This is a genomic window from Nocardioides agri (assembly GCF_013778305.1).
Taxonomy (GTDB): Bacteria; Actinomycetota; Actinomycetes; order Propionibacteriales; family Nocardioidaceae; genus Nocardioides; species Nocardioides agri.
Genome location: NZ_JACEIC010000002.1, coordinates 2,869,274 through 2,925,739 on the forward strand (window position 1 = coordinate 2,869,274; position 56,466 = coordinate 2,925,739).

54 protein-coding genes and 3 tRNA genes (2 of these 57 only partly in view) are annotated in these 56,466 nt (G+C 71.3%); 45 read left to right on the forward strand and 12 right to left on the reverse strand.

The features are described from left to right. From HZF07_RS18425 to HZF07_RS18455, 7 genes are all read left to right on the forward strand, one after another. Positions 1-85: the 3' portion of an amidase gene (locus HZF07_RS18425; protein WP_181645362.1), read on the forward strand. The gene continues 1,316 nt to the left of window position 1, outside the view; only the last 85 of its 1,401 coding nucleotides appear in the window; the start codon falls outside the window, past its left edge; its stop codon occupies positions 83-85. Positions 86-159: 74 nt separating this feature from the next. After that, positions 160-232, forward strand: a tRNA-Thr gene (locus HZF07_RS18430). A 53-nt stretch (positions 233-285) separates the two neighbouring features. Beyond that, a tRNA-Met gene (locus HZF07_RS18435) sits at positions 286-362 on the forward strand. Between the two features lie 41 nt (positions 363-403). Then, complete coding sequence (gene rpmG, locus HZF07_RS18440; RefSeq protein ID WP_017932999.1) at positions 404-574, forward strand: 50S ribosomal protein L33; 171 nt, start codon at positions 404-406, stop codon at positions 572-574. Between the two features lie 71 nt (positions 575-645). Next, positions 646-1,047 carry an FAS1-like dehydratase domain-containing protein gene (locus HZF07_RS18445; protein WP_157343663.1) on the forward strand — a complete coding sequence of 134 codons (402 nt, stop codon included), beginning with the start codon at positions 646-648 and terminating at the stop codon, positions 1,045-1,047. After that, positions 1,044-1,433, forward strand: coding sequence for a MaoC/PaaZ C-terminal domain-containing protein (locus tag HZF07_RS18450; RefSeq protein ID WP_157343678.1), 390 nt, complete (start codon positions 1,044-1,046; stop codon positions 1,431-1,433). Before HZF07_RS18445 ends, HZF07_RS18450 begins: the two co-directional genes overlap by 4 nt. Next, positions 1,426-2,463, forward strand: a complete 1,038-nt coding sequence (locus HZF07_RS18455; RefSeq protein ID WP_181645363.1) for a UDP-N-acetylmuramate dehydrogenase — start codon at positions 1,426-1,428, stop codon at positions 2,461-2,463. Before HZF07_RS18450 ends, HZF07_RS18455 begins: the two co-directional genes overlap by 8 nt. A gap of 15 nt (positions 2,464-2,478) precedes the next feature. On the opposite strand, the gene HZF07_RS18460 is transcribed toward HZF07_RS18455, so the two are convergent. From HZF07_RS18460 to HZF07_RS18470, 3 genes are read right to left on the reverse strand one after another with little or no spacing between them, the layout of a single operon-like run. Then, positions 2,479-3,051 (reverse strand): DUF4190 domain-containing protein, encoded by a 573-nt coding sequence (locus HZF07_RS18460; RefSeq protein ID WP_157343679.1) that lies wholly within the window; start codon positions 3,049-3,051, stop codon positions 2,479-2,481. 27 nt (positions 3,052-3,078) lie between these two features. Beyond that, entirely contained in the window at positions 3,079-4,092 is a 1,014-nt protein-coding gene (locus tag HZF07_RS18465) for an adenosine deaminase (protein WP_157343680.1), read from the reverse strand. Between the two features lie 19 nt (positions 4,093-4,111). Beyond that, the gene (locus HZF07_RS18470; RefSeq protein WP_198346425.1) at positions 4,112-5,329 is read right to left on the reverse strand and encodes a pyridoxal phosphate-dependent aminotransferase; all 1,218 of its coding nucleotides are present in this window, start codon (positions 5,327-5,329) and stop codon (positions 4,112-4,114) included. Between the two features lie 157 nt (positions 5,330-5,486). Here HZF07_RS18470 and HZF07_RS18475 point away from each other — a divergent pair. The 32 genes from HZF07_RS18475 to HZF07_RS18630 all read left to right on the forward strand — a co-directional run bounded on the left by HZF07_RS18475 (position 5,487) and on the right by HZF07_RS18630 (position 41,838). Next, positions 5,487-5,559: transfer RNA gene (locus HZF07_RS18475), tRNA-Trp, on the forward strand. A 64-nt stretch (positions 5,560-5,623) separates the two neighbouring features. Further along, positions 5,624-5,869 (forward strand): preprotein translocase subunit SecE, encoded by a 246-nt coding sequence (gene secE / locus HZF07_RS18480; protein ID WP_181645364.1) that lies wholly within the window; start codon positions 5,624-5,626, stop codon positions 5,867-5,869. Positions 5,870-5,909: 40 nt separating this feature from the next. Then, positions 5,910-6,836 (forward strand): transcription termination/antitermination protein NusG, encoded by a 927-nt coding sequence (nusG, locus tag HZF07_RS18485; protein WP_396954825.1) that lies wholly within the window; start codon positions 5,910-5,912, stop codon positions 6,834-6,836. A 117-nt stretch (positions 6,837-6,953) separates the two neighbouring features. Further along, positions 6,954-7,382: a 50S ribosomal protein L11 gene (rplK, locus tag HZF07_RS18490; RefSeq protein WP_157343682.1), complete on the forward strand. Its 429-nt coding sequence runs from the start codon at positions 6,954-6,956 to the stop codon at positions 7,380-7,382. Between the two features lie 61 nt (positions 7,383-7,443). Continuing rightward, positions 7,444-8,166 carry a 50S ribosomal protein L1 gene (gene rplA / locus HZF07_RS18495; protein WP_157343683.1) on the forward strand — a complete coding sequence of 241 codons (723 nt, stop codon included), beginning with the start codon at positions 7,444-7,446 and terminating at the stop codon, positions 8,164-8,166. A gap of 289 nt (positions 8,167-8,455) precedes the next feature. Continuing rightward, entirely contained in the window at positions 8,456-9,148 is a 693-nt protein-coding gene (rplJ, locus tag HZF07_RS18500; protein ID WP_157343684.1) for a 50S ribosomal protein L10, read from the forward strand. Positions 9,149-9,232: 84 nt separating this feature from the next. After that, positions 9,233-9,628 (forward strand): 50S ribosomal protein L7/L12, encoded by a 396-nt coding sequence (gene rplL, locus HZF07_RS18505; protein ID WP_157343685.1) that lies wholly within the window; start codon positions 9,233-9,235, stop codon positions 9,626-9,628. Positions 9,629-9,857: 229 nt separating this feature from the next. Then, complete coding sequence (locus tag HZF07_RS18510; protein WP_157343686.1) at positions 9,858-10,811, forward strand: ABC transporter ATP-binding protein; 954 nt, start codon at positions 9,858-9,860, stop codon at positions 10,809-10,811. A 13-nt stretch (positions 10,812-10,824) separates the two neighbouring features. Next, positions 10,825-11,610 (forward strand): MlaE family ABC transporter permease, encoded by a 786-nt coding sequence (locus tag HZF07_RS18515; protein WP_157343688.1) that lies wholly within the window; start codon positions 10,825-10,827, stop codon positions 11,608-11,610. A gap of 5 nt (positions 11,611-11,615) precedes the next feature. After that, positions 11,616-12,443, forward strand: coding sequence for an MlaE family ABC transporter permease (locus HZF07_RS18520; protein WP_157343690.1), 828 nt, complete (start codon positions 11,616-11,618; stop codon positions 12,441-12,443). A 3-nt stretch (positions 12,444-12,446) separates the two neighbouring features. After that, positions 12,447-13,751, forward strand: coding sequence for an MCE family protein (locus tag HZF07_RS18525; protein ID WP_157343692.1), 1,305 nt, complete (start codon positions 12,447-12,449; stop codon positions 13,749-13,751). Beyond that, on the forward strand, positions 13,748-14,794 hold the full coding sequence (locus HZF07_RS18530) for an MCE family protein (RefSeq protein ID WP_157343694.1): 1,047 nt from the start codon (positions 13,748-13,750) through the stop codon (positions 14,792-14,794). Before HZF07_RS18525 ends, HZF07_RS18530 begins: the two co-directional genes overlap by 4 nt. Then, complete coding sequence (locus tag HZF07_RS18535; protein ID WP_157343696.1) at positions 14,791-15,759, forward strand: MCE family protein; 969 nt, start codon at positions 14,791-14,793, stop codon at positions 15,757-15,759. The genes HZF07_RS18530 and HZF07_RS18535 overlap by 4 nt, the downstream gene beginning before the upstream one ends. Position 15,760: 1 nt before the next feature. Further along, complete coding sequence (locus tag HZF07_RS18540) at positions 15,761-16,885, forward strand: MCE family protein (RefSeq protein ID WP_157343698.1); 1,125 nt, start codon at positions 15,761-15,763, stop codon at positions 16,883-16,885. Further along, positions 16,882-18,312 carry an MCE family protein gene (locus HZF07_RS18545; protein WP_198346426.1) on the forward strand — a complete coding sequence of 477 codons (1,431 nt, stop codon included), beginning with the start codon at positions 16,882-16,884 and terminating at the stop codon, positions 18,310-18,312. Before HZF07_RS18540 ends, HZF07_RS18545 begins: the two co-directional genes overlap by 4 nt. Then, positions 18,309-19,595, forward strand: coding sequence for an MCE family protein (locus HZF07_RS18550; RefSeq protein WP_157343699.1), 1,287 nt, complete (start codon positions 18,309-18,311; stop codon positions 19,593-19,595). Before HZF07_RS18545 ends, HZF07_RS18550 begins: the two co-directional genes overlap by 4 nt. Then, a complete protein-coding gene (locus HZF07_RS24590) occupies positions 19,592-20,194 on the forward strand; it encodes a hypothetical protein (RefSeq protein ID WP_157343701.1) in 603 nt (200 codons plus the stop codon). The genes HZF07_RS18550 and HZF07_RS24590 overlap by 4 nt, the downstream gene beginning before the upstream one ends. Next, entirely contained in the window at positions 20,191-20,934 is a 744-nt protein-coding gene (locus HZF07_RS24595) for a DnaJ domain-containing protein (RefSeq protein ID WP_157343703.1), read from the forward strand. Before HZF07_RS24590 ends, HZF07_RS24595 begins: the two co-directional genes overlap by 4 nt. Before the next feature lie 288 nt (positions 20,935-21,222). After that, on the forward strand, positions 21,223-24,729 hold the full coding sequence (rpoB, locus tag HZF07_RS18565; RefSeq protein ID WP_157343705.1) for a DNA-directed RNA polymerase subunit beta: 3,507 nt from the start codon (positions 21,223-21,225) through the stop codon (positions 24,727-24,729). 80 nt (positions 24,730-24,809) lie between these two features. Continuing rightward, positions 24,810-28,694: a DNA-directed RNA polymerase subunit beta' gene (locus HZF07_RS18570; RefSeq protein WP_181645365.1), complete on the forward strand. Its 3,885-nt coding sequence runs from the start codon at positions 24,810-24,812 to the stop codon at positions 28,692-28,694. Between the two features lie 94 nt (positions 28,695-28,788). Continuing rightward, on the forward strand, positions 28,789-29,292 hold the full coding sequence (locus tag HZF07_RS18575) for a DUF4232 domain-containing protein (RefSeq protein WP_181645366.1): 504 nt from the start codon (positions 28,789-28,791) through the stop codon (positions 29,290-29,292). A 9-nt stretch (positions 29,293-29,301) separates the two neighbouring features. Then, positions 29,302-30,309 (forward strand): hypothetical protein, encoded by a 1,008-nt coding sequence (locus HZF07_RS18580; RefSeq protein ID WP_157343709.1) that lies wholly within the window; start codon positions 29,302-29,304, stop codon positions 30,307-30,309. A 12-nt stretch (positions 30,310-30,321) separates the two neighbouring features. After that, a complete protein-coding gene (locus HZF07_RS18585) occupies positions 30,322-31,557 on the forward strand; it encodes a geranylgeranyl reductase family protein (protein ID WP_181645367.1) in 1,236 nt (411 codons plus the stop codon). A gap of 3 nt (positions 31,558-31,560) precedes the next feature. Then, the gene (locus HZF07_RS18590; RefSeq protein ID WP_157343711.1) at positions 31,561-32,481 is read left to right on the forward strand and encodes an NUDIX domain-containing protein; all 921 of its coding nucleotides are present in this window, start codon (positions 31,561-31,563) and stop codon (positions 32,479-32,481) included. A 10-nt stretch (positions 32,482-32,491) separates the two neighbouring features. Further along, complete coding sequence (locus tag HZF07_RS18595) at positions 32,492-33,748, forward strand: hydroxyacid-oxoacid transhydrogenase (protein ID WP_157343713.1); 1,257 nt, start codon at positions 32,492-32,494, stop codon at positions 33,746-33,748. Position 33,749: 1 nt separating this feature from the next. Then, positions 33,750-36,419 (forward strand): FAD-binding and (Fe-S)-binding domain-containing protein, encoded by a 2,670-nt coding sequence (locus HZF07_RS18600; RefSeq protein ID WP_181645368.1) that lies wholly within the window; start codon positions 33,750-33,752, stop codon positions 36,417-36,419. Between the two features lie 79 nt (positions 36,420-36,498). Then, positions 36,499-37,704 carry a class I SAM-dependent methyltransferase gene (locus HZF07_RS18605; protein ID WP_157343714.1) on the forward strand — a complete coding sequence of 402 codons (1,206 nt, stop codon included), beginning with the start codon at positions 36,499-36,501 and terminating at the stop codon, positions 37,702-37,704. Beyond that, entirely contained in the window at positions 37,704-38,651 is a 948-nt protein-coding gene (locus HZF07_RS18610; RefSeq protein ID WP_157343716.1) for a hypothetical protein, read from the forward strand. The genes HZF07_RS18605 and HZF07_RS18610 overlap by 1 nt, the downstream gene beginning before the upstream one ends. Next, positions 38,635-39,639 (forward strand): DNA topoisomerase IB, encoded by a 1,005-nt coding sequence (locus HZF07_RS18615; RefSeq protein WP_181645369.1) that lies wholly within the window; start codon positions 38,635-38,637, stop codon positions 39,637-39,639. Before HZF07_RS18610 ends, HZF07_RS18615 begins: the two co-directional genes overlap by 17 nt. Then, positions 39,636-40,214: an O-acetyl-ADP-ribose deacetylase gene (locus tag HZF07_RS18620; protein ID WP_157345709.1), complete on the forward strand. Its 579-nt coding sequence runs from the start codon at positions 39,636-39,638 to the stop codon at positions 40,212-40,214. Before HZF07_RS18615 ends, HZF07_RS18620 begins: the two co-directional genes overlap by 4 nt. Then, positions 40,211-40,630, forward strand: a complete 420-nt coding sequence (locus HZF07_RS18625) for a YciI family protein (protein ID WP_157343718.1) — start codon at positions 40,211-40,213, stop codon at positions 40,628-40,630. Before HZF07_RS18620 ends, HZF07_RS18625 begins: the two co-directional genes overlap by 4 nt. Beyond that, positions 40,627-41,838 (forward strand): RNA polymerase sigma factor, encoded by a 1,212-nt coding sequence (locus HZF07_RS18630; RefSeq protein ID WP_309504841.1) that lies wholly within the window; start codon positions 40,627-40,629, stop codon positions 41,836-41,838. Before HZF07_RS18625 ends, HZF07_RS18630 begins: the two co-directional genes overlap by 4 nt. Here HZF07_RS18630 and HZF07_RS18635 read toward each other — a convergent pair. From HZF07_RS18635 to serC, 3 genes are read right to left on the reverse strand one after another with little or no spacing between them, the layout of a single operon-like run. Then, positions 41,828-42,046, reverse strand: coding sequence for an amphi-Trp domain-containing protein (locus tag HZF07_RS18635; protein WP_157343720.1), 219 nt, complete (start codon positions 42,044-42,046; stop codon positions 41,828-41,830). The two genes, HZF07_RS18630 and HZF07_RS18635, sit on opposite strands and share 11 nt — an antisense overlap. Then, entirely contained in the window at positions 42,037-42,726 is a 690-nt protein-coding gene (locus HZF07_RS18640; RefSeq protein WP_309504842.1) for an MBL fold metallo-hydrolase, read from the reverse strand. The genes HZF07_RS18635 and HZF07_RS18640 overlap by 10 nt, the downstream gene beginning before the upstream one ends. Before the next feature lie 22 nt (positions 42,727-42,748). Continuing rightward, positions 42,749-43,870 carry a phosphoserine transaminase gene (gene serC / locus HZF07_RS18645; RefSeq protein WP_157343722.1) on the reverse strand — a complete coding sequence of 374 codons (1,122 nt, stop codon included), beginning with the start codon at positions 43,868-43,870 and terminating at the stop codon, positions 42,749-42,751. An 85-nt stretch (positions 43,871-43,955) separates the two neighbouring features. On the opposite strand from serC, the gene HZF07_RS18650 reads away from it, so the two are divergent. After that, complete coding sequence (locus HZF07_RS18650) at positions 43,956-44,459, forward strand: GNAT family N-acetyltransferase (protein WP_157343724.1); 504 nt, start codon at positions 43,956-43,958, stop codon at positions 44,457-44,459. Here HZF07_RS18650 and HZF07_RS18655 read toward each other — a convergent pair. Next, positions 44,423-45,025: a class I SAM-dependent methyltransferase gene (locus HZF07_RS18655; RefSeq protein ID WP_157343726.1), complete on the reverse strand. Its 603-nt coding sequence runs from the start codon at positions 45,023-45,025 to the stop codon at positions 44,423-44,425. The two genes, HZF07_RS18650 and HZF07_RS18655, sit on opposite strands and share 37 nt — an antisense overlap. A 22-nt stretch (positions 45,026-45,047) precedes the next feature. On the opposite strand from HZF07_RS18655, the gene HZF07_RS18660 reads away from it, so the two are divergent. After that, positions 45,048-45,632, forward strand: a complete 585-nt coding sequence (locus HZF07_RS18660; RefSeq protein WP_181645371.1) for a hypothetical protein — start codon at positions 45,048-45,050, stop codon at positions 45,630-45,632. Here the strand turns inward: HZF07_RS18660 and HZF07_RS18665 are convergent. The 3 genes from HZF07_RS18665 to HZF07_RS18675 are packed head-to-tail and all read right to left on the reverse strand — an operon-like array spanning position 45,629 to position 48,043. Beyond that, positions 45,629-46,126, reverse strand: coding sequence for a YciI family protein (locus tag HZF07_RS18665; RefSeq protein ID WP_157343728.1), 498 nt, complete (start codon positions 46,124-46,126; stop codon positions 45,629-45,631). The two genes, HZF07_RS18660 and HZF07_RS18665, sit on opposite strands and share 4 nt — an antisense overlap. A 1-nt stretch (position 46,127) precedes the next feature. Next, on the reverse strand, positions 46,128-46,943 hold the full coding sequence (locus tag HZF07_RS18670) for an SDR family NAD(P)-dependent oxidoreductase (RefSeq protein WP_198346427.1): 816 nt from the start codon (positions 46,941-46,943) through the stop codon (positions 46,128-46,130). After that, a complete protein-coding gene (locus HZF07_RS18675; protein WP_181645373.1) occupies positions 46,940-48,043 on the reverse strand; it encodes a citrate synthase 2 in 1,104 nt (367 codons plus the stop codon). The genes HZF07_RS18670 and HZF07_RS18675 overlap by 4 nt, the downstream gene beginning before the upstream one ends. A gap of 39 nt (positions 48,044-48,082) precedes the next feature. Here HZF07_RS18675 and pdxH point away from each other — a divergent pair, with 39 nt between their 5' ends. Then, a complete protein-coding gene (gene pdxH / locus HZF07_RS18680; RefSeq protein WP_157343729.1) occupies positions 48,083-48,712 on the forward strand; it encodes a pyridoxamine 5'-phosphate oxidase in 630 nt (209 codons plus the stop codon). Here pdxH and HZF07_RS18685 read toward each other — a convergent pair. Beyond that, entirely contained in the window at positions 48,690-51,617 is a 2,928-nt protein-coding gene (locus HZF07_RS18685) for a hypothetical protein (protein ID WP_181645374.1), read from the reverse strand. The two genes, pdxH and HZF07_RS18685, sit on opposite strands and share 23 nt — an antisense overlap. Positions 51,618-51,711: 94 nt before the next feature. Between HZF07_RS18685 and HZF07_RS18690 the strand changes: the two genes are divergently transcribed. Genes HZF07_RS18690 through HZF07_RS18700 form a run of 3 tightly spaced genes read left to right on the forward strand, consistent with a single transcriptional unit; the run spans position 51,712 to position 55,999 of the window. Next, a complete protein-coding gene (locus HZF07_RS18690; RefSeq protein ID WP_309504843.1) occupies positions 51,712-52,305 on the forward strand; it encodes a TetR/AcrR family transcriptional regulator in 594 nt (197 codons plus the stop codon). Next, positions 52,305-54,041, forward strand: a complete 1,737-nt coding sequence (locus HZF07_RS18695; protein WP_157343731.1) for an ABC transporter ATP-binding protein — start codon at positions 52,305-52,307, stop codon at positions 54,039-54,041. Before HZF07_RS18690 ends, HZF07_RS18695 begins: the two co-directional genes overlap by 1 nt. Continuing rightward, positions 54,038-55,999, forward strand: coding sequence for an ABC transporter ATP-binding protein (locus tag HZF07_RS18700; RefSeq protein ID WP_157343733.1), 1,962 nt, complete (start codon positions 54,038-54,040; stop codon positions 55,997-55,999). Before HZF07_RS18695 ends, HZF07_RS18700 begins: the two co-directional genes overlap by 4 nt. A gap of 404 nt (positions 56,000-56,403) precedes the next feature. Here the strand turns inward: HZF07_RS18700 and HZF07_RS18705 are convergent, their stop codons facing one another. Then, on the reverse strand, positions 56,404-56,466 hold the 3' portion of the coding sequence (locus HZF07_RS18705; protein WP_157343735.1) for a hypothetical protein. 255 nt of this gene lie beyond the right edge of the window; only the last 63 of its 318 coding nucleotides appear in the window; its start codon lies off the right edge, out of view; the stop codon is at positions 56,404-56,406.

Sequence of the window (56,466 nt, forward strand, 5' to 3'; positions counted from 1 at the left end):
GGCCGGCGCGGGCCGCGAGGCCACCCTCCTGGAGCTCGCCCACGAGCTCGAGGAGGCGGCTCCCTGGGCCTGGATCACGGGCTGATCAGGGGTGCCTCGGCCGGGGGTCCGGGCCGATTTCGCGGAACCCGCCACCCCCGTGTAGCGTTCTCCGTCGTTGCCCCTTTAGCTCAGTCGGCAGAGCGTCTCCATGGTAAGGAGAAGGTCTACGGTTCGATTCCGTAAAGGGGCTCTGGGAGAGGTTGCGCCGCCCGAGTAGATTGGGCGGGGCCGCCGAGCCCGTGTGGCGGGGTAGCTCAGGCGGTTAGAGCACACGACTCATAATCGTGGTGTCGCGGGTTCGAGTCCCGCTCCCGCTACCAGACAGACCAGCGACACCCAGTACCGACTCGAAGGACTTCCCGTGGCCAGCAAGAGCAGCGACGTTCGCCCGAAGATCACTCTCGCCTGCGTGGAGTGCAAGGAGCGGAACTACATCACCAAGAAGAACCGCCGCAACGACCCCGACCGGCTCGAGCTGGCGAAGTTCTGCCCGCGGTGCCGCAAGCACCAGGCGCACCGCGAGACCCGCTGACCAGTCAGCACCGACGCTTCGCGATCGACCCGCCCGGCACCGCCGGGTGGGTCGATCGCTATTTTGGCTCCATGCCAGTCGACCAGTCGCTCGTCGGCCGGACCTTCCCGCCGACCGCGCCGCGCGCCGTCACCGAGGAGCAGGTCCGGGACTTCGTCACCGCCACGGGCGGGGAGTACGACGGCGGGCCGGCCCCGGCGACGTACCCGTTCGTGGTGGCGTTCGAGGCCATGAACGCCTTCCTCGAGGCCGAGCAGATCGACCTCTTCCGGATCGTCCACGGCGAGCAGCGGTTCACCTACGAGCGCCCCGTGGTGCCCGGCGACGTGCTGACCGCGACGCTGACCGTCGCGAGCCTGCGCCAGATCGGCGGCAACGACATCATCGGCATCACCAGCGACATCACCGACGACTCGGGTGCGGTCGTCTGCACGGCCGCCTCGACCGTGGTCCACCGGGGGGCCGACGCATGAGCCTGGCGACCCAGACGTTCACCATCACCCGCGCCGACCTGGTCCGCTACGCCGCGGCCAGCGGCGACCAGAACCCGATCCACCAGGACGAGTCGGTCGCCACCAGCGTCGGCCTGCTCGGCGTGATCGCGCACGGCATGTACACGATGGCGCTCGCCGCCCGGGCGGTGTCGACCTGGTTCCCCGGCGCCGAGGTCGTCAGCCTCGGCTGCAAGTTCACCAACCCGGTGGTCGTCCCCGCCGAGGGCGGGGTCGAGGTCGAGGTCGCCGGCGAGGCGAAGGAGGCCGACGGCCTGACCACCGTCGCGCTCACCGTCACGTCTGGTGGCCAGAAGGTCCTGGGCATGCCGAAGGCCGTGCTCCGGGAAGCGACGCTGCGTGCCTGAGCTGAAGGACCACACGACGCTCCGGCTCGGTGGCCCGGCCGAGCGCTGGGTCCGCGCGACGACCGAGGAGCAGCTGATCGACGCGCTCGTCGAGGCCGACACCGCCGGGGTCCCGGTGCTGGTGCTCGGCGGCGGCAGCAACCTCGTCGTCGCCGACGCCGGCTTCGCGGGCACGGTGATCGAGGTGGCCACCACCGGCGCCGAGATCGACGCCGACGACGCCCCCGCCTGCGGCGGCGCGAACGTCACCATCGCGGCGGGGGAGGGGTGGGACGACCTCGTCGCGCTCGCCGTCGACCGCGGCTGGATCGGCATCGAGGCGCTCTCGGGCATCCCCGGCTCCATCGGCGCCACCCCGATCCAGAACGTCGGCGCTTACGGCCAGGAGGTCAGCCAGACCATCGCCCGCGTGCGGGTGTGGGACCGCACTCTGCGCGGGGTGCGCACGTTCGCCAACGCCGACTGCCGGTTCGGCTACCGAACGTCCCGGTTCAAGGCCGACCGCCTCGACCCTTGGGGAGGCAGGCACGTCGTCCTGTCGGTGACCTTCCAGCTCCGCCAGGGCGACCTGAGCGCTCCCGTGGCGTACGCCGAGCTCGCCCGCGCGCTCGGCATCGAGGTGGGTCAGCGCGCCCCGCTGGCCGACGTACGGCGGGCAGTGCTCGCGCTGCGCGCCGGCAAGGGCATGGTGCTGGACCCGGCCGACCACGACACGTGGAGCGCCGGCTCGTTCTTCACCAACCCCGTCGTCGACGCCGACCGGGTGCCCGAGGGGGCGCCGGCCTGGCCGCAGCCCGACGGCCGCGTCAAGACGAGCGCCGCCTGGCTGATCGAGCGCTCGGGATTCGCCAAGGGGCACGGCAACGACCGGGTCGCCCTGTCGACCAAGCACACCCTGGCCCTCACCAACCGCGGCGCCGCCAGCACCGACGACCTGCTGGCCCTGGCCCGCGAGGTGCGCGACGGCGTGGCCGAGCGGTTCGGCATCGAGCTCGTCAACGAGCCGGTGCTGGTCGGCGCCGAGCTCTAGCTCAGTGGGTCGAGCTCAGTAGGTCGAGCTCGAGGTGTCGGCGACCGCGATCAGCACGATCAGCGCGGCGAAGCCCAGCACGCCGAGGATCAGCAGGACCGTGCCGACGATGCCCATGATCTTGCCGGCGTTGGCCTGGTCGCGACCGCTGTAGGTGCCCGGCGGCGCCGCGTCGATCTCCTTGACCGCCTTGGCGCCGATGGCCCACGCGAACGGCGAGACCACGAAGGTCAGGCAGGTGACCAGACCGGCCAGGCCCACGATGCCCAGCACCATCGCCAGGGTCGCCGACGGGTGCTTCGGCGCCTGCGGGCGGTAGCCGTAGGCCTGCGCCGGATAGCCGTACGGCGCCTGGGGCTGCTGCTGGTAGGGGTTGGGCTGCTGCGTCTGGCCGTAGGGCTGGCCGTAGGGCTGGCCGTAGGGCTGCTGGGATGGCTGCGGGGCACCGTACTGCTGCTGCATCTGCTGGTCGAAGCGCTGGGTGCTCGGCGGTGTCGGGGGCGCGGGCGGCGGAGGCGGGGCGCCGTAGGGGCTCGGCGGGGTGGGCTCGTTCTCGTCCCGCGGCTCGTCCGGTCCGGTCGTCGTCATGGGCCCATCTTGTCAGGAGCCGACGGGTCAGGAGCCGGAGTGCCACGCGTCGATGTCGGCCAGGATCGCGGACTTGACGCCGTCGGGGGCGCGCGAGGCGCGCACCGACATCCGGGCCAGCTCGGCGAGCTCGTCGTCGGACAGGTCGTGGGCGGCGCGCATCGTGGCGTACTGCCCGGCCAGCCGGGAGCCGAACAGCAGCGGGTCGTCGGCGCCGAGCGCCACCGTGGCGCCGGCGGCGAGCAGCGTGGGCAGCGGCACCGACGTCAGGTCGGAGTAGACGCCCAGGGCGACGTTGGACACCGGGCAGACCTCGAGCGCTACGCCCTGCTCGACGATGCGGTCGAGCAGCGCAGGGTCCTCGGCGGCGCGCACGCCGTGGCCGAGCCGATCGGCGCCGAGGGAGTCGAGACAGACTCGGATGTGCTCGGGGCCGCGCAGCTCTCCCCCGTGCGGCGCCAGCAGCAGCCCGGCCCGCTCGGCGATGTGGAACGCCGGCGCGAACTCGTCCGTGCGGCCGCGGCGCTCGTCGTTGGAGAGCCCGAAGCCGACGACCCCGCGGTCGGCGTACTGGGCGGCCAGGCGGGCGAGGGTCCGGGCGTCCAGCGGGTGCCGGGTGCGGTTGGCGGCGATCACCACCGCCATGCCGAGCCCGGTGGTCGCCGACGCCTCCGCCACGGCGTCGAGCACCAGGTCCGTGAAGGCCGTGATCCCCCCGAACCGCGCGGCGTAGCCGCTCGGATCGACCTGGATCTCCAGCCACCGACCGCCGTCGCGGACGTCGTCCTCGGCGGCTTCCCGCACCAGGCGGCGCACGTCGCCCTCGGTGCGCAGCACCGAGCGCGCCACGTCGTAGAGCCGCTGGAAGCGGAACCAGCCCTTCTCGTCGGCCGCCGAGAGCTGCGGCGGCCAGTCCCGCACGAGCTGGTCGGGCAGTGCGATCCCGTCCCGTTCTGCGAGCTCGAGCAGCGTCGAGTGCCGCATGGAGCCGGTGAAGTGCAGGTGCAGGTGCGCCTTCGGCAGCTCCAGGAGGTCTCGCATCACCCGGAGCCTAGTGGGATCAGGCGAAGAGCTTCTGCAGGCGGGTGATGCCCTCGACGATGTCGTCGTCGCCGAGCGCGTAGGACAGCCGCAGGTAGCCGGGCGAGCCGAACGCCTCACCGGGGACCACGGCCACCTCCGCCTTGTCGAGGATGTGCTCCGCGAGCTCCGCCGAGGTGGTGATCGTGCGCCCGTCGTACTCCTTGCCGAGGAGCCCCTTCACCGACGGGTAGGCGTAGAACGCGCCACCCGGCAGCGGGCACAGCACCCCGTCGATCTCGTTGAGCATCGAGACGATCGTCTTGCGGCGGCGGTCGAAGGCCGCCTTCATCTCGTCGACCGCCGACAGGTCGCCCTCGAGGGCCGCGATGGCCGCCCGCTGGGAGACGTTGGCGACGTTGGAGGTCGCGTGCGACTGCAGGTTGGTGGCCGCCTTGACGATGTCGGCGGGGCCGAGGATCCAGCCGACCCGCCAGCCCGTCATCGCGTAGGTCTTGGCGACCCCGTTGACGACCACGGTGTGGTCGGCGAGCTCGGGGCACAGCACCGGCAGCGAGCCGGTCTCGATGTCGTCGTAGACCAGGTGCTCGTAGATCTCGTCGGTCAGCACCCACAGCTCGTGCTCCTCGACCCAGGCACCGATCGCCCGGACCTCGTCGGCCGTGTAGACCGCGCCGGTCGGGTTCGACGGGGAGACGAAGAGCAGCACCTTGGTGCGCTCGGTGCGCGCCGCCTCCAGCTGCCCGACAGTGACCTTGTAGTCCTGGGTCTCGTCGGCGAGCACCTCGACCGGCACGCCGCCGGCGAGCTGGATCGCCTCGGGGTAGGTGGTCCAGTACGGCGCGGGCACGATCACCTCGTCGCCCGGGTCGAGCATCGCGGCGAAGGCCTCGTAGATCGCCTGCTTGCCGCCGTTGGTGACCAGCACGTTGGCCGGCTCGACCTCGAGGCCGCTGTCGCGGCGCGTCTTCTCGACGATCGCCTTCTTGAGCTCGGGCAGGCCGCCGGCCGGCGTGTAGCGGTGGTTCTTGGCGTCGCTGCAGGCGGCGATCGCGGCGTCGACGATGTAGCCCGGCGTCGGGAAGTCCGGCTCGCCGGCTCCGAAGCCGATGACCGGCCGACCCTCGGCCTTCAGCGCCTTGGCCTTCGCGTCGACCTTGAGGGTCGCGGACTCGGCGATGGCGCCGATCCGCTGCGAGACGCGACGGGAGCGGGGGGAGGAGGCGGGGGAGGTCATGGCCACCATCGTAGGCTGGGCCGGCGGCCGACCCGGAGCCGGTTTGGACTCTGGATCGACCCACCCCGTAGACTCCGTGTCTGGTGGATTCCCACAGGCTCGACGCTGCCCTGCGGCAGGTCGGTCCGGGGGTCCTCCGCCTCGCAGAAGCCTGCGAAGGGCACTAGCTCAACTGGCAGAGCATCGGTCTCCAAAACCGAAGGTTGGGGGTTCAAGTCCCTCGTGCCCTGCAACGAACCGACCAGCGAGACACACGAACGGCGGCCCCCGGGCCGTCCGAGGAAAGGATGAGGAGTGCCGGAGAGCAAGGCAGTCCACGGTGGCCGAGGCGGGGCAGCCCGCAAGCGCACCAGCATCCCCACGTTCTACCGCCAGGTGGTGGCCGAGCTCCGCAAGGTCGTCTACCCGACCCAGGAGCAGCTGGTCACCTACTTCATCGTGGTGATGGTGTTCGTGGTCGTCATGATGACGATCGTCTCGCTGCTCGACCTCGGCTTCGGCAAGCTCGTGTTCGCGATCTTCGCCGGCGGATCCAACTGATCCGGCCCCCGCGCCGGATGTCCATAGCAGTACCAACGTGATGGAGCAGGACGTGTCTGAGCACGAGCAGGACTCGGTGGAGACCGAGGAGACCGCGACTGCCGAGCCGACGCTCGAGGACCAGTACGGCGAGCCCAACGACGGCCCCGAGGTCGAGGACGACCCGCGCCTGGACGCCGAGTTCACCGACGAGGACACCGACGAGACCTTCGGCGTCGACGCCCATGTCGCCGACGGCTCGTCGCTGGAGCTCTCCGAGGCCGACGGCGACGAGGCACCCGCCGACCGCGACGACACCGACGGCGACGCCGACGAGGCTGCCGACGAGGACGCCGCCGACGACGACCCGCTCGAGGCCTTCCGCCGCGAGCTGTGGGCCAAGCCGGGCGACTGGTTCGTCGTGCACACCTACTCCGGCATGGAGAACCGGGTGAAGTCGAACCTCGAGAACCGCATCATCTCCCTCAACATGGAGGACTACATCCACGAGATCGTGGTCCCCACCGAGGAGGTCGCCGAGATCAAGAACGGCCAGCGCAAGATGGTCAAGCGCACCGTTCTCCCCGGCTACGTCCTGGTCCGCATGGACCTCACCGACGAGTCCTGGGCCGCCGTCCGGCACACCCCGTCGGTGACCGGGTTCGTGGGCCACAGCCACCAGCCGGTGCCGCTGTCGATGTCCGAGGTCGAGAGCATGCTCGCCCCGGCCGTCGTCGCCCGCGCCGAGGCCGAGGCCGCCGCCGCCGGCTCCACGACGCCCGGCTCCGCCACGACCGCGAAGAAGCCGGTCGAGGTCGCCGACTTCGCCGTCTCCGACTCCGTCATGGTGGTCGACGGCCCGTTCGCCACGCTGCACGCGACGATCACCGAGATCAACGCCGAGTCGCAGCGCGTCAAGGCCCTCGTCGAGATCTTCGGCCGCGAGACCCCGGTCGAGCTGAGCTTCTCCCAGATCCAGCGGGTCTGAGGATTTCCCGCTCGGCCGCGGGCGGAGCACAATAGTTCGGTTGCCCTCGGGCAGCAGCAGGTGGCAGAGGCGTACGAGTACGCCTCGTCATGACCACGAGACAGAAAGAGAAGCAGCATGCCTCCCAAGAAGAAGATCGCCGCACTCGTCAAGGTGCAGCTCCAGGCCGGCGCCGCGACGCCCGCCCCGCCGGTCGGTACCGCCCTCGGTCCGCACGGTGTGAACATCATGGAGTTCTGCAAGGCGTACAACGCCCAGACCGAGTCGATGCGCGGCAACGTGATCCCGGTCGAGATCACCATCTACGAGGACCGCTCGTTCACGTTCATCACCAAGACCCCGCCGGCCGCTGAGCTGATCAAGAAGGCTGCCGGTCTGCAGAAGGGCTCGGGCGTCCCGCACAAGGAGAAGGTCGGCAAGCTGACCAAGGACCAGGTGCGCCAGATCGCCGAGACCAAGATGCCCGACCTCAACGCCAACGACGTCGAGGCCGCCATGAAGATCGTCGAGGGCACCGCCCGCTCGATGGGCGTCACCACCGACTGAAGACGTGGGAGGGCCGCGCTGGCCCGTTAACCACATTCTTTCCAAGAGAGAAGAGAAGCTCATGCAGCGCAGCAAGACCTACCGCGCGGCCGCCGAGACGTTCGACAAGAACGAGCTCTACGCCCCGCTGGCCGCGATCAAGATCGCCAAGGGTTCCAGCAAGAAGAAGTTCGACGAGACCGTCGACGTGGTCATGCGCCTCGGCGTCGACCCCCGCAAGGCCGACCAGATGGTCCGCGGCACCGTCAACCTGCCGCACGGCACCGGCAAGACCGCTCGCGTCCTCGTGTTCGCGAACGCGGACAAGGCCGAGGCCGCCCGTGAGGCCGGCGCCGACTTCGTCGGTGGCGACGAGCTCATCGAGAAGGTCGCCGGCGGCTGGCTCGACTTCGACGCCGTCGTCGCGACGCCGGACATGATGGGCAAGGTCGGCCGCCTCGGTCGCGTCCTCGGTCCGCGCTCGCTCATGCCGAACCCGAAGACCGGCACCGTGACGCCGGACGTGGCCAAGGCCGTGTCCGACATCAAGGGCGGCAAGATCGAGTTCCGGGTCGACCGGCACGCGAACCTGCACTTCATCATCGGCAAGGCCTCGTTCTCCGAGGTCGCCCTGGCGGAGAACTACGCCGCGGCGCTCGAGGAGGTCCTTCGTCTGAAGCCGGCCAGCTCCAAGGGCCGCTACATCAAGAAGGTCACCGTCTCCACGACCATGGGCCCCGGTGTCCAGGTCGACCCCAACCGCACGCGCAACGTCGCGTCCGAGGACGAGGGCGTCCAGGCCTGACCCAGGCCCCTGTCGAAGGCCCGTCACCCGCGTGGTGGCGGGCCTTCGCCGTTCCACGGGCCGTGCGGCGCCCGCGATTTGGTGCCGGCCACCTCTGCGCCGTACTGTTCTCGACGAAACCAAAGACCGCCGGTTGTCACGCTGCGAATGCAGCAGGACCGAAGGTGCCGCGGAAGCGGACGGCCAGCGCAGGTGACAGAGCACGAAGACACTTCACGCCCTGAGCCTGCGCTCGGGGCGTTCGTCTTCTCCGGAGCCGGGACCAGTGGTCACCACCGGAAGGAGACCCATGGCGCGGGCAGACAAGCAGGCAGCCGTCGCGGAGATCGTTGAGTCGTTCAACGAGTCCGCCGGTGCTGTGCTGACCGAGTACCGCGGTCTCACCGTGAAGCAGCTGCAGGACCTGCGGCGCTCCCTCGGTGCGAACGCCAGCTACGCCGTGGTCAAGAACACGCTCGCCAAGATCGCCGCCTCCGAGGTCGGCATCGAAGGCTTCGACGACCTGCTGACCGGCCCGACCGCCATCGCCTTCATCAACGGCGACGTCGTCGAGGCGGCCAAGGGTCTGCGTGACTTTGCCAAGGCGAACCCCACCCTTGTCATCAAGGGTGGCGTCCTGGACGGCAAGCCCCTCGACGCGTCGGAGATCGCCAAGCTGGCGGACCTCGAGTCGCGTGAGGTGCTCCTGGGCAAGCTGGCCGGCGCGATGCTCGCGTCGCTCAGCCAGGCCGTCTACCTGCTCAACGCGCCGCTCGCCCAGGCCGCCCGCCTCGCGGGTGCCCTCCAGGCGAAGGCCGAGCAGGACCCCTCGATCCTCGCAGGTGGTGCCGGCACGCCGGTCGCCGCCGAGGAGGCCCCGGCCGAGGAGGCTGCCCCCGAGGCGGCCGCCGAGACCGAGGCCCCCGCCGACGAGGCCCCTGCTGCGGAGGCTGACGCCCCCGCCGCCGAGGCCTCCGACGAGGGCGAAGCCACCGAGGCCTGATCTTCGGATCAGCTCGGTACACACCACCTGAAACCCGGTCCAGGGGCTCCCGTCCCGGACCACCGAATGGAAGGAAACGCCACCATGGCGAAGCTCAGCACCGACGAGCTCCTCGACGCGTTCAAGGAGATGACGCTGATCGAGCTCAGCGAGTTCGTGAAGCAGTTCGAGGACACCTTCGGCGTGACCGCCGCTGCCCCGGTTGCCGTTGCGGCCGCCCCGGCCGCGGGTGGCGCTGCCGCCGCTGGCGGTGGCGACGACGCCGCTCAGGACGAGTTCGACGTCGTCCTCGAGTCCGCTGGTGACAAGAAGATCAACGTCATCAAGGAGGTGCGCGGTCTCACCTCCCTCGGTCTGAAGGAGGCCAAGGAGCTGGTCGAGGCCGCCCCCAAGGCCGTCCTCGAGAAGGTCAACAAGGAGGCCGCGGACAAGGCCAAGGAGGTCCTCGAGGCCGCCGGCGCCACCGTCACCCTCAAGTGACGCTCCGCTAGTCGCTCTTCGCGAGGGGCGGTCCACCCGACAGGGTGGGCCGCCCCTCGTCACATTTCCCGCCATCCCCGGGACCAGACGTGGGTGTAACCGCCGTCACGCGGGGAAAGAAACCGGCGCGTAACTTCGCGGTCCGGGGCGCGTTGTTACCGGGCAGGGAGACGGGGAGTGGGTGCCGACGCGCTGTCGTGCGCGGCGACGAAGGAGGGACGAGGCGGTCATGGGCGTAGAGATCAAGGTCGAACACCTCAGCAAGTCGTTCGGCAAGCAGCTCATCTGGGGCGACGTGACGCTGACCGTCCCGGCCGGCGAGATCTGCGTGATGCTGGGTCCCTCCGGCACCGGAAAGTCGGTCTTCCTCAAGACGCTGATCGGCCTGCTCAAGCCCGACCAGGGCTCCATCCTCATCGAGGGCACCGACATCGCGACCTGCTCGGAGAAGGACCTCTACGAGATCCGCAAGCTCTTCGGCGTGCTGTTCCAGGACGGCGCCATGTTCGGCTCGATGAACCTCTACGACAACGTCGCGTTCCCGTTGCGCGAGCACACGAAGAAGTCCGAGTCGGAGATCCACGAGATCGTCATGGAGAAGATGGACCTCGTCGGCCTCCTCGGCGCCGAGGACAAGCTCCCCGGTGAGATCTCGGGCGGCATGCGCAAGCGCGCCGGCCTGGCCCGCGCGCTGGTGCTCGACCCGGAGATCGTGCTCTTCGACGAGCCGGACTCCGGCCTCGACCCGGTCCGCACGGCGTTCCTCAACCAGCTCATCGTCGACCTCAACGCCCAGATCGACGCGACGTTCCTCATCGTCACCCACGACATCAACACCGCTCGCACGGTCCCGGACAACATCGGTCTGCTCTACCACCGCCACCTCGCGATGTTCGGCCCCCGCGAGATGCTGCTCTCCTCCGAGGAGCCGGTGGTCCGGCAGTTCCTCAACGCCCAGCGGGTCGGTCCGATCGGCATGTCGGAGGAGAAGGACGCCGACGAGCTCGCGGCCGAGAAGGACCAGGAGCTGCCCCCGCTCCCGCCGATCCCGCTGCAGCTCGACCCCTCCAACGGCATGCCGCGCCGCAGCCAGCGACCGCCGGGCGAGTGGTGCCGCGAGAACGGCGTGACGCCGCCGCCGGGCTCGTTCAACGAGAACATGTCCATGGCCGTCGGCGGCTGACGGAGGTCGTTCGATGTCCTCCATCACCGCCAGCCGGGCCCTCGCACCCGTCGGGACCGCAGGCAAGCTCTTCGCCTTCGGCCTCGACGTCATGCGCGGGATGTTCCGGCGGCCCTTCCAGATGCGGGAGTTCATCCAGCAGGCGTGGTTCATCGCCTCGGTGACGATCATCCCCACCGCGCTCGTCGCGATCCCGTTCGGCGCCGTGATCGCGCTGCAGGTCGGCGGGCTCATCAAGCAGTTCGGCGCCCAGTCCTTCACCGGCTCGGCCGCCGTGCTGGCCGTCGTCCGCGAGGCCGGACCGATCGCGACCTCCCTCCTCATCGCAGGTGCGGCGGGCTCCGCCATCGCCGCCGACCTCGGCGCGCGCAAGATCCGCGAGGAGCTCGACGCGATGATGGTGCTGGGCATCGACCCGATCCAGCGCCTCGTGGTCCCGCGCGTGCTGGCCTGCATGCTGGTGGCGTTCTTCCTCAACGGCCTCGTCAGCGTCGTCGGCGTCTCCGGCGGCTACGTCTTCAACGTCGTCCTCCAGGACGGCACGCCGGGCTCCTACATCGCCAGCTTCACCGCGCTCGCCCAGCTCCCCGACCTCTGGCAGGGCATGCTCAAGGCCCTCGTCTTCGGCGTGATCGCCGCGGTCGTCGCCTGCTACAAGGGCATGAACGCCGCCGGCGGCCCGAAGGGCGTCGGTGACGCGGTCAACGAGTCGGTCGTCGTCACCTTCATGCTGCTGTTCATCGTCAACTTCGTGATGAGCGCGATCTACTTCCAGCTCGTCCCACCGAAGACCGGATAGACGTGATGGCCAGCATCCGTGCGGTCTACGACCGACCCGCCCGCTTCCTCGACAACCTCGGCAACGAGCTGTTGTTCTTCATCAGCGCGCTCGCGTGGACGCCGCGCACGCTACGGCGCTACAAGAAGGAGATCCTGCGCATCCTCGCCGAGGTGACGCTCGGCTCCGGCGCCCTCGCGGTCATCGGCGGCACCGTCGGCGTCATCGTCGCGATGTGCTTCTTCACCGGCACCGAGGTCGGGCTGCAGGGGTACGCCGCCCTCAACCAGATCGGCACCGCTGCGTTCTCGGGCTTCGTGTCCGCCTACTTCAACACCCGGGAGATCGCGCCGCTCGTCGCCGGCATCGCGCTCGCGGCCACCGTCGGCTGCGGCTTCACCGCCCAGCTCGGCGCGATGCGCATCTCCGAGGAGATCGACGCGCTCGAGGTGATGGCGATCCCGTCGCTGCCGTTCCTCGTGACCACCCGGATCATCGGCGGTCTGGTCGCGATCGTCCCGCTCTACGTGGTCGGCCTGCTGGCGTCGTACTTCGCGACCCGGCTCACCGTCACCCAGTTCTTCGGTCAGAGCACGGGCACCTACGACCACTACTTCAACCAGTTCCTGCCGCCCGGCGACGTCCTGTGGTCCTTCGGGAAGGTCCTGGTCTTCGCGGTCACCGTCATCCTCATCCACTGCTACCACGGCTACAACGCCTCGGGTGGCCCGGCCGGCGTGGGCGTCGCGGTCGGCCGCGCCGTGCGCACGAGCATCGTCGCGATCAACGTGATCGACCTGTTCCTGTCGATGGCGATCTGGGGCGCGACGACGACCGTCCGGATCGGCGGCTAGTCGATGGCACGCACCTCGCTCGCCGGCACCGCGCTCCCCAAGGTCATGGGCATCGTCTTCCTGTGCCTGGTGCTGACCGGCGCCTACCTCACCTACGCCGTCTTCACCCAGAAGTTCGAGGACTACGACGAGGTGACGCTGCAGACCTCGACGATCGGGCTGCAGCTCCCCGAGCGCGCCGACGTCAAGGTCCGCGGCGTGATCGTGGGCGAGGTGCTCGACTTCCAGCCGACCGAGGACGGCGCCGACGTGACGCTCGGGATCTACCCCGGCGAGCTGGACACCATCCCAGCCGACGTCACCGGGTCGATCGTGCCCAAGACGCTGTTCGGGGAGAAGTACGTGTCGCTGGTCGTCCCCGACCAGCCCGCGCGCGGCCACCTCGAGGCCGGGCAGACGATCGAGCGCACTGTCGTCTCGACCGAGGTCGAGCAGGTGCTCTCCGACCTCTACCCCCTGCTGCGCACCGTGCAGCCGGCCGCCCTCAACCAGACGCTCACCGCCATCTCGACGGCGCTCGAGGGGCGCGGCGAGGAGATCGGCGAGAACCTCGAGACGCTCGACTCCTACCTGAAGCGGATCAACCCGGAGATCCCGGCCCTCGTCGAGGACCTGCGGCTGACCGCGCAGGTCTCCGACAACTACGCCGCCGTGATGCCGCAGATCGCCCAGATCATCGACGACACCGTCGTCACCACCGGGACCCTCGAGGACCGGGCGGAGAAGCTCAACGCGCTCCTCGACGACGTCTCGTCGTTCTCTGACACCGCCCACGACTTCCTCGCCACCAACGAGCAGAACCTGATCCGGCTCAGCGAGGTGGGCGAGGAGCAGCTGCGGGTCTTCGCCCGCTACGCAGGCGTCTACAAGTGCCTCACCGGGGGCATCGTCGCCGCGGGGGCCCGGCAGGCGGAGGCGTTCCGCAACTTCACGCTCCACATCGTGCTCGAGACGCTGCCTCACCAGCCGCGCCCCTACGGCCCCGGCGACGTCCCGCACTTCGGCGAGGACCGCGGCGCCGACTGCGTCAACCTGCCGAACCCGCCGTGGAGCCAGTCCAACCCGGTGCGCCACCAGCCGGACTTCGACGACGGTGTCGACGAGCCGACCGGCAAGGGCACCAGTCGCGTCGCACCCGGCGCGTACGCCGCGCGCCACGGCGTGGCCGCGCCGGGCACCCCGCAGGAGTCCGACCTGCTGCGGTCGCTGCTCGGGCCCGCGCTCGCCGTCGGCCCCGACGAGGTGCCCGACCTCGGCCTGCTGCTGGTCGGACCGATGGCGCGCGGGGCGGAGGTGTCGCTGCGATGAAGGTGCTCGACAAGCGGACGACCGCCGACCTGGTGAAGCTGCTGATCTTCATCGTCGTCACGACCCTGGCGACCTCGGTCCTGGTGGTCACCATCGGCAACCTCACGTTCGCGCCGACCCATGAGTACCGCGCGGTGTTCGTCGACGCCACCGGCGTCGTCAAGGGCGACGACGTGCGCATCGCCGGTGTCAAGGTCGGCACCGTCCAGAAGGTCGCGGTCGTCGACCGCGACCGCGCCCAGGTGACGTTCACCGTCGACGAGGCGACCACGCTCAGCCGAGCCACGCACGCGGCGATCCGCTACCGCAACCTCGTCGGCCAGCGCTACGTCGCACTCAGCGACGAGATCGGCGACTCCTCGACGCTCGAGCCGGGAGGCACGATCCCCGTCTCCCAGACGACGCCCGCCCTCGACCTCACCGTGCTCTTCAACGGGTTCAAGCCGCTGTTCCAGGCGCTGTCCCCGACGGACATCAACAAGCTCTCCTACGAGGTCGTGCAGGTCTTCCAGGGCGAGGGCGGCACGCTCGAGGGGCTGCTCGCGCACACCGCCTCGGTGACGTCGACGCTGGCCGACCGCGACGAGCTGATCGGCGACCTCATCGACAACCTCAACCAGGTGCTCGACCACCTCGGCGACCGCGACCGGGAGCTCAGCCGGCTCATCACGACGTTCCGCACCTTCGTCTCCGGGCTGTCCGACGACCGCGAGGCGATCCTCGGCTCGCTCGACCAGATCTCCGAGCTGTCCGTGGAGACCGCCGGCCTGGTGTCGGGCATCCGGGAGCCGTTCGTCGATGACATCCACCAGCTCCGACGGCTGTCGGAGAACCTCGACCGCGGCAAGTCCGAGATCGACCGGGCGCTCCAGGTGCTGCCGATCAAGCTCAACAAGATCGGCCGCACCGCGACGTACGGCTCGTGGTTCAACTTCTACCTCTGCCACTTCCAGGGCAACGTCAAGCTGCCGGGCGGCCGGTCGGTCCCGGTCGACTACCCGCTCCCGGGCAGCAAGGTCGCAGACAGGTGTGATCTGGGATGACCACCCCCTTCCGTGAGCGCAACCCGGTCGTGGTCGGGGCGATCAGCCTCGCCGTCGTCGCGCTGCTCGTGCTCGCCGCGTTCCGGGCCCAGGACCTGCCGGTCATCGGTGGCGGCGACACCTACTACGCCGCGTTCGCCGAGTCCGGCGGGCTCAAGGCCAACGACGAGGTCCGCATCGCCGGCGTGCGGGTGGGCAAGGTCGAGAAGGTCGCGCTCGACGGCGACCACGTCAAGGTGACCTTCCGGATCGAGAGCGGCTCAGGCTTCGGCGACGACACCCGCGCCGAGATCAAGGTCAAGACGCTGCTCGGCGCGATGTACCTCGGACTGGTGCCTGCCGGCTCCGGCCAGCTCGACGAGGGCAGCGAGATCCCGGTCGAGCGGACCAGCTCGCCCTACGACGTCGTGGAGGCGTTCTCGGGGCTCGCGGAGACCAGCGACCGGATCGACACCGACCGGCTGGCGCAGTCGCTGACGACGCTCGCCGACCTCACCCGCAACACGCCCGAGGAGTTCCGCCAGGCGCTCAGCGGCGTCTCCCGGCTCTCGTCCGACATCGCCGCCCGCGACGAGCAGATCAACACCCTGCTCAAGAACCTGGACCGGGTCACCACCGTGCTCGACGACCGCGACCAGGACATCGTCGGGCTGATGAAGGAGTCCGACGTGCTCTTCCGCGCGCTGGTCGCCCGCCGGGAGTCCGTGCACGCGCTGCTCGAGTCCACCTCCCTGATGTCGAAGGAGCTGACCGTGCTGGTGCGCCAGAGCCGGGCCGACCTCAAGCCGGCGCTCGAGCACCTCGACAACGTCCTCGTCGTGCTCAACAAGAACGAGGACAACCTCGACAACAGCCTGCGGTTGATGGCGCCGTTCTACCGCGTCTTCGCCAGCACGCTCGGCAACGGCCCGTGGTTCGACACCTACATCCAGAACCTGCCGCCCGTCCCCCAGGTGGGTGGCTGACATGGACGTGCTCAAGCGGGTCGTCCTCCCGGCGGTGCTGGTGCTGCTGCTGGTCGTCACGGCCTTCACGATGTTCACCAGCGACGACACCAAGACCCTCACCGCGACGTTCCCGCGCACCATCTCGATCTACGAGGGCAGCGACGTCCGGGTCCTCGGCGTCCCGGTCGGCACCGTCGACGAGGTCACCCCGACCGGCACCGACGTGACGGTGACCATGCACTACGACGCGGGGGTGCGGGTCCCCGCCGACGCCAAGGCCGTGATCGTCGCACCATCGATCGTCGGCGACCGCTTCGTGCAGCTCACCCCCGTCTACGACGGCGGCAAGGTGCTCGCCGACGGCGCCACGCTCGACGAGGAGCACACCGCCGTGCCGCTCGAGCTGGACCAGATCTACGCCAGCCTCGACGACCTGACCGTGGCGCTGGGGCCGACCGGCGCCAACGAGAACGGCGCGCTGTCCGACCTGCTGGAGTCGACGGCGAGGAACTTCGGCGGCCAGGGCGAGCAGTTCCACCAGACGGTCAAGGACTTCGGGAAGTTCAGCGCGACGCTGGACGACAACAAGGAGGAGCTCTTCGGCTCCGCCCGCAAGCTCGAGGGCTTCATCGGCACGCTGGCCGGCAACGACAAGACCGTGCGTCGCTTCAACGACTCCCTGGCCGAGGTCTCGACCATGCTGGCGGGGGAGCGCGAGGAGCTCGCAGCCGCCCTGAGCAACCTCGGCACCGCGCTCGGCCAGGTGTCGACGTTCGTCAAGGAGAACCGCGAGGCGCTGGGCCGCAACATCTCCGGGCTCAACCGGGTCGCCAAGGTGCTGGTGCGTCGCCGGGCCGAGCTCGACAAGATCCTGGACGCCGCCCCGCTGGCGCTCAACAACCTCGCGCTGACCTACAACCCGGAGTCCGGGACGCTCGACACCAACGCCAACATCGGTGAGCTCGTGAACCAGATCCAGTCCGACCCCGCGACGCTGCTCTGCGGGCTGCTCGGGCAGGCCGACCGCTCGGAGTCGCTGTGCAAGATCGTGCGGCAGGCGCTGGGCCGGACGGCGCCCGGCGGACGGTCGGCGGCGCAGCCCTTCGACCGGTCGCTGGCGGGACTCGTGGAGGCAGAGCGATGAGGAGACCGACGACGATGGTGCGCGCCGCGGTCGCCGCGCTGGCCGCCTCCCTGCTCCTCACGGGCTGCGACTTCGACGTCTACAAGCTGCCGCTCCCCGGCGGCGCCGACGTCGGCGACGACCCGATCACGGTCACCGCGGAGTTCCAGGACGTGCTCGACCTGGTGCCGCGGTCGACGGTCAAGGTCAACGACGTGAGCGTCGGCCAGGTCACCGACGTCGCCCTCGCGGGCCAGCACGCGGTCGTGACGATGGAGATCCAGAACGACGTCGACCTCCCGGCCAACTCCGTCGCCGAGCTGCGCACCACCAGCCTGCTGGGCGAGAAGTTCGTCCAGCTCTCCGCGCCCACCGACGTGGCGCCCGAGGGCGAGATCGCCGACGGCGCCGAGATCCCGCTCGACCGCACTGGCCGCAACCCGGAGGTCGAGGAGGTCCTGGGCGCGCTGAGCCTGGTGCTCAACGGCGGTGGCGTGGCCCAGCTCAAGACGATCGCCAGCGAGCTCAACAAGGCGCTCGACGGTCGCGAGGACACCGCCCGGTCCGTGCTCGACCAGGTGCGGCGGTTCATGCAGCAGCTCGACGAGAACAAGGCCGGCATCGTCGACGCCATCGACTCCGTCAACCAGCTCGCGAAGTCCGTGACCGCGCAGCAGGACTCGATCGACGCGGCGCTCGACGAGCTCCCCGACGCATTGGAGTCCATCGACCAGCAGCGCGCCGACCTGGTCAAGATGCTGAAGGCCCTCGACCGCCTCGGCGACGTCGGGGTCCGCGTCATCAGCAGGACCAAGGACGGCACGATCGCCGCGCTCGAGCAGCTGAGCCCCGTGCTCACCGAGCTCGCCAACTCGGGCGACGACCTCGTGAACTCCTTCCACGTCTTCCTCACCTACCCGTTCGTCGACGAGGTCGTGGGGCGCGACCCGCAGGTCGCCCGCAACCTGCACATGGGCGACTACACCAACCTGTCGGTCGAGCTCGACCTCGACCTGTCGGGCGGCATCACGGGCCTGCCGACCAGCCTGCCGACCAGCCTGCCGACGCTGCTGCCCGGCGACCTGGACCCGCCGGCCGTCGTCGACCTCCTGACGCGCTGCATCGCCAGCGGTGACCTGAACAGCGAGCCGTGCCGACGGCTGACCGGCAGCCTCGAGGGCCTCGAGCGGCTGAAGACGGAGTGCCGCAAGCCCGCCAACCAGGGTGCGCTCGTGTGCACCGCGCTCAACCAGGTGCCCGGGCTGCCGGTCCCCGTGCCGTCCGACGCGCCGTCGATCCCGATCGTCGGCGACCTGCTCGGCCTCGGCCGCGCCGCCGCCGGACCCACGGCCCGCAGCGGTCACGGGCCGACGATGCGCCAGCTGAGCCGCGCCTTCGACCCGGCGCTCGTCCAGCTGCTCGTCCCGGGGATGGTGAGCTCGCGATGATCACCCGCCGCACCCGCATCCAGCTGCTGGTCTTCGTGGCCATCACGCTCATCGGCGTCAGCTTCGTCGGCGCCCGCTACGCCCGGCTCGACCGCTACCTGATCGACGACCAGTACACCGTCGTCGCGCACCTCGAGCGGTCGGGCGGCATCTACGAGGGCGCCGAGGTCACCTACCGCGGCGTGCAGGTCGGCAGCGTCGGCGAGCTCGAGCTCACCGACGACGGGGTCGACGCCCGGCTCGACATCGACAACGAGCACGACGACATCCCCGACGACACCCTGGCCGTGGTCGGCAACCGGTCAGCGGTCGGCGAGCAGTACGTGGAGCTCCAGCCCCGCGTCGACACCGCGCCGTACCTCTCCGACGGGTCCGAGATCGAGATGGCCGACACCCGCACGCCGATCGCGACCGAGAAGCTGCTGGCCGACATCTCCACCACCGTGCAGTCGGTGGACCAGCAGGCCCTGGCGACCACCGTCGACGAGCTCGGGAAGGCCTTCGGCGGCACGGGTCGCGACCTCCAGCGGATCATCGACACCGGCAACTCCTTCATCGAGGAGGCCGACGCCAACTTCGAGGTGACCTCGGCGCTGATCCGCGACAGCAACACGGTGCTCAGCACCCAGGTCGACAAGGCCGACGCCTTCCGGACCTTCGCCGACCAGCTGAGCCTCTTCAGCGGGACGCTCGCCGGCGCCGACCCCGACCTGCGCACGGTCATCGACCAGGGCTCGGGGGCGGCCAACCAGCTGCGCACCTTCCTGGAGCAGCACGGCGTCGAGCTCGGCGAGCTGGTCGGCAACGTGGCGACGACCGGCGAGGTCGTCGTCGCCCACCTGCCGGGCATCCAGCAGATCCTGTCGATCTACCCCTACGTCGTCGAGGGCGGCTTCACGGTGGTGTCGAAGTCGCCGGACACCGGCCGCTACGACGCCCACTTCGGGCTGATCCTGACCAACAACCCCGTCTGCCACCAGGGGTACGAGGGCACCGACACCCGGCCGCCGCAGGACGGCAGCGACCGGCCGATGAACACCAGCGCCGGCTGCACCGAGCCGGCCAGCAAGAGCAACGCCCGCGGTGTGCAGAACCTGCAGCGGGCGGGGGCGGCGTACCGCGCCCCGGTGCTCGCCACCTACGACCCCGACAGCGGCCGGCTGCGGTGGGGCGACCGCGTGCCCGGTCACCGCACCCTGGCCGGGTCGCCCGCCCCCGCCAGCTTCGGAGAGGACGCGTGGAAATGGCTATTTCTCCAGCCGTTGACGAAGATCGACCAGTGAGTGCCGACCTCGACGCCGAGCAGCCGGCAGCCGGGCCGGACCGCCGGTTCCGGCTGGTCCTGACCGCCGTGCTGGTGCTGCTGCTCGTGCTGGCGGCCGGCTGCCTGGTCTGGCTGCTCGCCGAGCGCCGCGGCGCGGCCGGCGACGCCCAGCGCCAGCGCGATGCCGTGATCCGCCAGACCGAGCAGTTCGTGCTGCGGCTCAACACCTACGGCCCCGACGACCTCGACGCGCAGGGGCACCTCACCGACTACCAGGACCGCGTGCTCGAGGTGATGAGCGCGAAGTTCGGCGCGGACTTCGAGGAGAGCGGCGTCTCGCTCGCCGAGCAGACCGTCGCGCAGTCCGGCTACGGGCGCACGGCCGAGGTCTACGGCGTCGGCGTCGACTCGGTCGACGACGACTCGGCGACCGTGATCGTCGCGGGCAGCCTGACCGGCAGCTACCCCGACCCGAAGGCACCCGAGGACGAGAGCAAGCGCGTCGACGACCAGCCCGACGTGCTCCGGTGGTCGGTCGACCTGGTCAAGGTCGACGGCACGTGGCTGGTCGACGACTACACGCCGGTCAGCGCCGAGGGCGGGGGGGACGAGCAGTGAGCACCCCGACCTGGTACGACGTCCTGGGCGTCTCGCCCGACGCCGGCGGCGAGGAGGTGCGCGCCGCGTGGCGCGCGGCGATCGCCGACCTCGACCCGACCGAGCGGCGGTTCGCGCTGCTCAACGAGGCCGCGCAGGTGCTGCTGGACCCCGAGCAGCGGGCGGCGTACGACGCGGAGCTCGGCGTCGCGGAGCCCGAGCCGCAGCCGGACCGCGAGCCCGAGGCCGAGGCCGAGCCGTCATCAGCGGACGGTCAGCGACGCGCCGTGCCCGGCTGGGTGCTGGCCGGCCTCGCGGTCGCGGTGCTGCTGGTCGCGGGCGCGGCGGGCGTGGTCTACGCGACCGTGCCCTCCGACCGCGCGGTCGCGGACGCCACGTCGCAGGCCCGGTCCGCGGCCGAGCGCGCGGTCGTGCCGATCCTCTCCTACGACTCCGCGCACCTCGACGACTCCAAGGCGGCCGCCGAGGCGTACCTGACCGGGTCCTACCGCAAGGAGTACGACAAGCTCTTCGACGGCGTGATCGCCACCAACGCCCCGTCGACGGGCACCACGGTGCAGGCGGAGCTGGTGCGATCGGGCGTGGCCCGCGCCGACGCCGACCGGGTGCAGGTGTTCCTGCTGGTCGACCAGACCCGCACCAACAAGGCCGAGAAGAGGCCGGTCGTCTTCCAGAACTGGGTGACGGTCACGATGGAGCGGGTCGGCGACGACTGGCTGGTCTCCGGCATGGACACCTGATCGACGGGTGATCGACGAGTGATCGACGGGTGATCGCCGGGCGATCGCCGGGCGATCGCCGGGTGATCGACGGGCCGTCCGACCGCCGCGTCGCTTGACCTGGTCGCCTTCGGCGTTCATAGTCATCGCCAACGCGGTCCCGATCCTGGAGCCGGGTTTGTGGTGCGTGCGCGCGTGCAGTAGGGTGGGTCTTTGCGTCTGCCCTCAAATGCTCTCCAGCCTGCCCGGTGGCTGGTTCTGTGGTGGGCCTGACGCCGATCTCACAGCGTAACCGTCGAAGGACACCTCTTGGCCGCGCGCACCTCCTCTGGTAACCCCCGCCGCATCTCTTTCGCAAAGATCACCGAACCCCTCGAAGTCCCGCAGCTCCTCTCTCTCCAGACCGACAGCTTCGACTGGCTGGTCGGCAACGAGGCCTGGAAGGCCGTCGTGGAGCGACGCCTGGAGGCTGGCGAGGACGTCTCCCAGAAGTCCGGTCTGACCGAGATCTTCGAGGAGATCTCCCCGATCGAGGACTTCTCCGAGACCATGTCGCTCTCGTTCGAGAACCCGGTGTTCTACGACCCGAAGTACACGGTCGACGAGTGCAAGGAGAAGGACTTCACCTACTCCGCGCCTCTCTACGTGTCGGCGGAGTTCACCAACAACGACACCGGCGAGATCAAGGGCCAGACGGTCTTCATGGGCGACTTCCCGCTCATGACCGACAAGGGCACCTTCATCATCAACGGCACCGAGCGGGTCGTCGTCTCGCAGCTCGTCCGGTCCCCGGGCGTGTACTTCGAGCGCACCGCTGACAAGACGTCCGACAAGGACATCTTCACCGCCAAGCTGATCCCCTCGCGGGGCGCCTGGCTCGAGTTCGAGATCGACAAGCGCGACATGGTCGGCGTCCGTCTCGACCGCAAGCGCAAGCAGAACGTCACGGTCCTGCTCAAGGCCCTCGGCATGACGATCGAGGACATCCGCCGCGAGTTCGCCGACCCCAACGGCACGCCGGACCCCGAGACCGGCCAGATGCGCGCCTACGAGTCGATCGAGCTCACCCTGGAGAAGGACCACACCCAGGGCGAGGACGACGCGCTGCTCGACATCTACCGCAAGCTCCGTCCGGGCGAGCCGCCGACGCGTGAGGCCGCCCAGACGCTGCTGAACAACTACTACTTCAACCCCAAGCGCTACGACCTCGCCAAGGTCGGCCGCTACAAGATCAACAAGAAGCTCGGCCTGGTCGAGGCCTTCGACCAGCAGACGCTGACCGTCAGCGACATCGTGGCCGCGATCAAGTACATCGTCGCGCTGCACGACGGCCAGGAGCAGATCGAGTCGCCGCAGGGTCCGCTCGAGATCAGCGCTGACGACATCGACCACTTCGGCAACCGCCGCATGCGGACCGTCGGCGAGCTGATCCAGAACCAGCTCCGCACCGGCCTGGCCCGCATGGAGCGGGTGGTCCGCGAGCGGATGACGACCCAGGACGTCGAGGCGATCACGCCGCAGTCCCTGATCAACATCCGCCCGGTCGTCGCGGCGCTGAAGGAGTTCTTCGGCACCTCGCAGCTCTCGCAGTTCATGGACCAGACCAACCCGATCGCCGGCCTGACGCACAAGCGTCGCCTCTCGGCCCTCGGTCCCGGTGGTCTGTCCCGCGACCGCGCCGGCATGGAGGTCCGTGACGTCCACCCGTCGCACTACGGCCGCATGTGCCCGATCGAGACGCCGGAAGGCCCGAACATCGGTCTGATCGGCTCGCTCGCGTCCTACGGCCGGATCAACCCGTTCGGCTTCGTCGAGACGCCCTACCGCAAGGTCGCCAAGGGCAAGGTCACCGACCAGATCGACTACCTCACCGCTGACGACGAGGACCGCTTCGTCATCGCGCAGGCCAACGCCGTGCTCGACGACAAGGGCAAGTTCGTCGAGGAGCGCGTGCTGGTCCGCCAGCGCGACGGCGAGGTCTCCGAGGTCCTGGCCGACGAGGTCGACTACATGGACGTCTCGCCGCGGCAGATGGTGTCGGTGGCGACCGCCCTGATCCCGTTCCTCGAGCACGACGACGCCAACCGCGCGCTCATGGGTGCCAACATGCAGCGCCAGGCCGTGCCGCTCATCAAGAGCGACGCGCCGCTGGTCGGCACGGGCATCGAGTACCGCGCCGCGGTCGACGCCGGCGACGTGGTCGTCGCGTCCGCTGCCGGTGTGGTCAAGGAGGTGTCCGCCGAGGTCATCGAGACGATGAACGACGACGGCACCTACTCGACCTACAAGCTGGCCAAGTTCAAGCGGTCCAACCAGGGCACCTGCATCAACCAGCGTCCGCTGGTCGTCGAGGGTGACCGCGTCGAGGTCGGCTCGCCGATCGCCGACGGTCCGTGCACCGACGACGCGGAGATGGCGCTCGGCACCAACCTGCTCGTGGCGTTCATGCCGTGGCAGGGCCACAACTACGAGGACGCCATCATCCTCAGCCAGCGCCTGGTGCAGGAGGACATCCTCACCTCGATCCACATCGAGGAGCACGAGGTCGACGCCCGCGACACCAAGCTGGGCCCGGAGGAGATCACCCGGGACATCCCGAACGTCTCCGAGGAGATGCTGGCCGACCTCGACGAGCGCGGCATCATCCGCATCGGCGCCGAGGTGCAGACCGGTGACGTCCTGGTCGGCAAGGTGACCCCCAAGGGCGAGACCGAGCTGACCCCCGAGGAGCGCCTGCTCCGCGCGATCTTCGGTGAGAAGGCGCGTGAGGTGCGCGACACCTCGATGAAGGTCCCGCACGGTGAGTCCGGCACGGTCATCGGCGTCCGGGTCTTCGACCGCGAGGAGGGCGACGAGCTCCCGCCGGGCGTCAACCAGCTGGTCCGCGTCTACGTGGCCCAGAAGCGGAAGATCTCCGTCGGTGACAAGCTCGCCGGCCGCCACGGCAACAAGGGCGTCATCGCGAAGATCCTGCCGATCGAGGACATGCCGTTCATGGAGGACGGCACCCCGGTCGACGTGATCCTCAACCCGCTCGGTGTGCCGCGACGGATGAACATCGGTCAGATCCTCGAGCTCCACCTCGGCTGGCTCGCCAAGCAGGGCTGGAACCTCGACCTGCACGACGGGCCGAAGGACGAGGACTGGAAGAAGCGCCTGATCAAGATCCACGCGGACAAGGCCGAGCCGAACACCCGGGTCGCGACCCCGGTGTTCGACGGTGCCCGCGAGGACGAGATCACCGGTCTGCTCGACGCCACCAACCCCAACCGGGACGGTGTGCGGATGATCGACGCGACCGGCAAGGCGAGCCTGTTCGACGGCCGCTCCGGCGAGCCGTTCCCGGACCCGGTCTCGGTCGGCTACATGTACATCCTCAAGCTGCACCACCTCGTGGACGACAAGATCCACGCGCGCAGCACCGGCCCCTACTCGATGATCACGCAGCAGCCGCTGGGCGGTAAGGCCCAGTTCGGTGGCCAGCGGTTCGGCGAGATGGAGGTCTGGGCGATGGAGGCCTACGGCGCCGCCTACGCCCTGCAGGAGCTGCTCACGATCAAGTCCGACGACGTGCCTGGTCGCGTCAAGGTCTACGAGGCGATCGTGAAGGGCGAGAACATCCCCGACTCCGGCATCCCCGAGTCGTTCAAGGTCCTCGTCAAGGAGATGCAGTCGCTCTGCCTCAACGTGGAGGTGCTGTCGCAGGACGGCTCCACCATCGAGATGCGCGACGCGGAGGAGGACGTCTTCCGCGCCGCCGAGGAGCTCGGCATCGACCTGTCCCGTCGCGAGCCCAGCTCGGTCGAAGAGGTGTGAGTCGCGGGGGCCCGCACGGGCCCCCGCCTCCGCCCCCTGCACTTCAATTTTTCTAGAACTACCGAAGGGTTGCAGCCACAGTGCTCGACGTTAACTTCTTCGACCAGCTTCGGATCGGCCTGGCCACCGCGGACGACATCCGCACGTGGAGCCACGGCGAGGTCAAGAAGCCGGAGACCATCAACTACCGCACGCTCAAGCCCGAGCGTGACGGCCTCTTCTGCGAGAAGATCTTCGGTCCCACCCGGGACTGGGAGTGCTACTGCGGCAAGTACAAGCGCGTGCGCTTCAAGGGCATCATCTGCGAGCGCTGTGGCGTCGAGGTCACCCGCTCGAAGGTCCGCCGCGAGCGCATGGGCCACATCGAGCTCGCCGCTCCGGTGACGCACATCTGGTACTTCAAGGGTGTCCCGAGCCGGCTCGGCTACCTGCTCGACCTCGCCCCGAAGGACCTGGAGAAGGTCATCTACTTCGCGGCGTACATGATCACCGCCGTCGACGAGGACGCGCGCCACCGCGACCTGGCCTCGCTCGAGGGCAAGGTCGGGCTCGAGCGCGAGCGCCTCGAGAAGCGCCGCGACACGGCCGTCGACGACCGCGCCAAGAAGCTCGAGGAGGACCTCGCTGCTCTCGAGGCCGAGGGTGCCAAGGCCGACCAGCGCCGCAAGGTCAAGGACGGCGCCGAGCGCGAGATGAAGCAGATCCGCGACCGGTCGCAGCGCGAGATCGACCGCCTCAACGAGGTCTGGGACACCTTCAAGTCGCTGAAGGTCCAGGACCTCATGGGCGACGAGCTGCTGTACCGCGAGATGAAGAACTGGTTCGGCAAGTACTTCGAGGGCCACATGGGCGCCACGGCGATCCAGAAGCGCCTCGAGAGCTTCGACATCGAGGCCGAGGTCGAGAACCTCCGCGAGACCATCGCCACCGGCAAGGGTCAGCGCAAGGTCCGCGCCCTCAAGCGCCTCAAGGTCGTCGACGCGTTCCGCAAGACCGGCAACAAGCCGCAGGGCATGGTGCTGGACGCCGTCCCGGTCATCCCGCCGGACCTGCGCCCGATGGTGCAGCTCGATGGTGGCCGCTTCGCGACCTCGGACCTCAACGACCTCTACCGACGCGTCATCAACCGGAACAACCGCCTCAAGCGGCTCCTGGACCTCGGCGCGCCGGAGATCATCGTCAACAACGAGAAGCGGATGCTCCAGGAGGCCGTCGACTCGCTGTTCGACAACGGCCGCCGTGGCCGTCCCGTCACCGGCCCGGGCAACCGGCCGCTGAAGTCGCTGTCCGACATGCTCAAGGGCAAGCAGGGTCGCTTCCGCCAGAACCTGCTCGGCAAGCGCGTGGACTACTCGGGCCGTTCGGTCATCGTGTCGGGTCCGCAGCTGAAGCTGCACCAGTGCGGTCTGCCCAAGCAGATGGCGCTGGAGCTCTTCAAGCCGTTCGTGATGAAGCGCCTCGTCGACCTGTCGCACGCGCAGAACATCAAGTCGGCCAAGCGGATGGTCGAGCGCGCCACCTCGGGCGCCCGGTACGCCGTGGTGTGGGACGTCCTCGAAGAGGTCATCACCGAGCACCCGGTGCTGCTCAACCGTGCGCCCACGCTGCACCGCCTCGGCATCCAGGCCTTCGAGCCGCAGCTGATCGAGGGCAAGGCCATCCAGATCCACCCGCTCGTCTGCTCGGCGTTCAACGCCGACTTCGACGGTGACCAGATGGCGGTGCACCTGCCGCTGTCCGCCGAGGCCCAGGCCGAGGCGCGGATCCTGATGCTGTCGACCAACAACATCCTCAAGCCGTCGGACGGCCGTCCGGTGACCATGCCGACCCAGGACATGATCATCGGCCTGTTCTTCCTGACGACCGACCGGGAGAACCTGCCCGGCGAGGGCCGGGCGTTCTCGTCGGTCTCCGAGGCGATCATGGCGTTCGACCGGGGCGAGATCGCGCTGCAGAGCAAGATCAAGGTGCGCTTCGACGACATCGTCGCGCCGCTGGAGTCCGGCGAGGAGATCGAGCCGGGCACCCAGATCACGCTCGACACCACGCTGGGTCGCGCGATCTTCAACGAGACCCTGCCGGCCGACTACCCGTACGTGAACTACGAGGTCGGCAAGAAGGCCCTCGGCGCGATCGTCAACGACCTCGCCGAGCGCTACACCAAGGTCGAGGTCGCGGCGTCGCTGGACGCGCTCAAGGACACCGGCTTCCACTGGGCCACCCGCTCGGGTGTCACCGTCTCGATCGACGACGTGACCACCCCTGGCCAGAAGGCCGAGATCCTCTCGGGCTACGAGGCGCAGGCGGCCAAGGTCCAGAAGCAGTTCGAGCGCGGTCTGGTCACCGACGAGGAGCGCCGCCAGGAGCTCATCGAGATCTGGACCCAGGCGGCCAACGAGGTCGGCAAGGCGATGGAGACGACGTTCGACCGCGCCAACCCGATCTACATGATGGTCGAGTCGGGTGCCTCCGGAAACATGAACCAGATCCGGCAGGTCGCGGCCATGCGTGGTCTCGTGGCCAACCCGAAGGGCGAGATCATCCCGCGCCCGATCAAGTCCAACTTCCGTGAGGGCCTGACCGTCCTCGAGTACTTCATCGCGACGCACGGTGCCCGCAAGGGTCTGGCGGACACCGCACTGCGGACCGCCGACTCGGGCTACCTGACCCGTCGTCTGGTGGACGTCTCGCAGGACGTCATCATCCGCGAGGACGACTGCGGCACCGAGCGCGGTCTGCCGAAGCGGATCGGTGAGCGTCGTGAGGACGGCACCGTGGTCAAGGCCGAGAACGCCGAGACCGCGGCGTACGCCCGCTCGGCCGCCGTCGAGATCACCCACCCGGAGACGGGCGAGGTGCTCGCCGGTGCCGGTGAGGACCTGGGCGACGTCAAGATCGGCGAGCTCATCGCGGCCGGCATCGAGGAGGTCAAGGTCCGCTCCGTGCTGACCTGCGACGCCAAGACCGGCACCTGCGCGAAGTGCTACGGCCGCTCGCTGGCGACCGGCAAGCTCGTCGACATCGGCGAGGCCGTCGGCATCATCGCGGCCCAGTCGATCGGTGAGCCCGGCACGCAGCTGACGATGCGTACCTTCCACACCGGTGGTGTGGCGTCGGCCGACGACATCACGCAGGGTCTCCCGCGTGTGGTCGAGCTCTTCGAGGCCCGCTCCCCGAAGGGTCGCTCGCCGATCGCCGAGGCCTCCGGCCGCGTGGAGATCGACGAGACCGACAAGGCTCGCAAGATCCTCATCACGCCGGACGACGGCTCCGAGGTCCAGGAGTACCCGGTCTCGAAGCGCTCGCGCCTGCTGGTCGCCGACGGCGACCACATCGAGGTCGGTCAGATGCTCACCGTCGGTACGCCGGACCCGCAGGACGTCCTGCGGATCCTCGGTGTGCGCCGGGCGCAGGAGCACCTGGTCGACGAGGTCCAGGCCGTGTACCGCTCGCAGGGCGTGTCGATCCACGACAAGCACATCGAGATCATCGTGCGGCAGATGCTGCGCCGGGTGACCGTCATCGAGTCCGGTGACACCCACCTGCTCCCGTCCGACCTGGTCGACCGGGTCCGGTTCGAGGAGGAGAACCGGCGCGTGGTCTCGGAGAGCGGCAAGCCGGCCTCCGGCCGCCCGGTCCTCATGGGCATCACCAAGGCCTCGCTGGCGACCGAGTCGTGGCTCTCGGCGGCCTCCTTCCAGGAGACCACCCGCGTCCTCACCGACGCGGCGATCCACGGCCGCTCGGACTCGCTGCGCGGTCTGAAGGAGAACGTGATCATCGGCAAGCTGATCCCGGCTGGTACCGGCCTCGAGCGGTACCGCAACATCCGGGTGGAGCCGACCGAGGAGGCCCGCGCCGCGGCGTACTCCGTCACCGGTTACGACTCCTACGACTACGAGTTCGGCACCACCGGTCAGGCCGTCGCCCTCGACGACTTCGACTTCGGGTCGTACCAGAACTGAGTCACCGCCGAGTCGGCGCAGTCCTCCCCGGAGGTCTGCGCCGACTCGGCGCGTTTAGCGACAACCGACCGGGGCCGCCGGGCGTCCCACAGGCATGAGGACAACGCTGACGAGCGCCCTGGTGGGCCTGCTCGTGACGGGACTGGCGAGCGTCCCGTCGGCGGCGCACGCGGCGCCGACCCCCGAGTGCACGAACGCCGCGCTGGTGGCGTCCTACCGCGGCGGTGACGCCGCGACGAGCCATCGCTACGGCCGGATCGTGCTGCGCAACACCTCCGACCGCGCCTGCGTCGTGCAGGGGTACGGCGGCCTGTCGTACGTCGGGGGCGATGACGGCACCCAGGTCGGCGCGGCGGCGACCCGCACGCCGAGCCGGACGCCGCGCGTCGTCCTGCAGCCCGGCCAGCGGGTCGTCAGCCGGGTCGTCGAGACGCTGGCCGCGCCGTACCCGCGGCACACCTGCCGGCCGGCGCACGTCGACGGCTTCCGGGTGTACCTGCCCGACGAGACCCGGGCGCAGTTCGTGCGGCACCCGACGACGGGGTGCCGGAACCCGCGGATCCACCTCCTCGAGCACGCCGCCTACCGCCGCCCGTAGCATCGACGGATGACCCGGGTCGTCCTCGCCCTCCTGCTCGCCCCAGCGCTGGCCGTCGTGACCGTGCCGGCGTCGTCCGCCGTGCCGGTCCCGGCTGATGGCCGGGCCGTCGACTCCGCCCGTCCGGACCACGTCATCGGCACCGGCACGCCGGGCAGCTGCACCTCGGCGTCGGTGGTGCGGGCGGTCCGGCTGGGCGGGGTGATCACCTTCGACTGCGGGCCGGAGCCCGTCACGATCCACATGCGGCGCACGGCGAAGGTCGTCAACACCTCCCGGCGCGTGGTCATCGACGGAGGCGGGCTGGTGACGCTCGACGGTGGCGGGAAGCACCGCATCCTCTACCAGAACACCTGCGACCCCGACCTCGTCTGGACGACCTCCCACTGCGACGACCAGGCGAGCCCGCAGCTCGTGGTCCAGCGGATCACGCTGGCGCACGGGAGCTCGGTCGGGGAGGACGAGGGCGGCGGCGCGATCTTCGCGCGCGGCGGTCGGCTGCGCATCGTCGACGCGACGTTCGTCGGCAACCGGTGCCAGCGCAGCGGGCCGGACGTCGGCGGCGCAGCGGTGCGGGTCTTCGACCAGTACCGCGACCGGCCGGTGTACGTCGTGGGCAGCGCGTTCCGCGGCGGCCGCTGCAGCAACGGGGGAGCCCTGAGCAGCATCGGCGTCTCCTGGCGGGTCCTCAACAGCACCTTCGAGCACAACCGCGCGATCGGCCGTGGAGCCAACCCGAGCCGTCCGGGGACCGCCGGCGGCGGCAGCGGCGGCGCGATCTACCTCGACGGCGACCGCTTCACGCTCGACCTCGGCGGCACGGTGATCCGCGACAACACCGCGCGCGAGGGCGGCGGTGCGGTCTTCTTCGTGAGCAACGACCGCACCGGCACCATGCGGATCCGGCACTCGACGCTGGAGCGCAACCCGAGCGCGGGGTTCGAGACGCCGGGTCTGCCGGGCATCTTCTTCCTCGGCGCGCGGCGACCCACTGTGACCGACTCGGTCCTCCGCTGAGAGAATCGACACGTGAGCACTCCGACCGAGACCGACGTCCTCGTCGTCGGCGCCGGCCCGGCCGGGTCGGCGGCCGCCGCGTGGGCGGCGCGCGCCGGCGCCGACGTGGTGCTCGCGGACGCGGCGGTGTTCCCCCGCGACAAGACCTGCGGCGACGGGCTCACCCCGCGCGCGATCGGCGAGCTGCAGCGCCTGGGCCTGGAGGACTGGCTCCGCGCGCACACCGTCAACCAGGGCCTGCGCGCCCACGGCTTCGGGCAGACCCTGCTGCTGCCGTGGCCGGGTGGCAGCCTCCCCGGCTGGGGCTCGGCGGTCGCCCGGACGGAGCTCGACGACCACCTGCGCACCACCGCGATCAAGGCGGGCGCGACCGCCGTCGACGGGCACCGCGCGGTCGACGTACGACGTGACGGCGACCGGGTCGCCGCGGTCGTCTTCAAGACCGACTCCGGACCGGTCGAGATCGCCTGCCGCCGGCTCGTCGTGGCCGACGGGGTCCGGTCCCCGCTCGGCAAGGTGCTCGGCCGCGAGTGGCACCGCGACACCGTCTACGGCGTGGCCGGGCGCTCCTACGTCGCGTCGGGCATGTCCGACGACCCCTGGATCAGCTCCCACCTCGAGCTGCGCAGCGAGGACGGCGCGGTGCTGTCCGGCTACGGCTGGATCTTCCCGCTCGGCACCGGCGAGGTGAACCTCGGCGTCGGCACCCTGGCCACCGCCAAGCGGCCGGCCGACATCGCGATCAAGCCGCTGATGCGCCACTACGCCGAGCAGCGCCGCGAGGAGTTCGAGCTCAGCGGAGACCTGCGGATGCCGACGTCGGCGCTGCTGCCGATGGGCGGCGCGGTGTCCAACGTCGCCGGCCCCAACTGGGCGCTGATCGGCGACGCGGCCGCCTGCGTCAACCCGCTCAACGGCGAGGGCATCGACTACGGGCTCGAGACCGGGCGGCTGGTCGCCGAGGTGCTGGCCGAGCACGACGACCTCTCGACCGTCTGGCCGGCACTGCTGGGCGACCACTACGGCGAGTCGTTCTCGATCGCCCGCCGCCTCGCCGGGCTGGTGACCGTGCCGCGGCTGCTGCCGACGCTGGGGCCTGCCGGCATGCGGTCCGACTGGCTGATGACGCTCGCGCTGCGCTGGATGGGCAACCTGGTCACCGACGAGGACCGCGACCGAGCCGCCAGGGTGTGGCGCTGGGCCGGCCGCCGCTCGATCGCCCGCGACCACCGGCCCCCCTTCGCCTGAGCCATGAGCGGGCTCCCGAAGCGGCAGCGGGTCGCGGCGTACGCCGTGATCCTGCGCGGGGGCGAGATCCTGCTCAGCCGGCTGTCGCCATCGATCACGCCCGAGGAGCTGTGGACGCTGCCCGGCGGCGGGCTGGACCACGGCGAGGATCCCCGCGACGCCGTGGTGCGCGAGATCCGCGAAGAGACCGGGCTCGACGCCACGATCGGCGAGACGGCGCGGGTCTACTCCGCGCACCTGGCCGGCGTGTGGCGCGACGGGCGACGGGTCGACGCCCACGCCCTCCGCATCGTCTACGAGGGCTGGGTGCCCCCCGACGCTCCGGCCCCGCGCGTGCTCGAGGTCGACGGCTCGACGGTCGAGGCGGCGTGGCAGCCGGTCGAGGCGGTGCTCGAGGGGCGGGTGCCGGTGGCCCCGATGGTGCTGGAGGCGCTGGCCGACCACCACCCGCACCGGCACCAGCGCCTCGGTGCCTACGCCCTCGCGCGGCGGGTCGTCGGCGGCGCCGACTCGGTGCTGCTGGTCCGGATCTCGGAGCGCGGCTTCCACACCGGCACCTGGTCGCTGCCCGGCGGCGGCGTCGACCACGGTGAGCCGCCCCGCGCGGCGGTCGTCCGCGAGCTGCGCGAGGAGTGCGGGGTCGACGGCACGGTCGGCGAGCTGCTCGCCGTGCACGACGACCACTTCAGCGGGGCCGCGCCGTCGGGTCGGTTCGAGGACTTCCACTCGGTGTCGCTCGCCTTCGAGGTCACCGTCGCCGACGGCGCCGAGCCGGTGCTCGCCGAGACCGGCGGGACGACCGACGCGGTCGCGTGGGTGCCGGTCGCCGACGTGGAGTCGGGCGCGGTGCCGGTGCTGCCGATGGTCAGCGAGGCGCTCACAGCGGCGCGGCGGCCACCCGGCGCCACCGCGAGCGACGCCTAGGGTGGGGCGGATGAACGAGACCGTGTTCACCTACGGCGCCCCGGCCCTGAAGTTCGGCCCCGGCGCCGCCGACGAGATCGGCCACGACCTGGCCGAGCGTGGGGTCCGCCGGGCACTGCTCGTCACCGACGCGGGGGTCGCCGCGACCGGCGGGCCGGCGCGGGTGGCCGAGCGGATCGCGACGTACGACATCGCCGTCACAACCTACGACGAGGTGCACGTCGAGCCGACGGACGCCTCGCTGGCGCACGCGATCGGGTTCGCGCGCGACGCCGGGCCGTTCGACGCGATCGTCGCCGTGGGCGGCGGGTCGGCGATCGACACCGCGAAGGCGGTGAACCTGCTCTCCACGAACCCCGGCGAGCTGATGGACTACGTCAACGCACCGGTCGGGCGGGCGCAGGCCCCGACGCAGCCGCTGCTCCCGCTCGTCGCGGTGCCGACGACCACCGGCACCGGCTCAGAGAGCACCACGATCTGCGTGCTCGACGTGCTCTCGCTGCACGTGAAGACCGGCATCAGCCACCCGGCGCTGCGGCCCACCCTGGCCGTCGTCGACCCGACGCTGACGCTGAGCCAGCCCGCGCTGGTCACCGCCGCGGCCGGCATGGACATCCTCTGCCACGCGCTGGAGAGCTGGACCGCGCGCTGGTACGCCGACTTCGACGCGAAGCGCCCCGAGCAGCGGGTGCCCTACTGCGGCGCCAACCCGGTCGCCGACCTCTGGTCGGAGCGGGCGCTGACGCTGCTGGCCGGTGTCTTCCGTGGGGCCGTCGCCGACGGCAGCGACCTGGTCGCCCGGGAGCAGATGGCGCTCGCGGCGACCTTCGCCGGCCTCGGGTTCGGCAACGCCGGCGTGCACATCCCGCACGCCAACGCCTACCCGATCGCCGGCCGGGTGCGCGACTACCGGCCTGCGGGCTACCCCGACGAGCCGCTGGTGCCGCACGGCATGGCGGTGGCGCTCACCGCACCAGAGGCGTTCCGCTTCACCTACGACGCCGACCCCGACCGGCACGTCCGCGCCGCGCGGCTCCTCGATCCCTCGGTCGAGCCCGGGCCGGACGCGCTCCCGACCGTCCTCACGACGCTGATGCGCGACGTCGGGCTGCCCAGCGGGCTGGCGGAGGTGGGCTACGGCGAGGGCGACGTCGACGCCCTGGTCGCCGGCGCGCTCCAGCAGCAGCGGCTGCTCGCGACCGCGCCGCGGAGTCCCACGGACGAGGACCTGGCGACGATCGTGCGCCGGTCGATGGAACACTGGTGACGTGACGCAGACGCCCCTCGACCTGGTTGCTGCGCTGCGCCGCCGGGGGGTCACCGACGTCGACGACTCGACGCTGGCCCGGGCGCTCTACTCCTCCGACGCCTCGCTCTACCGGGTGGTCCCGCAGGTCGTGGTGCGGCCGCGGCACGCCGACGAGCTGGACGCGATCCTCGACGCCTCCGCCGAGACGGGTACGCCGGTCACGATGCGCGGCGCCGGCACGTCGATCGCCGGCAACGCCGTCGGCGCGGGCATCGTCGTCGACACCCTCAGGCACCTCAGCAACGTGGTCTCCATCGACGCCGAGGCCCGCACTGCGGTCGTGCAGCCCGGGGTGGTGCACGCCGACCTGCAACGCGCCGCGGCGCCCCACGGCCTGCGTTTCGGTCCGGACCCCTCGACGCACACCCGGTGCACGATCGGGGGGATGATCGGCAACAACGCCTGCGGGTCGCGGGCGCTCGGCTACGGCCGGACCTCCGACAACGTGGTGGCGCTGGACGCGGCCTACGGCCCGGGCGCGGCCGACGTCGAGGCCCGCCTCGCAGCGCTCGTCGACCAGCACCTGGCGCACATCCGCACGACGTTCGGCCGCTTCACCCGGCAGGTCAGCGGCTACTCGCTCGAGCACCTGCTGCCCGAGCACGGCCGGAGCCTCGACCGCTTCCTCGTCGGCTCGGAGGGCACGCTCGCGGTCGTGCGCTCCGCGACGGTGCGGCTGGTCGCGGACGACCCCGACCGGCACCTCGTCGTGCTCGGCTTCCCGTCGATGGCGGAGGCCGCCGACGCGGTGCCGGCGCTGCTCGCGGTCGCCCCGGGCATGACCGCGTGCGAAGGCCTGGACTCGCGGATCGTCGACCTCGTCACCGGGGCGCCGACGCTGCCGCGCGGCGCCGGCTGGCTCTTCGTGGAGGTGCCCGCCGCCGAGACCGCCGCGGTCGTCGGCGCGGCCGGCGCCCGCGAGCACCGGCTGGTCGAGGACGCCCGGGAGGCCGCGGCGCTCTGGCGGATCCGCGAGGACGGTGCCGGCCTGGCCGCGCGGTCGCTGTCGCGCCCGGCGTACTCCGGCTGGGAGGACGCGGCCGTGCCACCGGAGCGGCTCGGTGCGTGGCTGCGGGACTTCGACGAGCTGCTGAAGGAGCACGGCCTCGACGGTGTGCCCTACGGCCACTTCGGCGACGGCTGCGTGCACGTGCGCATCGACTTCCTCTTCGACGACGGTGGCCGGTCCTTCCGGGACTTCCTGACCGCGGCCGCGGTCAAGCTGCGCGAGCACGGCGGCTCGCTCTCCGGCGAGCACGGTGACGGGCGGGCCCGCTCGGAGCTGCTGTCGCTGATGTACGACGAGGAGTCGCTGGCGCTCTTCGGCGCCGTCAAGGCGATCTGCGACCCCGGCAACCTCCTCAACCCCGGCAACATCGTCGACCCGGCCCCGCTCGACGCCGACCTGCGGCCGACCCGGCCGCGCGCCGCGCTGGCGCTCGCCGGAGAGGTCCACCGCTGCACCGGCGTGGGCAAGTGCGTGGCGCCCAGGACCAACGGCGTGATGTGCCCGTCCTACCTCGCGACCCGCGAGGAGAAGGACTCCACCCGTGGCCGCTCCCGGGTGCTGCAGGAGGCCGTCGACGGCACGCTGGTCAAGGGCTTCGCCGACCCCGCGGTCGCCGAGGCGCTCGACCTCTGCCTGGCCTGCAAGGGGTGTGCGTCGGACTGCCCGACCGGGGTGGACATGGCGACCTACAAGGCCGAGGCCCTGCACCAGAAGCACGACGTGCTGGGGGAGCGGCGCCCGCGCGGCCACCTGATCCTCGGCCAGCTGCCGAGGTGGGCGGCCCTCGCCGCGCCGGTGGCGCCGCTCGCCAACCGGATGATGCGGCTGAAGTCGGTGCAGCGGATGGCCAAGGCGACCGCCGGCATCGACCAGCGCCGCTCGATCCCCGCGTTCGCCCCGAAGACGCTGCGCCGGTCGGTGGGCGTGCCGGACGTCGTGCCCGACGTCTGGATCTGGGCGGACTCCTTCAGCGACCACTTCTTCCCCGGCAACGGGCACGCGGCGATCGACTGGCTCGCCTCGGTCGGGGTCACGGCGCGGGTCATCCGCGACGACGCCTGCTGCGGGCTCACCTGGGTCACGACCGGCCAGCTCGACCAGGCACGCTCGATCATGGAGCGCGCGGTCCGCACGCTCACGCCGTACGTCGAGAGCGGGGTGCCGGTCGTCGGCCTGGAGCCCTCCTGCCTGGCGACGCTGCGCAGCGACGTCCCGGAGCTCACCGGGTCGCACCTCGACGTGCTGTCCTTCGCCGAGCTCGTCGAGCGGCTCGACCTGCCGGTGCCCGACCTCGCCGGCCTGCAGGTCGTCGCGCAGCCGCACTGCCACCACGCGTCCATCCTCGGCTGGGCGGCCGACAAGCGGCTGCTGGAGCGGGCCGGCGCGACCGTCACGCAGGTCGCCGGGTGCTGCGGCCTGGCCGGCAACTTCGGGATGGAGCAGGGCCACTACGAGGTGTCGGTGGCCGTCGCCGAGACCCACCTGCTGCCCGCCGTGCGCGCCAACCCGGACGCGGTCGTCCTCGCCGACGGCATGTCCTGCCGCGTGCAGCTCGACGACCTCGCCGGCACCCCGACGATGCACCTCGCCGAGCTCTTCGCTTCTAGAATCGAGCGGTGAACCCCCGCCACCGCCGCCTCGTCATCCCGGTCGCGCTGGCGGCACTGCTCATCATCGTCGTGATCGCGGCGGTCCTCTGATGGCCGAGCCGCTGCTGCGGGAGCTCAACCGCCTCCGGGCGCTGGTCCTCGATCCCGAGGTGCTGGTCAAGGCGGTCGCGTCGGGCCGGCAGAAGGGTGAGCAGCCGACCTGGCGCCGGGCCGAGATGCGCTACGTCGACCTCAAGGCGGGGCGCCACCTCCAGGTCACGACCTACGACGACACCCAGGCGTTCACCGCCAACCACGCCGTCGGCGACGCGGCCCGGGACGCGGTCGACGCGCTGCTCGACGAGCCGTTCGCGAGCTGGCACGTCGACACGACGACCCAGAGCCACCAGCTGCGGGTGACGAAGAAGCTCGAGGCGGTCGTGCACACCGCCGACCGCTCGGAGCCCGTCGCCGCGGAGCGCGAGCACGACCGCGACAAGCAGCGGCTGCTCCCCGAGGACGACCCGGTCTTCGTCGCGCTCGGCATCGCCGACGCCGACGGGAGGCTCAAGCCGAGCCGGCAGGCGAAGTACCGCCAGGTCGAGGAGTTCCTGCGGTTGCTGGACGCCTCGATCACCGACGCCCTCGACAAGGGGCACCTGCGGCGGCCCACCGCCGACGACCCGCTGCGCATCGCCGACCTCGGCTGCGGCAACGCCTACCTGACCTTCGCCGCCCAGCGCTACCTCGGCGGCGTGCGGGGGCTGCCGGTGCGGCTGACCGGCGTCGACGTGAAGGAGCAGTCGCGCGAGCACAACGCGCGGGTCGCCGCCGATCTCGGCGTGGCTGCGCAGTTCGTGGTCGGCACCATCGGCGGTGTCGCGCTCGACCCCGCCCCGGAGGTCGTGCTCGCCCTGCACGCCTGCGACACCGCGACCGACGAGGCCCTCGCCCAGGCGGTGCGCTGGCAGGCGCCGCTCGTGCTCGCCGCGCCGTGCTGCCACCACGACGTGGCCGCCCAGCTCCGCAAGGCACCGACCCCTGCGCCGTACGCGATGCTCACCCGCCACGGCATCCTGCGCGAGCGGCTCGCGGACACCCTCACCGACGGACTGCGGGCCAGCCTGATGCGCCAGCAGGGCTACCGGGTCGAGGTCGTGCAGTTCGTCGAGAGCCAGCACACGCCGCGCAACACGATGCTCCGCGCCGTGCTCACCGGCGGGCCGGTCAAGGGCGGGTCGGTGCGCAAGGAGTACGACGAGCTGGTCGCCTCGTGGGGCATCCGGCCCAAGCTCGCCGAGCTGCTCGACGCCTGATGCTCGACAAGCTGCTCGGCGTGGCGTCGGCGCTGGCCTACGCCGCCGGCACCGTCGCGGCGCCCGCGGCGCCCGACGCCGCGGTCGTGCTCACCTTCGAGGACCCGAACATCGTCGAGTCCAGCGGGCTGGTCGCGGCCGGCAAGCTCTTCGTCACCACCAACGACTCCGGCGACGGTGGCCGGGTCTTCGTGGTCGACCGGTCCGGCGCCACTGTCGGGACCACGTCGTGGGAGCCCGGGCCGCGGGACGCCGAGGCCCTGGCGCCGGCGGGTGACGGGGCCGTCTGGGTGGGCGACACCGGCGACAACGCGCGCTCGCGCGACTCGGTCACCGTGCTGAGGGTGCCGGTCGGCCGCACCTACCAGACCGTGATGCCCGCGTCGTACGAGCTGGTCTACCCCGACCACGCCCACGACGCCGAGACCCTGCTCGCGCACCCAGGCACCGGCCAGCTCTTCGTGGTGACCAAGGACGTCTTCGGCGGGACCGTGTACGCCGCGCCGAAGCGGCTGTCCGCGGACCGGCCCAACGAGCTGACCGAGGTCGCGCACGGCCCGTCGATCGCGACCGACGGCTCGTTCTTCCCCGACGGCCGGCACTACGTCGTGCGCGGCTACGCCCGGGCCACGGTCTACTCGTTCCCGGACTTCGAGGTGGTCGGCTCGTTCCGGCTGCCCCAGCAGCGACAGGGCGAGGGCATCTCCGTCGGCGGGGCCGACGAGCTCTACCTCACCACCGAGGGACAGTTCACCGACCTGCTGCGCATGGAGCTGCCCCCGGACGTCGCGGCGGCCATGGCGCCGACCCCCATGCCGGAGCCGGATCCGGCGCCCACGGCGGCCGCCGGGGACGGCGCCGGCTCCTGGTGGCCGTGGCTCGCCGGCATCGCCGCGTTTGCTGGGGTCGGCGGCTGGCTACTCATCCGCCGTGGTGCGGCTGCGTAGGACCTCCCCCGAACAGCCCGGCTGGAGCCGGCGCAGGGCGGGGCGCGGGTTCGTCTACCTCGACGAGCACGGTGCCCGCCTGCCCGAGGAGGACGCCCAGCGGGTCCGCGACCTCGTCATCCCGCCGGCGTGGACGAACGTGTGGGTCACGCCGTACGAGAACGGCCACCTCCAGGCGGTCGGCACCGACGACGCCGGACGCCGGCAGTACCTCTACCACCCCGACTGGCGGGCCCGCCGCGACGCGGAGAAGTTCGACCGGATGCTGGAGTTCGGCAAGGCGCTGTCGCGGGCGCGCGAGCTCGTCGTCGCCGACATGGGGCGCGAGGGGATGCCGCTCGAGCGCGCGTGCGCGGTCGCCGTACGCCTGCTCGACCTCGGCTACTTCCGGATCGGCAACGACGTCTACGCCGACACCCACGGCTCCTTCGGGCTGACCACGCTGGAGCGCCGGCACGTACGGCGTCGCCAGGACCGGCTGGTCTTCCACTTCATCGGCAAGTCCGGGGTCGAGCACCGGATCGAGATCGACGACGCCACCGTCATCGAGGCCATCGACATCATGCGCCGCCGCCGCGGCGCCGACCTGCGGCTGCTCGCCTACAAGAACGGACGCGGCTGGCGCTCGGTCCTCCCCGAGCTCGTCAACGAGTACGTGCGGGCCTCGACCGGGCTGGAGGCGACCGCGAAGGACTTCCGGACCTGGCACGCCACCGTGCTCGCGGCCGCCGCCCTGGCCGAGACCGAGGAGCCGGGCGTGACGAAGGCGTCGCGCAAGCGGGCGGTGGCCGGGGCGATGAAGGAGGTCGCGTCCTTCCTCGGCAACACGCCCACGCTCGCGCGGTCGTCGTACGTCGATCCGCGCGTCGTCGACGCCTACGAGGAGGGCCGCACGATCGAGCGCGCGACGGCCCGCCGGTATGACACGGTGGACGAGCGACAGGCTGCGCTCGAGCGAGCGACACTGAGGCTGATCAAGGGGACCTGATGCAGATCACCGCCGTCCAGGGCGACATCACCCAGCAGCACGTGGACGCGGTCGTCAACGCCGCCAGCAACGCGATGCGCGGCGGCGGCGGCGTCGACGGGGCGATCCACGGCGCCGGCGGCCCGGCGATCCTCGAGGACTGCGTCGCGCGCTTCCCCGACGGTCTCGCGACGGGCGACGCCGGGTGGACGACCGCCGGCGCCCTGCCCGCGCAGTGGGTGATCCACGTCGTCGGGCCCAACCGCACCGCGGGCCAGACCGACCGCGGCCTGCTGCTCTCCTGCTACCGCCGGGCGTTCGAGGTCGCCGACGAGCTCGGCGCGCGCACGGTCGCGTTCCCGCTCGTCTCCGCCGGCATCTACGGCTGGCCCAAGGACGACGCCATCGCGTGCGCGCTGGAGGTCCTCCGGTCGGCGAGGACCTCCGTCGAGGAGGCGCGGCTGGTGGCGTTCGACGCGGCGACGTACGAGCGAATCGAAGAACTTCTGCGCCAGGTGTCGATCCCGGGCCGGCGCCGTTCGTCTGGGTTGCGAGAGGGGTCGGCAGGCGACCCCGTCGGAGAGGACATGCGATGAAGTACATGCTGATCATGCGGGCGAACGACGAGGCGTACGCGCGCTTCGCGGACGTCGACTTCAACGAGATGCTCGAGACGATGGGCAGGTTCAACGAGGAGCTCATCAACGCCGGCGTCCTGGTCGCTGCCGAGGGTCTCGACGACGCCGAGCAGGGGGTCGTCGTGGACTACTCGTCGCAGCCGCCGGTCGTCACCGACGGACCGTACGGCGAGACCAAGGAGCTCTTCGGTGGCTACTACATCCTCGACGTCGCGTCGAAGGAGGAGGCCGTCGAGTGGGCCAAGCGGATGCCGATGACCGGGCCGGGCATCAAGACGGAGATCCGGCGGGTGCCCAGCATCGACGAGTTCCCGCAGGACAGCAAGTGGATCATGAAGGAGCGCGCGTGGCGGGAGTCCACCGGCCAGCTGTGAACGCCGCCACTCGCCAGGCGGTCGAGGCGGTGTGGCGCATCGAGTCCGCCCACATCGTCTCGACCCTGGCGCGCTACACCGGCGACTTCGCGCTGGCCGAGGACGTCGCCCAGGAGGCGCTCGCCGCGGCGCTGGTGACCTGGCCGCGCGACGGCGTACCGGCCAGCCCGGCCGGGTGGCTGCTCACGACCGGCCGCCGGCGCGCGATCGACGCGTTCCGGCGGCGGTCGGCCCTCGACGAGCGGTACGCCGCCCTCGCTCACGAGGCCGAGGCGACCGAGGAGCTCGACTGGGACCCCGAGGCGATCGAGGACGACGTGCTCACGCTGATGTTCATCGCCTGCCACCCGACGCTCAGCCGGGAGTCCCAGGTCGCGCTCACGCTGCGCGTCGTCGGCGGCCTGAGCAGCGACGAGATCGCCCGCGGCTTCCTGGTGCCGACCGCGACCGTGCAGGCCCGGATCACCCGGGCCAAGAAGGCCCTCGACGGAGTGCCCTTCGAGGTGCCGCCGCCGGACGAGCGCCGGGAGCGGCTCGGCTCGGTGCTGAGCGTCGTCTACCTGGTCTTCACCGAGGGGTCGGCCGGGTCGCTGCGCGTCGACCTGGCCCGCGAGGCGGTCCGGCTCGCCCGGATGCTGGCCCGGCTGGCGCCCGAGGAGGCGGAGACGCACGGGCTGCTCGCGCTGCTCGAGCTCACCGCGGCGCGCTTCCCCGCGCGGCTCGACGCCGCGGGAGATCCCGTGCTGCTGGCCGACCAGGACCGCTGGCGCTGGGACCGCTCCGCGATCCTCCGCGGCCGGGCGGCGCTCGCCGTGGCGCAGCGGACCGGCCGTGGCCTGGGGGCGTACGGCGTGCAGGCCGCGATCGCGGAGTGCCACGCGGTTGCGGCGTCCGTGGACGCCACCGACTGGGCCCAGGTCGTGGTGCTCTACGACGCGCTGGAGCGGCTCGCACCCTCACCGGTCGTCACGCTCAACCGCGCGGTGGCGGTCTCGATGGCCGACGGGCCGGAGGCGGCGCTGCCGCTCGTCGACGCCGTCTCGCTGCCCGGCTCCCACCTGGTGCCGACCGTGCGCGGTGAGCTCCTGGTCCGGCTCGGGCGGGCCGAGGAGGCGCGTGGCGAGTTCGAGGCCGCCGTGCTCCTGTGCGGCAACGACGGTGAGCGCCGGGTGCTGGAGCGCAAGCTCTCGGCGCTCGCTACCAGCTGAGCTCGATCTCCAGCTCGCGGCCCTCGTCGCCTGCCTCGAACTCGACGCTGAGGTCCACCTCGTCCGGCACGTGCACCGTGAACCGGCGGCCGTTGCGCTCGAACTCGAACGCGTTGTTGCTCGCGAGCGCGTCGGCGATCTCGTGCAGCCGGGCCGCGGCCTCCTCGCGTCGCAGGGTCCGCTGCTCCTCGAACTCGATCAGGTCCATTCCTCGACGGTACAGACGCCGCCCTCGCCCTGGGGAGGCGTCCAGACCGTGGCGTCGTGGGCGAACAGGACCCGCCGCGGGTCCATCGCCAGCAGCCGGGGCAGCCACGGGCTGGTGCGGTCCGCCGCCCACTGCGCCGCCGTCTCGTGGGTCTGGCCGGCGAGGATCACGGTGCCGTCGTCGCACCGGAGCACCACCGACTGGTGGCCGTCGACGTGACCCGGCGTGGGGATCACGGCGACCCCCTCGGCGATCTCGTGCTCGCCGTCGAGGAGCTCGTAGGTCGCGCCCGCGAAGTCGACGAGGTGCGGCACCGTGTAGTCCGGCGTGCTGCGCGCGGTCGCGAGCTCGGTGCGCTGCGCCAGGATCGGCCTGCGCGCGAAGAGCGGGTTCGCACCGACGTGGTCGAAGTGCAGGTGGCAGTTGACCACCACGTCGACGTCGTCGGCGGTCAGGCCGACCCCGTGCAGTGCCTGCTCGATCGGGATGCGTTGCGGCCGGTACCAGGCCTCGGTCTCCGACCCGGCGTCTCCCATGCCGGTGTCGAGGAGGAGGACGCCGGCCGGGGTCCGCACGACGTACGCCAGCAGACGCTCGACCCGTTCCGACCTGGTGCCGGTCTCCGCCATGGGCCGGGTGAACGAGCCGAGGTCGAGCCGTCGTACGTCGTCGATGCGCACGCCGTCGACCCTAGGTGACCAGTCAGAGCCGCTCGACCACCCAGTCGATGCAGGCGGTGAGCGCCTTGATGTCGGCGGGGTCGACCGCGGGGTACATGGCGATCCGCAGCTGGTTGCGGCCGAGCTTGCGGTAGGGCTCGGTGTCCACGATGCCGTTGGCCCGCAGGACGGCGGCGATGCGCGAGGCGTCGACGGGGTCCTCGAAGTCGACCGTGCCGATGACCAGCGAGCGGTCCGCCGGGTCCGCGACGTACGGGAAGGCGTACGGCGACTTCTCGGCCCACGTGTAGAGGTGGTCGGAGGAGGCGGTGGTGCGCGCCACCATGCCGTCGAGCCCGCCGGAGGAGTTCATCCAGTCGAGCTGCTCGGCCATCAGGAAGAGCGTGGCGACCGCGGGGGTGTTGTAGGTCTGGTTGAGCGCGGAGTTGGAGATCGCGGTCGGCAGGTCGAAGAACGCGGGGATGTGCCGGTCCGAGGCGCCCAGAGCCGCGGCCCGCTCGAGCGCGGCGGGGGAGAACACCGCGAGCCACAGGCCGCCGTCGGAGGCGAAGGACTTCTGCGGAGCGAAGTAGTAGACGTCGCACTCGGTGACGTCGACCGGCAGGCCGCCGGCACCCGAGGTCGCGTCGATGAGGACGAGGGCGTCGGAGGCGATGCCGGCGGGCCGCACGACCGGCGCCATGACCGCGGTCGAGGTCTCGTTCTGCGCCCACGCGTAGACGTCGACGCCGTCCTCCGCGACCGCGACCGGCCGCGACCCGGGCTCCGACGCGATCACCGAGGGGTCGGACAGCCACGGCGCCGCAGCGGCGGCCGCGGCGAACTTCGCTGAGAACTCGCCGAAGGACAGGTGCTGGGACCGCGTCTGGATCAGGCCGTAGGTCGCGATGTCCCAGAACGCCGTGGCGCCGCCGTTGCCGAGCACGACCTCGTAGCCGTCGGGCAGGGAGAAGAGCGACGAGAGGCCCGACCGGACGCGCCCGACGAGGTCGCGCACCGGCGCCTGGCGGTGCGACGTGCCCATCAGCGACGTGCCGGTCGCAGCGAGGGCGTCGAGGTGCGAGGTCTGGATCTTCGAGGGACCCGCGCCGAACCGCCCGTCGGCGGGCAGCAGGTCGGCGGGGATCTGGAGGGCGTCGGTCATGGCTACCTTCCGCGCAGGGTTGCAGGGGTCGTCCCTGACGACGCTGTCAGCGATGACATTCTGTCACCTACCGAGGTGCCGTCCGATGAGGAGTCCAGTGAGCGTCGAGATCCGCCGGGTCGGCTACGGCCACCCCGACGCTGCCCTGCTGATCGCGGAGGTGCAGGCCGAGTACGTCGTCCGCTACGGCGGTCCGGACGAGACGCCCCTCGACCCGCTGATGTTCGACCCGCCCGAGGGCAGCTTCTTCGTCGGGTACGTCGAGGGGCGGCCGGTCGCCACCGGCGCCTGGCGTCGCTCCACCGTCGCGGCGCTCGGCACGGCGCGGACCGCGGAGATCAAGCGGATGTACGTCGCACCCTCCGTCCGCGGCCGCGGGCTGGCCCGGCGGATGCTGGCGCACCTCGAGGCCAGCGCGGCGGAGCACGGCGCCGAGGCGATGGTGCTCGAGACCGGCCTCGCGCAGCCCGAGGCGATCGCGCTCTACGAGTCCAGCGGCTACCAGCCGGTCCCGGCCTTCGGCCACTACCAGGACGCGCCGCTGTCCCGCTGCTACGCGCGTCGCGTCGAGCGCCCGATCACCAGGTAGCGCTCGTCGTCGATCGGCCCGCCCCAGTAGGCCGGGTCGTCGAGCGGCACGAGCTCGGGATGGAGGCCGGCATCCTGCACGAGGTCGACGGCCCGGGCGGCGGTGAGGCCGGCGCCGGTCGACCACGAGCCCTCGATCAGCACCAGGCGGCCGTCGGGGGCGAGCAGCCGCACCCAGCGGGCGAGCGCCGACGCCGGGTCGGGGAGCGCCCACAGCACGTGCCGGCACAGCACGACGGCGTACGCCGCGTCGCTCAGCGGCGGATCGGCGGCGTCGCCGACGACGAACGCGGTGCCGGGGTAGGAGCCTGCCTTCGCGGACGCGCGCCGCACCATTTCCCGGGAGAAGTCCACGCCGTCGACGCGGTGTCCCTCCTCGGCGACCAGCTGCGCGAGGGAGCCGGTGCCGCAGCCGAGATCGGCGACCCGGGACGGGATCGACGGCAGCACCGAGACGAGCAGGGTCCGCCAGGCGTCGCGCACGAGCGGGTCGTGGAGCCCGTGATCGGCCTCGTCGTCGAACCGTGCCGCCTCCGCGTCCCACGCGGCAGGATCCCCGGACTCCATCTCCCCACCCTATGTTGGTGCCGTGCTGCTGCCACCCAAGGTCGCCCACGGCGTCGCCGACGGCTCGGTGACGCTCGCCTACCGCCGATGGGCGAAGCCGGACGTGCGGGTCGGTGCGGAGTTCCGCACCGTCTCCGGGGTCGTGCGGGTCGACGAGGTCGATGTCGTCGATCCGGACACCATCTCCGACGAGGACGCGCGCCAGGCCGGCTGGCCCGACGCCGCGCGGCTGCGCAGGCAGCTCGACAAGGTGGAGCAGCCGACGACGTACCGGGTGCGGCTGAGCTGGGCCGGGCCCGATCCGCGCGTCGCGCTGCGCGAGTCGGCCGACCTCACCGACGCCGACGTGGCGGACATCGACGCGCGGCTGGAGCGGCTGGACCGGGCCAGCAGCCACGGGCCGTGGACGATGGCGACCCTCGACGTCATCCGTCGGCGGCCGCACACCCGCGCCCCCGACCTGGCCGAGGAGATGGGCCGCGAGCGGGACCCCTTCAAGATCGACGTCCGCAAGCTCAAGAACCTCGGCCTGACCCGCAGCTTCGAGGTCGGCTACGAGGTCTCCCCGCGTGGCCTGGCCTACCTGGAGCGGACGACGCGGCGCTAGCGTCGCCCGCCGCGCTCCCAGCGATGGACCTCGACCGCGGTGAACCCGGCGAGCGCGGTCCGCGCCTCGTCCTCCGTCGCGGCCAGCACCGCGGCGCCGAGCAGCCGGGCGCCGTCGTCGGAGAGCAGCGGGCCGAGGCCGACGAGGCCGTCCCCGGGCACCGCCAGCCCGTCGTACGGCGTGGGCTCGCTGAAGCCGATCGCGAGGACGCCCGCGGTGGCGGTCCCGCCCGGACGCGTCCAGGCGGTGCGGCGCAGCAGCACGTCGCGGTAGGCACCGGCCTGGTAGCAGGGCTCGTCGAGGACGAAGTCGCGGGCGGCCGCGACGTCGGGGAGGTCGACGACGTGGACGCTGCCGCTGGGCGTCTCGTCGTCGAAGGTCGGCCCCCGCTCGACCAGGTCGAAGCGGTCCATGTAGGACCAGTGCTCCTCGGTCATCTCGGCACGCAGCGGCGTCGACCCGTCGCGGTCGCGGTGGTAGCAGAAGAACTCCATGTCAGCGCGCGCTGAGCGCCCGCTGCGCCTGCCACCGCCGCTGCTTGTCGACGAACCTGATCGACGAGCGCTGCACGAAGCCCGGGAAGAACCGGCCCAGCCGCCACGCCACCCGCGCCTGCACCGGGGTGACCAGCATCGCCTTGTCGGCAGCGACGGCCTCGAGCACCTGGCCGGCGAAGACGTCGGCGGGCAGCGGCTGCTTCACACCCTGGCCCTTGAGGTAGTAGTCGCGGCCGTGGAAGCGGCCGAGGTGACCCTTGTCGAGGATCGGGGTGTCCACCGCGGCCGGGCAGACGACGGTGACGCCGACGCCCTTCGACGCCGCCTCCGACCGCAGCGCCAGCGACAGCCCGACCACGGCGTGCTTGGTCATCACGTAGGACGTGATGAGGCCGGCCGCCATCAGCCCGCCCATCGACGCGGTGTTGACGATCTGCCCGTGGCCGCGCCGGACCATCAGCGGGTACGCCGCCGCGACGCCGTGCACCACGCCACGGATGTTGACGTCGATGATCGCGTTCCACTGGTCGAGCGTCAGGTCCTCGGTCTCGCCGCCGAACGTGATGCCCGCGTTGTTGAACATCAGGTCGGGCTCGACCTCCTCGACCAGCGCCCGGACGGCGCCGGCGTCGGTGACGTCGAGGCGCACGGCCCGGGCGCCGATCGGCCCGGCGACCGCGGTCGCCGCGTCGAGGTCGAGGTCGGCGCACACGACGACCGCGCCGACCGCCGTCAGTGCCCGGGACAGCTCGGCGCCGATGCCCGACCCGGCGCCCGTGACGATCGCGGACTTCCCCGCGAAGTGGCTGCTCACTGACCCCACGCCGACTGCCACCCGTCGACCTCCGACGCCGGGCGGGCCGCAGGGCCGGTGTAGATCGCGGACGGGCGGATCAGCCGGCCGGTCCTCTTCTGCTCGAGGATGTGCGCCGACCAGCCGCCGGTGCGGGCGCAGGTGAACATCGACGTGAACATGTGCGCCGGCACCTCGGCGAAGTCGAGCACGATCGCCGCCCAGAACTCGACGTTGGTCTCGAGCACCCGGTCCGGCCGCCGCTCGCGCAGCTCGGCCAGCGCCGCCTGCTCGAGCTGCTCGGCGACCTCGTAGCGCGGCGCGCCGAGCTCGCGCGCCGTCCGCCGGAGCACGCGGGCGCGGGGGTCCTCGGCGCGGTAGACACGGTGCCCGAAGCCCATCAGCCGCTCGCCGCTGTCGAGCAGCTCCTTGACGTAGGCCCGGGCGTCGCCGCGCCGCTCGACGTCCTCGATCATCCCGAGCACCCGCGACGGCGCGCCGCCGTGCAGCGGGCCGCTCATCGCGCCGATCGCGCCGGAGAACGCGGCCGCGACGTCGGCGCCGGTCGAGGTGATCACCCGGGCGGTGAACGTCGAGGCGTTCATGCCGTGCTCGGCCGCGGAGCTCCAGTAGGCGTCGATCGCGTGGGCGTGGGCGGGATCCGCCTCGCCCTTCCAACGGATGAGGAACTTCTCGGCGAGCGTCCGGCCCTCGTCGACCGTCCGCTGCGGCACCACCGGCTGGTGCAGCCCGCGCGCCGACTGGGCGGCGTACGAGAGCACCATGACGGCCAGCCGGCCGATGTCCTCGCGCGCCTGCTCGTCGCTGATGTCGTAGGTCTGCCCGAACCCGAACGCCGGCGCCAGCATCGCGACCGCCGCCTGCACGTCCACCCGCACGTCGCCCGTGTGCACGGGCAGGTTGTAGGGCTCGGCGGGGGAGAGGCCCGGCGTGTAGGAGCCGTCGATGAGCAGCCCCCAGACGTTCTCGAACGGCACCCGGCCGACGATCTCCTCGATGTCGACGCCGCGGTAGCGCAGCGCGGACCCTTCCTTGTCGGGCTCTGCGATCTGCGTCTCGAACGCGACGACGCCTTCCAGCCCGTGATGCACCTCGGTCACCCGCGCATTGTGCCCGCCCGCTGGCCTAGGGTCGAGGGCATGGATCTGGCGGGTCTCCGGGAGGAGTACGGGCGGGCCGGGCTGGATGAGGCGGATCTGGCCCCCGACCCGGTCGAGATGTTCCGGCGGTGGATGCAGGAGTCGGTCGAGGCTGGCCTGCACGAGCCCAACGCGATGGTGGTCTCGACGGTCGGCGCCGACGGCGCCCCGTCGTCGCGGATGGTGCTGCTCAAGGGCCTGTCCGAGGACGGCTTCGTCTTCTACACCAACACCGGGTCGCGCAAGGGCGTCGAGCTCGCCGGCAACCCCCGGTGCGCGCTGCTCTTCCCCTGGCACCCGCTGGAGCGGCAGGTGCGCGTCGACGGCTTCGCCACCCCGGTCTCCGCGGACGCGGTCGCGGCGTACTTCGCCGTCCGGCCGCGCGGCTCGCGGCTCGGCGCCCACGCCTCCCACCAGTCGCGGCTCACCACCCGGGAGGAGCTCGCGGCGGCGTACGCCGAGGCGGAGGCGCGCTATCCGGGCGACGTCCCGGTGCCCGAGGAGTGGGGCGGCTACGTCGTTCGTCCCGAGGCCGTGGAGTTCTGGCAGGGCCGGCCCGGCCGGATGCACGACCGGCTGGTCTACCGGCGTGCGGAGGGCGGCTGGGTCACCGAGCGGCTGGCGCCGTAGTCCGCCTCCGCGGCAGGCCGAGCGCCAGCGCGGCGACGGTCAGGAACCCACCCAGGCCGGCGAGGTACCACGGCAGCGCGACGGGGATGCCGAGGTAGACCGTGATGCCGAGGATCCGTGAGAGGCCCCAGGGCAGCAGCGCGAGCTGGTCGTTCCAGGTCGTCATCGCATCCTCGAGGCCGACCGCGCCGACGAGCAGGCCGATCGCCGCCATCGCCACCCCCACGACGGCCAGGCACGCGGCCGCCGCCCGGCGGCGACCGGTCGAGGCGGCGAGCGACCAGACCAGGCACGCGAGCACCCAGCCGAAGAGCACGAACGAGACCACGACGTACGCCGTGCGCTGGGTGGGCTCGGCCCAGAACCCGAACCAGTAGCCGCCGGGGCCGCGCACCGACAGCGCCCCGAGCAGGAGCAGGGTGCGCAGCGTGATCGCGCCGCCGACCGCGGTCGCCACCCACCACGAGCGGGTCGCGACGACGGCGGCCGCGAGCACGGCCCAGCCGAGCCCGACGAGCAGCAGGTGCGCCGGCGCGAGGAACCAGGTGAGGACCAGGCGGCTCCACAGCACCGCGACCAGCGGGATGCCGAGCGCCAGCGCCTTGTGCACCGGCGCGGGCTCGCGCCACGGGGTCAGCGCGGCGCTCACCATGGTGCGGCCGGTGCGCGTCAGCGCCAGCAGCAGCACGACGAGCAGCAGCCCGGCGCGGGCCAGCCAGGCCATCGGCAGGTCGCGGGCCGCGCGCTCCTCACCGAGCCGGGCCGCGGTCAGGTTGTAGGCGGGCAGGTCGAGGTCGTCGCCGTACGTCGCCACGTGGTCGGCCGCCGCGGCGTCGAACCGCTCGCGGGCGGTGGCCCACGCGTCGCGCGCCTCGCCGTCCCCGGTGTCGAGCCACTGGGCATGCCGGAGCACCATCGTGCGGTACGCCGCGAGCAGCTCGAAGAGGTTGACCTGGTAGTCGAGCGTGTCGAGGAAGTGCAGGCGCAGCTCGGCGTCGCGCCAGGTCCCGGGCTCGGTGCCCGCGACCAGGTCGCGCATCCGCTCGGCGGTCGCGACAGCGGCGTCGCCCTCGGCGATCGCCTCGTCGAGCCGGTCCTCGGACACCGAGTAGATGACGTCGAGGACGGCGCTGTCGCCGGTGAGGATGTCCCACTCGAAGATCCACATCATCGGCGGCGGCTCGAGCCCGATCGCGTACACCCGCTCGTCGGCGTACGGGCCGATGTAGAGGCCGTGCGTGACGGCGTCCCGGGAGAGCGCCATCGCCTCGGAGATCTGCTCGACCGTCCCGGCGTCGTCGGAGAACCAGCGGCGCGCCCAGTCCGCGGTGATCGCCGCGACGTCGGCGTCGGGGTCGCGGGCGAGGCGCGCGCCGAGCACGGTGTTGAGCTCGTAGAGCTGCCAGAAGCCGGAGGTGAGCTCGAGCGTCATCGGCCCGGCGCGCCAGGGGCCGCCGTCCTGGGTCCAGGTCCAGACGCCCTCGACGCGGGGGTTCGCGGCGAGGAAGTGCTGGAGCGCCTGCTGGTAGAGGTTGCCGAGGTCGTTGGGCAGCGCGCCGTACGACTCGAACTCGCGGCGGCTCTGCAACTCGACGATCCGGCGCTGGTCGCCGACCTCGAGGGTGTCGTTGAGCGGCAGGTGGGAGTAGAAGTCGCCGAGGGTGTACTTCGTCGAGACGATGAGGTTCGGGCTGTCGATGCCGTCGAGCACCTCGGCGTAGGAGTCCTGGTTGGTGTGCATGTCGCCCACGGCGCCGACGCCCACGCTCCAGGTCCGGAAGATCACGGTCCTGCCCGCGCGCTCGGCCTGTCCGGTGAGCGCCTCGAGCATCGCCCGGACGGCCGGCACCGTGGTGACCGCCAGGTCGGAGTAGTAGTCCCAGCCGTCGAGGTCGTAGACCGTCCCGGCCTCGCCGATGCGGATCAGCACGCCCTCGAGGTAGGGCATCTCGCGGTAGACCTCGTCGAGCGCCTTCGCGTAGACGTCCCAGAGCGCGGGGTCCTCGGCGTCGAGCTCGAACTCGCTGGTGAGGTAGTCCTCCAGCGGCGTGGTGAGCGCGAGCATGTCGGTGCGCAGGTAGACCTTCAGCCCGAGGTCGTGGAGCTCCTCCCAGATCGGGCCGAAGGCCCGGCGCATCGCCTCGGCCCGGGCGGCGTGGTCGTCGTCCTCGTCGTACACGCCGGGCACGTCGGCGAACGTGACGTACTCCAGGAAGCCCGGGATCGCGATCGCGTTGTAGCCCTCGGCCAGCACGTGCTCGGCGTACGTGCGCACGCTGTCGTGGGCCGCGCGCAGGGCCGTGGCGTCGACGTACGGCGCCTCGTCGAGGATGACGTCCTCGAACGCCTTGGAGGTGTGGGTGTAGTCCTCGCCGCCCTCCCACTCCTCGGCGTCGGGGGCGACGCCGGCGGCGCCCAGGTCGACCATCCGGAAGGGCAGCCGGGAGGTGACGGTCTCGCCGAGGTGCTCGGCGAGGGACCGGCCCTCACGGACCGCGAGCGCGAGGTCGTAGATGCCGCGGACCGCGCCGGTCTCGCTGGCGGCGTCGATCCGGAGGTCGGTGGGGCTGCCGTCCAGCCGGTAGGAGTCGTCGTCCGGATCGCCGTCGTCGAACCGGACCGTCAGGTCGGCGACCCCCCGCCGGGCGTCGGTGGTGTGGAGGGCCGCCTGCAGCTCCGCGAGAGCCAGGTCGGTGCGCGGGCCGCCGGAGGCGTCGATGCTGGCGAACGTGGGGGGCGGGACGGTCGCCCGCGCGGGGGCGGCCGCCAGCTGTTCGACCGGCACCTGCTTGTCCTCGGTGCGGATGCCCAGCTGGTCGGAGATGCCCGTCGCCACCAGGCCGCCCAGCAGTCCCAGCACCACCAGCACGACCGCGACCTGCAGCCCTCGACGTCGACCTCGCACGGGCGAACTGTAGGGCCGCCGTCCCGGTCGTCGACGAGCGCACCCCGGAAAACCGATTGGTGAGTGAGTGCTCACTCATTTAGGCTGGTGCGTCGTGGAGACCGAGAAGAGGGAGCGGGCCCGGCCGCTGGCGCCCGACGAGCGCCGGGAGGCGCTCATCGCCGCGACCCGGCCCCTGCTCTACGAGCACGGCCGGGCGGTGACGACGCGGCTGATCGCCGAGGCGGCGGGGGTGGCGGAGGGCACGATCTTCCGGGTCTTCGAGTCCAAGGAGGAGCTCGTCGACGCGGCCATCGAGCGTGCCTTCGAGCCCGGCGACGTCATCGCGCGGATCGAGGAGATCGACCCCGACCTGCCGCTGCGCGACCGGCTCGTCGTGCTCGTCTCGATCCTCCAGCAGCGCTTCCGGGCGACTTTCGGGCTGATGCAGAAGGTCGGCCTCGTCGGCCCGCCGCGGCACCTGCACGACTCCGAGCAGGCCGCCGCCTGGCGGGCCCGCCAGGAGCTGCTGCTGCTCGCCGTGCTCGGTGCCGACCGCGACCAGCTCCGGGTCCCCGCCGACCACTTCGTCCACGTCCTGCGGCTGCTGACCTTCTCCGGCAGCCACGACCTCATCTCCGACGGCCGGCTGCTGACGCCGGAGGAGATCGTCGACTCCCTGCTGCTCGGACTCCTGAGGAGAGACTGATGCTGATCCGACTGCTGCGCGACATGCTGGCGCCCTACAAGCCGTGGCTGGCTGTCGTCGTCGTCTTCCAGTTCCTGGGCGTGCTCGCGATGCTCTACCTGCCCACGCTCAACGCCGACATCATCGACAACGGCGTCGCGAGGAACGACACCGGCTACATCCTGGACGTCGGCGCCGTGATGCTCGTGGTGTCCCTCGGCCAGATCGTCTGCTCGGTGGTCGCCGTCCGCTTCGGCTCCCGCACCGCCATGAGCTTCGGTCGCGACGTCCGGGCCGCGCTCTTCCACCGGGTCGGCACGTTCTCGGCCCGGGAGGTGCAGCACTTCGGTGCGCCGTCCCTGATCACGCGCACGACCAACGACGTGCAGCAGGTGCAGATGCTGGTGCTGATGTCGTGCACGATCGCGGTGTCCTCGCCGATCATGATGATCGGCGGCGTGGTCATGGCACTGCGCGAGGACATGGGCCTCGGCTGGATCCTCGCCGTCGCGGTGCCGGCCCTCTTCCTCTGCGTCGGCTTCGTCGTGAGCCGGATGGTGCCGAACTTCCGGCTCATGCAAGGCCGGATCGACGAGGTCAACCGGGTGCTCCGCGAGCAGATCACCGGCATCCGTGTCGTGCGCGCCTTCGTCCGGGAGCCCTACGAGACCGAGCGCTTCGGCAAGGCCAACGACGACCTCACCGACGTCGCCGTCGCCGCCGGCCGGTGGATGGCCACGATGTTCCCGCTGGTGATCCTGGTCGTGAACGTCTCGAGCGTCGCAGTCATCTGGTTCGGCGGCCACCGCATCGACAACGGGGAGATGGAGGTCGGCGCGCTGACGGCGTTCCTCTCCTACCTGATGCAGATCCTGATGAGCGTGATGATGGCGACGTTCATGCTGATGATGATTCCCCGGGCGTCGGTCTGCGCGGATCGCATCGCCGAGGTGCTCGGCACCCACACGTCGGTGCCGGCCCACGAGGACGTCGTCGCCCCCGACCCGGCACTGCGCGGCCACCTCGAGCTGGACCACGTGACCTACGCCTACCCCGGCGCCGAGGAGCCGGTGCTCGCCGACGTCTCCTTCGAGGCCCGCCCCGGCCAGACCGTCGCGGTGATCGGCTCGACCGGCGCCGGCAAGACCACCCTGGTCAACCTGGTGCCGCGGCTCTTCGACGCGACGGAGGGAGAGGTGCGCGTCGCCGGGCACGACGTACGCCGCCTCGACGCGGACCAGCTGTGGCAGCAGATCGGGCTGGTGCCGCAGAAGGCCTACCTCTTCAGCGGGACCGTGCGCAGCAACCTCCAGTACGGCAAGGAGGACGCGACCGACGAGGAGATGTGGGCCGCGCTCGAGGTCGCGCAGGGGCGCGACTTCGTGGAGGCGCTGCCCGAGGGCCTGGACGCCCCGGTCGTCCAGGGCGGCACGAACTTCTCCGGCGGCCAGCGGCAGCGGCTCGCGATCGCGCGGGCGCTGGTGCGCCGGCCGGGGATCTACCTCTTCGACGACTCCTTCTCGGCGCTCGACCTGGCGACCGACGCCCGGCTCCGGGCGGCGCTCAGACCCGAGACGACCGACGCGACCGTGCTGATCGTCGCGCAGCGGGTGTCCACGATCCGCGACGCGGACCTGATCATCGTGCTCGAGGACGGCCGCGTCGTCGGCCGGGGCACCCACCACGAGCTGCTCGCGGAGTGCGGGACCTACCAGGAGATCGTCACCTCCCAGCTGACCGCGGAGGAGGCGGCATGAGCACCACTCCCACCGACAAGACCCAGGGCTTCCGGAAGACCGAGCGCATCGAGGCGCCCCTGGGCGGACCCGGTCGCGGCCCGATGGGCGGCGGCATGGTCGGCCAGAAGGCGATGGACTTCGGCCCGTCCGCCAAGCGGCTCGTCGGCCTGATGCGTCCCCACCGCGGCCAGGCGATCGCGGTCGTCGTGCTCGGCATCGCGAGCGTGATCGCGATGTCGGTCGCGCCCCGGATCCTGGGCCACGCGACCGACCTGGTCTTCAACGGCTTCATCGGCAAGCAGTTCCCGGCCGGCACCCCCGACTCGGCGCTGCCCGAGGCGGTCCAGGGGATGGGCGTCGTGCCCGGTCAGGGTGTCGACTTCGACGCCGTCGCCCACGTGCTGATGATCGTGCTCGCGCTGTACGTCGCGGCGTCGCTGCTCGCCTGGCTGCAGGGCTACATCCTCAACACCGTCGTGCAGAACACCGTCCGGCAGATGCGCGAGGACGTCGAGGAGAAGATCAACCACCTGCCGCTCAACTACTTCGACCGCTCCCCGCGTGGCGAGCTGCTGTCCCGCGTCACCAACGACATCGACAACGTCAGCCAGACCCTCCAGCAGACGATGAGCCAGCTGCTCACCTCGCTGATGACCGTCGTCGCCGTGCTGGTGATGATGTTCTGGATCTCGCCCCTGCTGGCCCTCGTCGCGCTGGTCACCGTCCCGCTGTCGCTGCTGGTCACCGCGCAGATCATGAAGCGGTCCCAGGGCCAGTTCGTCGCGCAGTGGCGGCGTACGGGCAAGCTCAACGCCCAGGTCGAGGAGGCCTACTCCGGCCACGCGCTGGTCAAGGTCTTCGGCCGCCAGGCCGAGGTCGAGCGGGCGTTCGCCGCCGAGAACGACGAGCTCTTCGAGGTCAGCTTCGGCGCCCAGTTCGTGAGCGGGCTGATCATGCCGACGATGATGTTCGTCGGGAACCTCAACTACGTGCTGGTCGCCGTCGTCGGCGGCCTGCGGGTGGCGAGCGGCTCGCTGTCGCTGGGCGAGGTGCAGGCGTTCATCCAGTACTCCCGCCAGTTCACGCAGCCGCTGACCACCGTCGCGTCGATGACGAACCTGCTGCAGTCCGGCGTCGCCTCGGCCGAGCGGGTCTTCGAGCTGCTCGACGCCGACGCCGAGCCTGCCGACGCGCCCGCGCTCACGGCGCCGTCCGTCCGCCGCGGCGAGGTCGCCTTCGAGCACGTGTCGTTCCGCTACGAGGCGGACCGCCCGCTCATCACGGACCTGTCGATGGTCGCCCGGCCGGGGCAGACGGTCGCCATCGTCGGGCCGACCGGCGCCGGCAAGACCACGCTGGTCAACCTCGTGATGCGCTTCTACGACGTCGACGCGGGCCGGATCACCCTCGACGGCGTGGACATCACCGCGATGCCCCGCGCCGCGCTGCGGGGGCAGATCGGCATGGTGCTGCAGGACACCTGGCTGTTCGCGGGCACCATCCGGGACAACATCGCCTACGGACGCCCCGGCGCCACCGAGGACCAGATCCTGGAGGCGGCGCGGGCGACGTTCGTGGACCGGTTCGTGCACTCGCTGCCCGACGGCTACGACACGCTCATCGACGAGGAGGGCTCGAACCTCTCCGCCGGCGAGCGGCAGCTGGTCACGATCGCCCGGGCCTTCCTCACCGACCCCGCGCTGCTGATCCTCGACGAGGCCACCAGCTCGGTCGACACCCGCACCGAGCTGCTGCTCCAGCACGCGATGGCGGCGCTGCGCACCGACCGGACGTCGTTCGTGATCGCCCACCGGCTCTCCACGATCCGTGACGCGGACCTGATCCTGGTGATGGAGGACGGCGCGATCGTCGAGCAGGGCGACCACGAGTCGTTGCTCGCCGCCGACGGTGCCTACGCCCGGCTCTACAACTCCCAGTTCGCGGCCGGCGCGGTCGAGGAGGAGGCGGGCGTGTGACGGTGACGGTGACGGTTTCACCGGTGCACCGGTGAAACTGTCACTTCTCGGCCGATGCAACGCCTGAGAAGTGACAGGAGAGCCTGAGGAGTGGGCCGATCGGCCGCCAGTTAATCCCCTTGAACCCGTCGCGGCCCCGACCTAGCGTGGTGCCACACGGGAAAGGAGGTGGTCCGAAGAATGAGTTCTTTCAGGACGCGTGAGGTGGCTGCCCGCTAGCAGCCCATCAGCAACGCTCGGGGTGGAGCCACTCCGAGAAGGCTGCTGGTGAATCCGAAGCAGTCACCCGACCCGCAGGCGATCCGGCCTTCACGTCCGCCGGAGCCGGGCCCCACCAGGGGCTCGACGCCTGCGGGTCGCTGCATTTCGCGTGCATGCCGCTGCAGGTCGACGTACGGCGGGCCTCAGCCGACGCCGACTCCCTCGCCGGCCCCATCCTGGGCGTCCGCCGCGGCCGCCTCGGCGGC

Excerpts from the sequence above, each read along its gene's own strand:
- HZF07_RS18700 (WP_157343733.1), top strand. The coding sequence starts at position 54,038 with ATGAGCACCACTCCCACCGACAAGACCCAGGGCTTCCGGAAGACCGAG.
- HZF07_RS18635 (WP_157343720.1), bottom strand. The coding sequence starts at position 42,046 with ATGGACCTGATCGAGTTCGAGGAGCAGCGGACCCTGCGACGCGAGGAG.
- nusG (WP_396954825.1), top strand. The coding sequence starts at position 5,910 with ATGGAGCAGGACGTGTCTGAGCACGAGCAGGACTCGGTGGAGACCGAG.
- rplK (WP_157343682.1), top strand. The coding sequence starts at position 6,954 with ATGCCTCCCAAGAAGAAGATCGCCGCACTCGTCAAGGTGCAGCTCCAG.
- rplJ (WP_157343684.1), top strand. The coding sequence starts at position 8,456 with ATGGCGCGGGCAGACAAGCAGGCAGCCGTCGCGGAGATCGTTGAGTCG.
- rplA (WP_157343683.1), top strand. The coding sequence starts at position 7,444 with ATGCAGCGCAGCAAGACCTACCGCGCGGCCGCCGAGACGTTCGACAAG.
- HZF07_RS18665 (WP_157343728.1), bottom strand. The coding sequence starts at position 46,126 with ATGGAGTTCTTCTGCTACCACCGCGACCGCGACGGGTCGACGCCGCTG.
- HZF07_RS18625 (WP_157343718.1), top strand. The coding sequence starts at position 40,211 with ATGAAGTACATGCTGATCATGCGGGCGAACGACGAGGCGTACGCGCGC.
- HZF07_RS18695 (WP_157343731.1), top strand. The coding sequence starts at position 52,305 with ATGCTGATCCGACTGCTGCGCGACATGCTGGCGCCCTACAAGCCGTGG.
- HZF07_RS18510 (WP_157343686.1), top strand. The coding sequence starts at position 9,858 with ATGGGCGTAGAGATCAAGGTCGAACACCTCAGCAAGTCGTTCGGCAAG.
- pdxH (WP_157343729.1), top strand. The coding sequence starts at position 48,083 with ATGGATCTGGCGGGTCTCCGGGAGGAGTACGGGCGGGCCGGGCTGGAT.
- HZF07_RS18520 (WP_157343690.1), top strand. The coding sequence starts at position 11,616 with ATGGCCAGCATCCGTGCGGTCTACGACCGACCCGCCCGCTTCCTCGAC.
- HZF07_RS18580 (WP_157343709.1), top strand. The coding sequence starts at position 29,302 with ATGACCCGGGTCGTCCTCGCCCTCCTGCTCGCCCCAGCGCTGGCCGTC.
- HZF07_RS18540 (WP_157343698.1), top strand. The coding sequence starts at position 15,761 with ATGGACGTGCTCAAGCGGGTCGTCCTCCCGGCGGTGCTGGTGCTGCTG.
- HZF07_RS18470 (WP_198346425.1), bottom strand. The coding sequence starts at position 5,329 with ATGACCTCCCCCGCCTCCTCCCCCCGCTCCCGTCGCGTCTCGCAGCGG.
- HZF07_RS18605 (WP_157343714.1), top strand. The coding sequence starts at position 36,499 with ATGGCCGAGCCGCTGCTGCGGGAGCTCAACCGCCTCCGGGCGCTGGTC.
- HZF07_RS18530 (WP_157343694.1), top strand. The coding sequence starts at position 13,748 with ATGAAGGTGCTCGACAAGCGGACGACCGCCGACCTGGTGAAGCTGCTG.
- HZF07_RS18590 (WP_157343711.1), top strand. The coding sequence starts at position 31,561 with ATGAGCGGGCTCCCGAAGCGGCAGCGGGTCGCGGCGTACGCCGTGATC.
- HZF07_RS18465 (WP_157343680.1), bottom strand. The coding sequence starts at position 4,092 with ATGCGAGACCTCCTGGAGCTGCCGAAGGCGCACCTGCACCTGCACTTC.
- HZF07_RS18575 (WP_181645366.1), top strand. The coding sequence starts at position 28,789 with ATGAGGACAACGCTGACGAGCGCCCTGGTGGGCCTGCTCGTGACGGGA.
- HZF07_RS18610 (WP_157343716.1), top strand. The coding sequence starts at position 37,704 with ATGCTCGACAAGCTGCTCGGCGTGGCGTCGGCGCTGGCCTACGCCGCC.
- HZF07_RS18655 (WP_157343726.1), bottom strand. The coding sequence starts at position 45,025 with ATGGAGTCCGGGGATCCTGCCGCGTGGGACGCGGAGGCGGCACGGTTC.
- HZF07_RS18535 (WP_157343696.1), top strand. The coding sequence starts at position 14,791 with ATGACCACCCCCTTCCGTGAGCGCAACCCGGTCGTGGTCGGGGCGATC.
- HZF07_RS18445 (WP_157343663.1), top strand. The coding sequence starts at position 646 with ATGCCAGTCGACCAGTCGCTCGTCGGCCGGACCTTCCCGCCGACCGCG.
- HZF07_RS18650 (WP_157343724.1), top strand. The coding sequence starts at position 43,956 with ATGAGGAGTCCAGTGAGCGTCGAGATCCGCCGGGTCGGCTACGGCCAC.
- HZF07_RS18550 (WP_157343699.1), top strand. The coding sequence starts at position 18,309 with ATGATCACCCGCCGCACCCGCATCCAGCTGCTGGTCTTCGTGGCCATC.
- serC (WP_157343722.1), bottom strand. The coding sequence starts at position 43,870 with ATGACCGACGCCCTCCAGATCCCCGCCGACCTGCTGCCCGCCGACGGG.
- rplL (WP_157343685.1), top strand. The coding sequence starts at position 9,233 with ATGGCGAAGCTCAGCACCGACGAGCTCCTCGACGCGTTCAAGGAGATG.
- HZF07_RS18525 (WP_157343692.1), top strand. The coding sequence starts at position 12,447 with ATGGCACGCACCTCGCTCGCCGGCACCGCGCTCCCCAAGGTCATGGGC.
- HZF07_RS18595 (WP_157343713.1), top strand. The coding sequence starts at position 32,492 with ATGAACGAGACCGTGTTCACCTACGGCGCCCCGGCCCTGAAGTTCGGC.
- HZF07_RS18450 (WP_157343678.1), top strand. The coding sequence starts at position 1,044 with ATGAGCCTGGCGACCCAGACGTTCACCATCACCCGCGCCGACCTGGTC.
- HZF07_RS18515 (WP_157343688.1), top strand. The coding sequence starts at position 10,825 with ATGTCCTCCATCACCGCCAGCCGGGCCCTCGCACCCGTCGGGACCGCA.
- HZF07_RS18545 (WP_198346426.1), top strand. The coding sequence starts at position 16,882 with ATGAGGAGACCGACGACGATGGTGCGCGCCGCGGTCGCCGCGCTGGCC.
- HZF07_RS18460 (WP_157343679.1), bottom strand. The coding sequence starts at position 3,051 with ATGACGACGACCGGACCGGACGAGCCGCGGGACGAGAACGAGCCCACC.